This is a genomic window from Novosphingobium sp., assembly GCF_032093395.1.
Lineage (GTDB): Bacteria > Pseudomonadota > Alphaproteobacteria > Sphingomonadales > Sphingomonadaceae > Novosphingobium.
This window is the reverse complement of record NZ_DAMDBA010000006.1, coordinates 70858-122443: the sequence shown is the minus strand read 5'-3', so window position 1 is coordinate 122443 and position 51586 is coordinate 70858. Positions and strand designations below refer to the sequence as shown.

At 64.8% G+C, this 51586-nt stretch carries 42 protein-coding genes and 2 pseudogenes; 27 read left to right on the top strand and 17 right to left on the bottom strand.

The window, feature by feature from the left end:
* The 4 genes and pseudogenes from RT424_RS04035 to RT424_RS04020 form a co-directional block, all read left to right on the top strand.
* Window positions 1–350 (top strand): annotated as a pseudogene (locus RT424_RS04035) (methyl-accepting chemotaxis protein); the annotation flags it as partial.
* A 448-nt stretch (window positions 351–798) separates the two neighbouring features.
* Window positions 799–1770 carry a serine O-acetyltransferase EpsC gene (epsC, locus tag RT424_RS04030; RefSeq protein ID WP_313434679.1) on the top strand — a complete coding sequence of 324 codons (972 nt, stop codon included), beginning with the start codon at window positions 799–801 and terminating at the stop codon, window positions 1768–1770.
* 242 nt (window positions 1771–2012) lie between these two features.
* Window positions 2013–4082 (top strand): TonB-dependent receptor domain-containing protein, encoded by a 2070-nt coding sequence (locus RT424_RS04025; protein ID WP_313434678.1) that lies wholly within the window; start codon window positions 2013–2015, stop codon window positions 4080–4082.
* A gap of 198 nt (window positions 4083–4280) precedes the next feature.
* Window positions 4281–5069, top strand: coding sequence for a prephenate dehydrogenase (locus RT424_RS04020; protein ID WP_313434677.1), 789 nt, complete (start codon window positions 4281–4283; stop codon window positions 5067–5069).
* A gap of 10 nt (window positions 5070–5079) precedes the next feature.
* On the opposite strand, the gene RT424_RS04015 is transcribed toward RT424_RS04020, so the two are convergent.
* The 3 genes from RT424_RS04015 to RT424_RS04005 form a co-directional block, all read right to left on the bottom strand.
* Window positions 5080–5946 carry a 3'-5' exonuclease gene (locus RT424_RS04015; RefSeq protein WP_313434676.1) on the bottom strand — a complete coding sequence of 289 codons (867 nt, stop codon included), beginning with the start codon at window positions 5944–5946 and terminating at the stop codon, window positions 5080–5082.
* 142 nt (window positions 5947–6088) lie between these two features.
* On the bottom strand, window positions 6089–6853 hold the full coding sequence (locus tag RT424_RS04010) for a ThuA domain-containing protein (RefSeq protein WP_313434675.1): 765 nt from the start codon (window positions 6851–6853) through the stop codon (window positions 6089–6091).
* Between the two features lie 4 nt (window positions 6854–6857).
* Window positions 6858–8300, bottom strand: coding sequence for an aromatic ring-hydroxylating dioxygenase subunit alpha (locus RT424_RS04005; protein WP_313434674.1), 1443 nt, complete (start codon window positions 8298–8300; stop codon window positions 6858–6860).
* Window positions 8301–8449: 149 nt separating this feature from the next.
* Here RT424_RS04005 and RT424_RS04000 point away from each other — a divergent pair, with 149 nt between their 5' ends.
* From RT424_RS04000 to RT424_RS03980, 5 genes are read left to right on the top strand one after another with little or no spacing between them, the layout of a single operon-like run.
* Window positions 8450–9229, top strand: a complete 780-nt coding sequence (locus RT424_RS04000) for an SDR family oxidoreductase (protein WP_313434673.1) — start codon at window positions 8450–8452, stop codon at window positions 9227–9229.
* A complete protein-coding gene (locus RT424_RS03995; protein ID WP_313434672.1) occupies window positions 9226–10044 on the top strand; it encodes a glucose 1-dehydrogenase in 819 nt (272 codons plus the stop codon). Before RT424_RS04000 ends, RT424_RS03995 begins: the two co-directional genes overlap by 4 nt.
* 25 nt (window positions 10045–10069) lie before the next feature.
* Window positions 10070–10861: an SDR family oxidoreductase gene (locus tag RT424_RS03990; protein ID WP_313434671.1), complete on the top strand. Its 792-nt coding sequence runs from the start codon at window positions 10070–10072 to the stop codon at window positions 10859–10861.
* 21 nt (window positions 10862–10882) lie between these two features.
* Window positions 10883–11392, top strand: coding sequence for a VOC family protein (locus RT424_RS03985; protein WP_313434670.1), 510 nt, complete (start codon window positions 10883–10885; stop codon window positions 11390–11392).
* Window positions 11393–11405: 13 nt separating this feature from the next.
* Window positions 11406–11777 carry an antibiotic biosynthesis monooxygenase gene (locus RT424_RS03980; RefSeq protein WP_313434669.1) on the top strand — a complete coding sequence of 124 codons (372 nt, stop codon included), beginning with the start codon at window positions 11406–11408 and terminating at the stop codon, window positions 11775–11777.
* Here the strand turns inward: RT424_RS03980 and RT424_RS03975 are convergent.
* Genes RT424_RS03975 through RT424_RS03965 form a run of 3 tightly spaced genes read right to left on the bottom strand, consistent with a single transcriptional unit; the run spans window position 11758 to window position 14068 of the window.
* Window positions 11758–12201: a nuclear transport factor 2 family protein gene (locus tag RT424_RS03975; protein ID WP_313434668.1), complete on the bottom strand. Its 444-nt coding sequence runs from the start codon at window positions 12199–12201 to the stop codon at window positions 11758–11760. The two genes, RT424_RS03980 and RT424_RS03975, sit on opposite strands and share 20 nt — an antisense overlap.
* Window positions 12198–13514 (bottom strand): aromatic ring-hydroxylating dioxygenase subunit alpha, encoded by a 1317-nt coding sequence (locus tag RT424_RS03970; protein ID WP_313434667.1) that lies wholly within the window; start codon window positions 13512–13514, stop codon window positions 12198–12200. The genes RT424_RS03975 and RT424_RS03970 overlap by 4 nt, the downstream gene beginning before the upstream one ends.
* Window positions 13511–14068, bottom strand: a complete 558-nt coding sequence (locus RT424_RS03965; RefSeq protein ID WP_313434666.1) for a nuclear transport factor 2 family protein — start codon at window positions 14066–14068, stop codon at window positions 13511–13513. The genes RT424_RS03970 and RT424_RS03965 overlap by 4 nt, the downstream gene beginning before the upstream one ends.
* A 252-nt stretch (window positions 14069–14320) precedes the next feature.
* Between RT424_RS03965 and RT424_RS03960 the strand changes: the two genes are divergently transcribed.
* The 4 genes from RT424_RS03960 (at window position 14321) to RT424_RS03945 (ending at window position 18506) form a co-directional block, all read left to right on the top strand.
* Window positions 14321–15742, top strand: coding sequence for a DUF4139 domain-containing protein (locus RT424_RS03960; protein ID WP_313434665.1), 1422 nt, complete (start codon window positions 14321–14323; stop codon window positions 15740–15742).
* A complete protein-coding gene (locus RT424_RS03955) occupies window positions 15742–17298 on the top strand; it encodes a hypothetical protein (protein WP_313434664.1) in 1557 nt (518 codons plus the stop codon). The genes RT424_RS03960 and RT424_RS03955 overlap by 1 nt, the downstream gene beginning before the upstream one ends.
* A gap of 115 nt (window positions 17299–17413) precedes the next feature.
* The gene (locus RT424_RS03950; RefSeq protein WP_313434663.1) at window positions 17414–18100 is read left to right on the top strand and encodes an SDR family oxidoreductase; all 687 of its coding nucleotides are present in this window, start codon (window positions 17414–17416) and stop codon (window positions 18098–18100) included.
* A 4-nt stretch (window positions 18101–18104) separates the two neighbouring features.
* Window positions 18105–18506, top strand: coding sequence for a GFA family protein (locus tag RT424_RS03945; protein WP_313434662.1), 402 nt, complete (start codon window positions 18105–18107; stop codon window positions 18504–18506).
* A 7-nt stretch (window positions 18507–18513) separates the two neighbouring features.
* Here RT424_RS03945 and RT424_RS03940 read toward each other — a convergent pair whose 3' ends face one another.
* On the bottom strand, window positions 18514–19308 hold the full coding sequence (locus tag RT424_RS03940) for a TIM barrel protein (RefSeq protein ID WP_313434661.1): 795 nt from the start codon (window positions 19306–19308) through the stop codon (window positions 18514–18516).
* Window positions 19309–19322: 14 nt separating this feature from the next.
* Entirely contained in the window at window positions 19323–20501 is a 1179-nt protein-coding gene (locus RT424_RS03935) for an aromatic ring-hydroxylating oxygenase subunit alpha (protein WP_313434660.1), read from the bottom strand.
* A 154-nt stretch (window positions 20502–20655) separates the two neighbouring features.
* Here RT424_RS03935 and RT424_RS03930 point away from each other — a divergent pair, with 154 nt between their 5' ends.
* The gene (locus RT424_RS03930; protein ID WP_313434659.1) at window positions 20656–22284 is read left to right on the top strand and encodes an AMP-binding protein; all 1629 of its coding nucleotides are present in this window, start codon (window positions 20656–20658) and stop codon (window positions 22282–22284) included.
* A gap of 123 nt (window positions 22285–22407) precedes the next feature.
* Here the strand turns inward: RT424_RS03930 and RT424_RS03925 are convergent.
* Window positions 22408–23204 (bottom strand): annotated as a pseudogene (locus RT424_RS03925) (SDR family NAD(P)-dependent oxidoreductase).
* A gap of 143 nt (window positions 23205–23347) precedes the next feature.
* On the opposite strand from RT424_RS03925, the gene RT424_RS03920 reads away from it, so the two are divergent.
* The 3 genes from RT424_RS03920 (at window position 23348) to RT424_RS03910 (ending at window position 27712) form a co-directional block, all read left to right on the top strand.
* Window positions 23348–24106: an SDR family NAD(P)-dependent oxidoreductase gene (locus RT424_RS03920; RefSeq protein ID WP_313434658.1), complete on the top strand. Its 759-nt coding sequence runs from the start codon at window positions 23348–23350 to the stop codon at window positions 24104–24106.
* 506 nt (window positions 24107–24612) lie between these two features.
* Window positions 24613–26922, top strand: coding sequence for a TonB-dependent receptor (locus RT424_RS03915; RefSeq protein WP_313434657.1), 2310 nt, complete (start codon window positions 24613–24615; stop codon window positions 26920–26922).
* Between the two features lie 25 nt (window positions 26923–26947).
* Entirely contained in the window at window positions 26948–27712 is a 765-nt protein-coding gene (locus tag RT424_RS03910; protein WP_313434656.1) for an SDR family oxidoreductase, read from the top strand.
* 139 nt (window positions 27713–27851) lie between these two features.
* Here RT424_RS03910 and RT424_RS03905 read toward each other — a convergent pair whose 3' ends face one another.
* A complete protein-coding gene (locus RT424_RS03905; RefSeq protein WP_313434655.1) occupies window positions 27852–28862 on the bottom strand; it encodes an NADP-dependent oxidoreductase in 1011 nt (336 codons plus the stop codon).
* A 150-nt stretch (window positions 28863–29012) separates the two neighbouring features.
* Between RT424_RS03905 and RT424_RS03900 the strand changes: the two genes are divergently transcribed.
* Window positions 29013–31520, top strand: coding sequence for a TonB-dependent receptor (locus RT424_RS03900; RefSeq protein WP_313434654.1), 2508 nt, complete (start codon window positions 29013–29015; stop codon window positions 31518–31520).
* 72 nt (window positions 31521–31592) lie between these two features.
* On the opposite strand, the gene pyrC is transcribed toward RT424_RS03900, so the two are convergent.
* The 3 genes from pyrC to RT424_RS03885 all read right to left on the bottom strand — a co-directional run bounded on the left by pyrC (window position 31593) and on the right by RT424_RS03885 (window position 33514).
* Window positions 31593–32630, bottom strand: a complete 1038-nt coding sequence (gene pyrC, locus RT424_RS03895; protein ID WP_313434653.1) for a dihydroorotase — start codon at window positions 32628–32630, stop codon at window positions 31593–31595.
* 66 nt (window positions 32631–32696) lie between these two features.
* A complete protein-coding gene (locus tag RT424_RS03890; RefSeq protein ID WP_313434652.1) occupies window positions 32697–33125 on the bottom strand; it encodes a nuclear transport factor 2 family protein in 429 nt (142 codons plus the stop codon).
* Between the two features lie 20 nt (window positions 33126–33145).
* Window positions 33146–33514 (bottom strand): Rieske (2Fe-2S) protein, encoded by a 369-nt coding sequence (locus RT424_RS03885; protein WP_313434651.1) that lies wholly within the window; start codon window positions 33512–33514, stop codon window positions 33146–33148.
* Window positions 33515–33675: 161 nt separating this feature from the next.
* Here RT424_RS03885 and RT424_RS03880 point away from each other — a divergent pair, with 161 nt between their 5' ends.
* Window positions 33676–34080 (top strand): nuclear transport factor 2 family protein, encoded by a 405-nt coding sequence (locus tag RT424_RS03880; protein ID WP_313434650.1) that lies wholly within the window; start codon window positions 33676–33678, stop codon window positions 34078–34080.
* Window positions 34081–34355: 275 nt separating this feature from the next.
* Window positions 34356–34667 (top strand): hypothetical protein, encoded by a 312-nt coding sequence (locus RT424_RS03875; RefSeq protein ID WP_313434649.1) that lies wholly within the window; start codon window positions 34356–34358, stop codon window positions 34665–34667.
* A 44-nt stretch (window positions 34668–34711) separates the two neighbouring features.
* Here RT424_RS03875 and RT424_RS03870 read toward each other — a convergent pair whose 3' ends face one another.
* A complete protein-coding gene (locus RT424_RS03870) occupies window positions 34712–35428 on the bottom strand; it encodes a murein L,D-transpeptidase catalytic domain family protein (RefSeq protein WP_313434648.1) in 717 nt (238 codons plus the stop codon).
* A gap of 106 nt (window positions 35429–35534) precedes the next feature.
* Here RT424_RS03870 and RT424_RS03865 point away from each other — a divergent pair, with 106 nt between their 5' ends.
* Together RT424_RS03865 and RT424_RS03860 are read left to right on the top strand one after the other, a co-directional pair.
* Window positions 35535–35993, top strand: coding sequence for an XRE family transcriptional regulator (locus RT424_RS03865; RefSeq protein ID WP_313434647.1), 459 nt, complete (start codon window positions 35535–35537; stop codon window positions 35991–35993).
* 99 nt (window positions 35994–36092) lie between these two features.
* Window positions 36093–37493, top strand: a complete 1401-nt coding sequence (locus tag RT424_RS03860; protein WP_313434646.1) for a tetratricopeptide repeat protein — start codon at window positions 36093–36095, stop codon at window positions 37491–37493.
* Between the two features lie 345 nt (window positions 37494–37838).
* Here the strand turns inward: RT424_RS03860 and RT424_RS03855 are convergent, their stop codons facing one another.
* Window positions 37839–38279: a MerC domain-containing protein gene (locus tag RT424_RS03855; RefSeq protein WP_313434645.1), complete on the bottom strand. Its 441-nt coding sequence runs from the start codon at window positions 38277–38279 to the stop codon at window positions 37839–37841.
* 487 nt (window positions 38280–38766) lie between these two features.
* Here RT424_RS03855 and RT424_RS03850 point away from each other — a divergent pair, with 487 nt between their 5' ends.
* Both RT424_RS03850 and RT424_RS03845 read left to right on the top strand, forming a co-directional pair.
* A complete protein-coding gene (locus tag RT424_RS03850; protein WP_313434644.1) occupies window positions 38767–39276 on the top strand; it encodes a CHAP domain-containing protein in 510 nt (169 codons plus the stop codon).
* 115 nt (window positions 39277–39391) lie between these two features.
* Entirely contained in the window at window positions 39392–41500 is a 2109-nt protein-coding gene (locus RT424_RS03845; protein WP_313434643.1) for a TonB-dependent receptor domain-containing protein, read from the top strand.
* Between the two features lie 139 nt (window positions 41501–41639).
* On the opposite strand, the gene RT424_RS03840 is transcribed toward RT424_RS03845, so the two are convergent.
* Window positions 41640–44813, bottom strand: coding sequence for a TonB-dependent receptor (locus tag RT424_RS03840; protein ID WP_313434642.1), 3174 nt, complete (start codon window positions 44811–44813; stop codon window positions 41640–41642).
* Between the two features lie 184 nt (window positions 44814–44997).
* On the opposite strand from RT424_RS03840, the gene RT424_RS03835 reads away from it, so the two are divergent.
* The 3 genes from RT424_RS03835 to RT424_RS03825 all read left to right on the top strand — a co-directional run bounded on the left by RT424_RS03835 (window position 44998) and on the right by RT424_RS03825 (window position 50594).
* A complete protein-coding gene (locus tag RT424_RS03835) occupies window positions 44998–46905 on the top strand; it encodes a rhamnogalacturonan lyase (RefSeq protein WP_313434641.1) in 1908 nt (635 codons plus the stop codon).
* Window positions 46906–47070: 165 nt separating this feature from the next.
* The gene (locus tag RT424_RS03830; RefSeq protein ID WP_313434640.1) at window positions 47071–49857 is read left to right on the top strand and encodes a Tat pathway signal sequence domain protein; all 2787 of its coding nucleotides are present in this window, start codon (window positions 47071–47073) and stop codon (window positions 49855–49857) included.
* Complete coding sequence (locus tag RT424_RS03825; protein ID WP_313434639.1) at window positions 49854–50594, top strand: DUF6250 domain-containing protein; 741 nt, start codon at window positions 49854–49856, stop codon at window positions 50592–50594. The genes RT424_RS03830 and RT424_RS03825 overlap by 4 nt, the downstream gene beginning before the upstream one ends.
* A gap of 164 nt (window positions 50595–50758) precedes the next feature.
* On the opposite strand, the gene RT424_RS03820 is transcribed toward RT424_RS03825, so the two are convergent.
* A partial coding sequence (locus RT424_RS03820) for an alpha/beta hydrolase (RefSeq protein ID WP_313434638.1) occupies window positions 50759–51586 on the bottom strand: 828 nt, incomplete at its 5' end.

Sequence of the window (51586 nt, the reverse complement as noted above, 5' to 3'; positions counted from 1 at the left end):
GCGACGTCACCGAAGTCCACACCCTGCTCAGCGACATCGCCAGCGACAACCAGGCGCAGTCCTCGACGATCACCCAGATCAGCGCGACGATCGGCACCATGGACCAGGCCACCCAGCAGAACGCCGCCATGGTGGAGGAAACCTCGGCCGCCGCGCGCAACCTCAATAGCGAAGTCACCTCGCTGTCGGACCGCGCCGCGATGTTCCGCACCGGCCGCGAAGGCCTGCGCTCCGGTGCGCCGGCCACGCCGCGCGCGGTGCCTACGGCGCCAGTGGCGACGTTCCAGCCTGCCGCAGCCCGTAAGCCAATGAAGGCCCTCGCCACCGCCGACGACTGGATGGACTTCTGAAATAGCCATAGCACACACGTCGTCCCGGACCTGATCCGGGACCGCTGGCCAAGCCGCGCCTCGCTCGATGGCTGGCGCCTCAAGGCCGACAGCGATCCCGGATCAAGTCCGGGATGACGATCACGAAAAAAGCCGCTCTTTTACCGGGAGCGGCTTTTTCTTCGTCCAAACTGGCCTTTCGCAACCGTCAGATTTTCTATCTCCATTCCGGGCCGGTTTGCTTGACCTCGCGCGCCTCTGCCTGAATAAAAAGGAACGCGGCTTTTGATCGGGATGCAGCTTGCTCCGCGTTACCAACGGCTAAAGCGCGCGATGCTGGGGCGACAACGCCAGGCTTCGTGATCCCTCATCGACGAGGAAAAACGATGTCTCCGCCACAATCGGCCATGCGCCCAATCCAGCCCGACCGTTCCGCCCGCCCCCGGATCCTTCACAGCGAGGCGCGGTGATGACCACATCTTCGGAAAGCACCGAAATCGCCGTGACGGATGACGATTTCTGGAATGTCGAGGGTATCGTCGGGGAACTGGGACAGATCCGGCGCAACTGGCGTACCACCAACAGCCATCACGCCGAATATGGCACCGAGGGTTTTCCTTCGCGGGTAAGGCTGGCGAAAGTCGCGGAGGAACTTTGCGGCGCGCTGTTCCCTCTACGGCTCGGCCCGGACTTCGTGCGCCTGCACAACGAAGAGACTTTCGTCACCCAGTCCCTGCAGATCGCCCTCAGCCGGCTACAGGCGCAAGTACGGCTGGAACTGCACTATACGGCCGAGCGGAAGCACGAGGTGGAGGAGCAGGCCAACGCCATCGTCCTGTCGTTCTCCCGCCAGTTGCCGGAGATCCGGCGCTTGCTTGACCTTGACATAGACGCGGCCTATCGCGGCGATCCTGCGGCGCGCAGCCTGGACGAAGTGCTGATCTGCTACCCCGGACTGCTGGCGATCATCCATCACCGGCTGGCGCATGCGCTGCACCGGCTTGGCGCCCCGCTGGTAGCCCGCATCCTCTCGGAAATCGCCCACGGCAGCACCGGAATCGACATCCACCCCGGCGCCACGATCGGGCGCGGCTTCTTCATCGATCACGGCACCGGCGTCGTGGTGGGCGAAACCGCCATCGTGGGTGACAATGTACGCCTTTACCAAGGGGTAACCCTAGGCGCGAAGGACTTCACCTCGGAAAGCTCCGGTGCTCTCGTTCGGGCGCAGCCGCGCCATCCCATCGTCGAGGACGACGTGGTGATCTATGCCGCCGCCACGATCCTGGGGCGCGTCACCATCGGTAAGGGTTCCGAAATCGGCGGCAACGTCTGGCTGACCCACAGCGTGCCGCCCCACAGCCGCGTTTCGCAGCCCCGGCCGTTGGTCGCCCAAGTGCAGACGGGAAATGCCACGCCTTCGGCGGCGTCGCTCAATTGAACTGTCGGGCGCTCCGGGGAACCGTCCCCGGAGCGTTCGTACCGGCGCGACTTTTCCTCAGGACCAGTTTCCTGCCTGCTCGCGCGCGATCGTCGCCCCTTCAGACAGATACTCCCCTGTTTTCTCTATAAAATCGCATTCCGGGCCTTTTGTTCGTATTGCTAATAGGTCTTAATATCATCAAAAGAAGCCCAAGGGGGTGGGCGAAGACGGTTCTCCATCCGAACTTCCGGAATGGGCGAATGACGACGATACGATGGATGCTGACCAGCCTGGCCGTCACGGCCGGGTCCGCAGAGGCGCAAGTGGCGCTCCCCGGTCCTGAAGGCCAGCGCTCCGTACCTGTCGTGCCGACCGGGCCGGACCCGGTCTATCCCGCTGCCTTCTATGACGCATTTCAACCGCAAACCGCGCTGGACATGCTGGAACGCACGCCCGGCTTCCTGCTTTCGGAAGGCAGCGCGGTGCGCGGCTTCGGTGGCGCGGCGGGCAATGTGCTGATCGACGGGCAGCGGCCCACCGTGAAGGCAGGCGGCATCACCGAAGTGCTGCGTCGCATCGGCGCGCGCCAGGTGGACCGGATCGTCCTGCTGCGCGGCAGCGAGGCGGCCGAGGCGCAAGGGCAGACGCTGGTCGCCAACGTCATCCGCAAGGCCGATGCCACGGGTTCGGGCAATGCCATGCTGGAACTGGCGCGCACCGAGGATGGCCGCATTTCGCCGACCGCCCGGATCAGCCATTCCCGCCGTATCGGCGCCTGGCAGGCCAGCCTCGAACTTTCCGGCGCATCCGAGCGCTTCGTCACCGATGCCGACTATCGCACGCGCGGCGCAGACGGCACGCTGGAAGAATTCCGCAAGGAAGCGATCCGGGCCAAAGCGCCCGAGTACGGCCTCACCGCCTCGGCCTCGCGTCCCTTCGCAGGCGGCACCCTGACCTTGAACCTGCGGCTGAACCACGATGAATACACCTCACAGCGCAAGATCGCCGTCAGCGAAAGCGATGAAGCCGGAGCACCGGCGGCAGAGCGCCTGATCGACTATTCGGAATCCTCGTCCAGCGCCGAACTGGGCACCGACTGGACGCGGCCGCTCGGCAACGACTGGTCCACCAAGCTGGTCGGACTCGCCCGGATCGAACGTGCATCGCAGGACGAGGACTATCGCCAGGGCCTGTTCCGGAGCCTCTCGGAGCAAAGCCTGAAGCCGCTGGAACTGGTGGCCAGAGCCACCGTCTCGCGCGAGGGCGGCCATGCCCTGCGGCCCGAATTCGGCATGGAACTGGCCTACAACCGGCTCGGTAGCCGGCTCGCCTATGGCGAAGACGCGGACCAATCCGACGGTTCGGGACTGGTACCGGTGGACCTCACCAATGCCGACACACGCGTGGCCGAAATGCGCGGCGAAGCTTTCGCCAACGCCAACCTGCGCCTTGCGCGCAATCTGGAGGCGGAGACCGGCCTTGCGGTGGAATTCTCGCGCATCCGCGTCACGGGCGAGAGCAACCAGAGCCAGAGCCTTTCCTATCTCAAGCCCTCGGGCGCGCTGGTATGGTCGCCGGGAAAATCCACCCAGCTGCGCCTGGGTTGGCGCCGCACGGTAGACCAGTTGGACTTCAGCGATTTCGCCGCATCGGTGGACCAGGCGGACGGACGCCCCCTGGGCGGCAATGCGGGTCTGCGTCCGGCGCGGATCAGTCGTGCCCTGCTGAGGCTCGACCATCGCTGGGGAAGCGGCGGGGCGATCGCGGTGGAGGCCTTTCACCAGCGCCATCAGGGCATGCTGGGCTACATCCTGCTACCATCCGGAGATCAGGCGCTGGGAACGGTGGGCAATGCCGTTCAATGGGGCGTGACCGCGCAGGGAAGCCTGCCGCTTTCCGCGATACTGCCGGGTGCCCGGCTGACACTGGACGGCACCTGGCGCAAGACCAGGTTGCGCGACCCCATCACCGGTCGCGATCGCCGGATAGACGATCTTGCCCCGCGCGCCCTGACCGGGGAGTTTCGCCACGACCTTCCTCGCCTGCGCACATCCTGGGGGGTGAACTACACGGTTTCAGAGCGTTACGACGTCTACTATGTCGATGAATACCTCACCGCGCGGAGTGGCGACGAATGGGGCGCCTATGTCGAGACCACGGCTCTCGCGGGCGTCAAGATCACACTGAAGGCCAGCGCGATCGGCGGGATCGACAGCACGCGCTTGCGCCGTTTCCACCGGCCCAGCCGCGCCGGCCCGCTTACCGGCACCGACGCCCGCACCATGCGCGACGGCAGTTCGCTGGCCCTGGTGCTTTCCCGCGCCATTTGACCGCAGGGCACCATTTGACAGCAGAGCTGGGGCGGCCTAGCTGCGTCACGATGACAAGTTCGCCGATTCTCGTTGGAAGCTATTACTACCGCTGATCGGCGGTGAGTATCTTGTCGTTCTCAACCGCTGCGTGACCAGCGGTTGAACTTTCCGAGATCAGACCAAGGTTGCGCCAGCCCATCTGGAAGGCCCCCGGTCATGGATTTCGTGACGTTCGCAAGCAATAAACCCCAAAAGCAAGCCCAGGGCCAACTGACGCTGGGCATCATCGGGTACGGCGCTTTCGGGCAGCTCGCGGCCCGCTATCTGCGGCCCTGGTTTCGCGTTCTGGCGAACGATCCCGCTGTGGCGCAATCTCCCGTGACCGGCGTGGAAATGGCCGATCTCCACACGGTCTGCCGCTGCGACATCGTGGTGATCGCCGTGCCGCTATCGGCGTTCGCGCCAGTCTGCCGCGAGATCGCGCCCATGCTGCAACCCGGCACGCTGGTAATGGACGTCTGTTCCACCAAAGTGCGTCCTGCCGAGATTCTGCTCGCCGAATTGCCGCGGCATGTCGATCTCATAGCCACGCATCCGATGTTCGGGCCGCAGAGCATTCGGGCGGGTACGCGGGGCCTGAAGATGGTGCTCTGCCCACTGCGTTCCGGACGGGCGCAAGGTGCCCGGCCAACCCGCCTGGCGGCGTTCCTGCGCGCCCGCTTCGGCTTGTCGATCGTGATCGCCTCGCCCGAGGAGCACGATCGGGAAGCGGCCTTCACGCAGGGTCTCACCCATCTGATCGCCAAGGCCCTGCTGCGCATGGACGAAATGCCCGGGCGCATCACCACGCGCAGCTTCGACCTGATCCGCCAGGCGGTGGAGATGGTGCGTCACGACGCGCCCGGCGTGAGCCACGCCATAGAGACCAATCCCTTTTCGCAAGGCATCCGAACCCGGTTCTATGCGGAACTGGAGGCCGTTCGGCGCGAAATGGGATCAGCCTGAAGCCGCCATCCTATCCAGCGATACGGGCCCGCAGGTCCGCCTCGGTGACGATCTCGACCGGGACGCCCGCGCCGCGCAGTTCCTCGGCCTTGCGGTACTGCGCGTCGGCGGTCACCCAGCGGCCATAGCTCTGGCGCGCGCTGATCGCGAGGATGGTGGTGGTGGTCCCCACGCCTGAGACGATGCGCGCACCGGCCCCGGCCAGGAACTGCGCCAGCGTACCGTTGCGCGGCTCGCCGAGGATGGCGATGCGTTGCCCTTTCAGCGGACCATCCGTGGCGGCGGCAGGCGCCTTGCCCGCTTTGCCCGGCTTGGCCATCCAGCCTTCCAGGTCGATCCCGGTTTCCTCGATGGCCCGGACGATCACCATGCCAGCCGCCCGCGCATCGCTGAGCGCGTCGTGATGGCGATGCCGGATGCCAAGATGGCGCGAGAGGACGTTGAGCCGGTGGCTGGAAAGCTGCGGCCAAGCGCGCTTGGCCACGCGAACGCTGTCCAGCCAAGTCGTCTCGATCGCGGCGAGTTCCCCGATCCGGCAGGCCGCCGCCAGTGCCCCCTTGTCGAACCCGGAGTGCGCAACGGTGATCCGGCCGGTCAGATGGCCGGCGACGACCGAATGTATGTCTCCGAAGCAGGGCTTGCCGGCGACATGCTCGGGCGAGATGCCGTGGATGCGGATGTTGAAGGTGGAAAATTCGTCGCAGGGATCGACGAGCGTTTCATAGGCAAAGACCTCGCGCCCCTGCCGAAAGCCGACGATGCCGATCTGGCAGATGCTGCTGACCCGCGCACAGGCCGTCTCGACGTCGACGACCACGAAATCGGGTTCTTCGGTAGCATCCATCAGGTCCAGGGGGTCGTGCGGCGATAGCTTCATGCCGGCCGCTCTATCAGCTTGCCCCGGCAAGAGCGAGAGCAGGCCGCCAGTCGCCCTGCTCTCGCTTCACCGCTTGGAGCATTTCCGATCAGGCGAAATCACCTGATGACTCGGAAAAATACCGCCATCCAATAACTTAGAGCTATCCCTCGCGCTGTTTGGTCCAGGCGATACCCCGGCGCAGCAGTTCGTAAAACACCGGCAAGTCCCACGCGCAGCGGTCCACGGTGGGCCACCAGTCCAGCATGGGCTGGAGATCGTAATGCCCCCGGCAATGGCCAAGCGTGTTGTAGAGCACCCCACCCTTGCCGTGCCGCTTGATGTACAGGACCGGATGCGTGCCCCGGGCCTGGGCTGCCTCGACGAAGCCGGTGCCTTCCTCGCCGCACTCGGTTTCGAGCAGGACGTGCAGCTCTCCGTGCCGCTCCATGTGGTAGAGTTCGTCGGTCGTGTCGAACGGCTCGATGCCCTGAACCAGGGGATGGCCGGGATCGGCCACCGTCACGGTGTAGGGCGCGATTGGCGGGTGACTGACGAACTGGCTGCCCAGCAGGTCCATGAACAGAGGCGCCCAGCGCGGCGCATCCCAGAGCCCATTTTCCAGCAGGCGCAGCACCGAATTGGTGCCATGAAGCGCGTACCAGCGGCCTCCCGCCGAGAGCCAGTCCCGCAGCACCTCCTGCGCCGCAAGCGAGGGCGTGACGTCGCAGGTATACGTGATCAGCACCTGGGCGGCGCGGATGGCGTCGAGGTTCTCGTAGTCCTCGAACACGCGGGTGCGCACCGAAGGATCCTCGGCCAGCAGCTTGAGCAGTTCGAGCCGGGCGAAGTCCATGTCGTGCCAGACCCCGCCGCAGATCAGCACGCAGTCGATGCGCGGCGGGCGGCTTTCGGCGGTTTCGCTCATGCGGTCAGGCCATCCCTTCCGGCGCGGTCCGGCCCAGTTCGCCGTCGATGTACTTCATCAGCGTATCCTGGAACTGGCGGATGCGGATTTCCTGATAGTTGCCGAGGTTCACCTTGCCCGTCTTCGAGGCATGCAGCCCTTCCTGCACGAAGGGCAGGTTGTCCATGTCCTGCTCGAACACGTCGCCCAGAATGCCCAATTCCGGGGCTTCGGTCCATTTCTGGTCGAGCCGCAGCATCTTCAGCGGCGCGCCGCGCGGGATCGGCTGCCCCTTGGGAATGCGCGCCAGCACGCGCACTTCCATGAAGCAGGTGTCCGGCGTCTTTCCGGGCAGCCAGTTGTAGACGATGTTAGGCATGTAGCCGCCCCAGGGCGCGAAATTGGGGAAGACGTTGTAGACCAGCGCGTCGAGCAGCTCGGCATCGGTGGCATCGCCGTGGTCGTAACCGGTGCTCTCGGTATAGGCCGCGCGCATTGCGGCGCCCAGCGCGGCGCGGGCCGTGATACCCTCCGGCACGCGGATCGCCATGGGGTTGGCAGATGCCTCACCCTCGTAATTGTCGCCGGAGCGACCGTTGTACTTGATGAACTCGTCGACGATCCACTGCTCGCCCTGACCCTGCTCGATATGCGGGCTCATCACGCCGAAGGGGACGAGGTTGACGTTCACATTGTCTCCCCAGGTCCAGTAGGCGGCGTTGGAATCGCCGGTGAACGGCAGCAATTGCGGGTGGGTGACGATGGTGTGCCAGGCCTCCATGAAGGCTTCCATCACCACCTTCCAGTTGGCCGGAACCTCCTTGGCCACGCGCATGACGCTGGCGCATTCCTCATGCCGCCAGCGCTTGAAATGCTCGGGCAGCGGGCTGAGGAATTCCTCCAGGCTGGGCCCACCCTTCTCCTCGCGGATGAAGACATAGCCCGCCCAGCGGCCGACTTCGGCTTCGGGCAGGTCCAGGTCCTGTTCGGCAAGGTGGGGGAAGTCCCATTGGCACGGCATCGAATCGAAGCTGCCGTCCTTCTTCCAGGCGAAGCCGTGGAACGGGCAGACGAACTTGTCGGCATGGCCTTCTTCTGTCCGCAGCTTGCGTCCCCGGTGGAGGCACACATTGTGCATCGCCCGGATCGATCCGTCGTCCTGACGGCTGACGAGGTAGGAACGGCCCGCGTTCTCGTAGACGATGAAGTCGCCCGGATCGGGCAGGTCTTCCTCGCGCGCCACGAACTGCCAGACATAGGGCCACATCCGCTCCTGCTCCAGCTTCGCGAATTCGGCGCTGGTGTAGCGGGTGGCCGGGATCGGGTCCGACCCGCGATAGGTGTAGCTTTCCTGCGTCAGGATCGCGGGCGCAGTCCGCGAATCCTGCGCCATGAGTTCGGCCCAGCTGATGCCCTCGCTGCGGTCTTCGCCCAGTTTCGGGTCCAATTCGAGGTCGCGTTCGGCCATCGCTCCAAGGTCTCCCAACCTGTTTCGTTTTTCCCTGTTTGGGCCATGTCTGGACCGCCGTGAAGGGTAAGTCACCTTGCTCTAATCATAGGTTGCCCGATCACGCGGATACGCCATGTTCGACAGTAACGAATAGCTGGGAGAATGCCGTGAAGCGGCTTGAAGGCAAGGTGGCGCTGGTCACCGGAGGCACATCCGGCATCGGCGCCGGGGCCGTGCAGCGGCTCTGCGCGGAAGGCGCGCGCGTGGTGTTCACAGGCTCCAACCGCGCTGCCGCGGACGCGGTGTGCAGCGAGACCGGCGCCGAATTCGTCAGTCATGACGTTCGCGACGGGGCCGCCTGGGACGCGCTCTCCGCCCGGATCGCCGAAGCGTATGGCCGGCTGGACTTCGCCTTCGCCAATGCGGGGACGGAACACGGCGACGGCAGCGTGGAGGACATCACGCTGGAAGGCTGGGACAACGTGATCGGCATCAACCAGACCGGGGCCATGCTGACCGTCCAGCATGCGATGCGGCTGATGGCGCGCAATGCGGAGGGGCCGACCGGATCGATCCTCGTCAATTCATCCATGAACGCGCACCGGGCGATGGGCAATTTCCTGGCCTATTCGGTATCGAAGGCGGCGGCGATCGCGCTGGTGAAATCGGCGGCGGTCCATGCGGGCAATCGCAGGTACCGCATCCGCGTCAACGCCATCCTGCCCGGCGTGGTGGAGACGGCGCTGATCCGCAACCTGATCGACACCTCGAACGATCCCGCGAGCACGCGCGCGGCTTACGAGGGCCTGTCGCCGTTCGGCCGCATGGCGCGCGTGGAGGAGATCGCGGGGCTGGTCGCCTGGTTCGCATCGGACGAATCGCAATTCGTCTCGGGCAGCGAATACGTGATCGACGGAGCAACCACGGCAGGGATGATGGGCGTATGAGCGATCTGGGTTCACAGCGGCTGAAGGGCCGCGTGGCGCTGGTTTCGGGCGGCCTGCGCGGTATCGGCCTCGCCTGCGTGGAGCGCTTCCTGGCCGAGGGCGCGGAAGTCGTGCTGACCGACCTTGAGCGGCAGGACAGCGCGCTGGTGGCCGAGACGCTGGGCCGACTGGGGCAGGCCGCCAGCTATGTGCAGGCCAATGTCACCAGCGAGGAGGATTGGACCGCCGCGCGCGATGCCGTCACCCAACGCCACGGCAAGCTGCACATCCTGGTCAACAATGCCGGGATCGACCTGACCGGGCCGGTCGCGGAAACCTCGCTGGAAGGCTGGCGCCGGATCATGAGCATCAACGTGGACGGCGTGTTCCTGGGTGTGCGCACCTTCGTGCCTTTGATGACCTCAAGCGGCGCGGAGGTTGCGGGCGGCGCCTCGATCGTCAACGTCAGCTCGATCATGGGCCTCGTGGGGATGAGCGAGGTTTCCGGCTATAACGCCAGCAAGGGCGCGGTGCGGCTGTTCACCAAGTCGATCGCGCTGGAATTTGCGGAAAAGAAGCTGCCTATCCGCGCCAATTCGCTGCATCCGGGCTTCGTGGTGACGCCTTTGCTGAAGGAAGGCTTCCAGCGCTGGGTGGACAAGGGCGTCGCCGAAAAGCCGCAGGATCTGGTGGATCTGATGTCGAGCAGGACGCCGATGGGCCGCCTTGCCGATCCGTCCGAACTGGCCAGCGCCGCGTTCTTCCTCGCCTCAGCGGACAGTTCCTACATGACCGGCGCGGAACTGGTCATCGATGGTGGATGGACCGCGCAGTGATCTGCGAACCTGGAGATTTCCAATCATGACCGCTCTCTCACCCGGTGCCCTTCCCGACACCATCGCCGTCGTCACCGGCGCCGCAGGCGGCATCGGTCGCGAGATCGTCAAGGCCCTGAAAGCCGCCGGTGCCACCGTGATCGCCACCGACCTGAAGGACGGGGCCGAGGTCGAAGGCGCCGACCACTATCTGAAGCACGACGTCACCAGTGAGGCGGACTGGCGCGCGGTGGAAGCGCTGGCTCGGGAAAACTACGGTCGGCTCGATGTGCTGGTGAACAACGCCGGCTTCTCGATCGTGACGAAGTTCGAGGAGACGCCACTTTCCGAATTCCACCGGATCAACGCGATCAACGTCGATTCCGCGATCATCGGCACGCAAGTCCTGCTCGACCTGCTCAAGGATGGCGGCAAGGCCCGCAAGGGCGGGGCTTCGGTGATCAACTTCTCCAGCGTCGGCGGCCTGCGCGGCGCGGCGTTCAACTCCGCCTACTGCGTGAGCAAGGCGGCGATCATGATGCTGTCCAAGTGCCTGGGGGCCGAATTCGCGGCGCTGAAATACAATATCCGCGTCAACTCCGTGCATCCCGGCGGGATCGAGACGCCGATGCTGGCCTCGATCATGGACCGCTATGTCGAACTCGGCGCCTCGCCCTCGCGCGAGGCTTCGCTGGCGGCAATGCACACCACGCACCCGATCGGCCGCCTCGGCCGCCCCGAGGAAATGGCCGGCGGCGTGGTGTTCCTGGCCAGCGAGGCGTCCAGTTTCATGACCTGCGACGAACTGGTGATGGACGGCGGATTCAGCCAGGTCTGACCACCAGGAGAGGACGACAGGATGACCCATCCCCTGCCCGGAATTCTCGGCATCCACCACATCGGCGTGTCGGTGCCTGACCTTGCCATGGCGCGACACTTCTATCTCGACATCCTGGGTGCCGTGGAGGAAGTGGAACCGCTGCACTGGGCGGAAAATCCCTTCATCGACGAGATCGTCGGTCTGGAAGGCAGCGCGGCGGAGCAATTCTTCTGCCGCCTTGGCAATGTGCAGATCGAAGTCTTCGAATATTCCGCGCCCAAGCAGAAGCAGGCCTTGGATCCACGCCGGGGCGTCAACGAATATGGCTATACCCATATCGCCTTGCAGGTGGAGGATCTCTCCGCCGTGCATGCCCGCATCGTTGCCGCAGGCCTTCCGGTCCACGCCCCTCCGAACCTCGCGACGATCACCACGGAGGCGGACGGCAGCAGGCACGGCTATTCGGGCACGTACTGCCGCGACTTCTTCGGCAATGTCTTCGAAATTCTCGAAATCCACGAAACCCCGGCGATCCGACCGATCGCCTGACAAGGAACAGACCATGCGCATCATCGTGGCCGGAACCCTCCGCTTCGCCGGAGATGCCAGCCTCTGCTCCGAGATCATCCGGGGCGGCGCCGACCATATCGCCTCCAGCCGCGAGGAAGCGGGCTGCGCGGCCTATAACTGGGCGGTCGATCCGCTCGATCCCGGCCTGATCCACGTCTACGAGGAATGGGAGAGCGAGCGCGCCCTGCTCAGCCACTTCGCGCACAGTTCCTATGCCGCGATGCGCGACCATCTGGGCCGCTACGACCTGACGGGCTTCGCGGTGCAGATCTATTCGGCCGCCGGGGTCGAGCCCGTCTATGACGAGGACGGATCGCCGCGAAAGGAAATCTTCGGCGTCACCCTCAACCCTCAGGAGGGATGAGGAAGTCCATCGTCAGGCGCGCCGCTTTCCAGCCCGCGCCTCTGCGCACGACATCGCAATAATAACGACCATGGAGCGTGACCGCGCCACCGGCGCTGTACCGCGCCATCCCCGTCACATAGGCGCGGACGGCGGCCTGGTCCCCCGCATAGGCTGTGATCGCGAAGTTGCTCAGGTAATGCGCCTGGGCGGCCACAGCGGCGAAAGTGTCCTCGAAGAACCGGCGGATCGCCGCATGGCCCTCGGCCTTGAGGAACCCGATCCCCGACAAATCGAACACCGCATCCTCCACGAAGAGATCGAGCAGTCCCTCGATATCGTCAAGGCTGTCCAGACCATGGGCATAGGCCACGAGCAGATCCTGGATCGCCAGCCTGTCCTCGATGGGGCATAGTGCGGTGAGAGGGGGCTGCGCCAGGTTCACTCCTGCACCATGTCGTTGAGCAGTTCGTGGAAGCGCTGCACGCGCTTTTCCTGGCCCGGCAGGATACAGCCCTTGAAGCCCCGTGAATTGGGCCCCTGCTGCTGGCTGGTGCCGATCGACAGATCCTGGTCGGCCACGAAGCCTACCGAAACGCCGTCTCCGTAAACCGAGTGACGCGCGATGGCATCGTGACGCAGCGGCACCGTGCCCAGCGGTGTCTCCACCTCGCGCATGCCGGCGATCGGCGGATAAAGGCACCAGTGCTGGAACACGCACTTCTCGGGGTCGGTGGGGTGCGGCTCGGTGCGCAGGACCTGCAACTGTTCCGGGCTCATGGTGAGCGTGAGGTTGGGGAACAGCGTGCAGTGAAAATAGTCCACCAGCTGCTGATCGCTCATCTGCGTATAGTTGGCAAAGCCCCGCTCCGGCCCCAGCCGCCGCTTCGCCTCGATCACAGCGGCGCGCAAGTCGCCGGTATGGCCGGTATAGTCGGCGGGATCGATGCCCCAGGCCTGCGCGATCTGGTCGAGCGGGGCGGGAACTTCGGTGGTGTGATAATCGACGCGGGTGGTGGCCTGGTGCCCCTTCATCCACATCGAGTTATGGCCGGACGGGTACATCTCGAACAGAGTGTCCGGCAACCCGTCGTTGATGAAGGTCGCCAGTTCCGGGTGGATCGTGGGCAGGTGGTAGCTCTCGTTGAAATTGTCGCGGATGATCTTCCAGTTGAACTCGCAATCGGCCGAGAGGTTGAGCACGCGCACCCAGTTGTCGATGCCGTACCCCGCCAGCCGCTCCGGAAATGGGGCGAGCCATTCGTGCAGCGGGGCAACATCGTCGTCCATGCACCAAAACACGAAGGGCCCCCAGGTCTCGCAGCGCAGTTCGGACAAGTGGACCTTGCCGCAGGGACTGCCGCCCTCGAAATCGTCGGGATCCTGCACCTTGATCAGGGTGCCGTCGAGATCGTAGGTCCAGTTGTGATAGCCGCAGGTGATGCGCGGCACGCTGGTGACGTCGGCCAGGATAAGCCGGTTTCCGCGATGGGGGCAGGAATTGTAGAAGGCGCGGATCGAGCCGTCCTCCTGCCGCACCATGATGACGGATTCCTTGGCGAAGTTGTGCCGGATCACGTCGCCCGGCTCCTCCAGATCGGCAAGTACCCCGCCGAGGTGCCAGACCTTGGGCCAGAGATTCTTCATCTCGCCGGCCATCCAGTCCTTGGAAATGTAGCGGTCCGCCGTGATGGTATCGCCGCGAACCGGCGGATCGAATTCCTGCGAATAGCGGGAAACCTTGCTCTGGAGGTTCATGAATCTGCTCCTGTCTGTGGGGCCTGGCTGTCACTGGGGTCCGCGCCACGGCGGCCGCCCCGAACGGCGCCGGGATTGGCGGCGAAGAAGTCTGGAGAGCCGGGGTCGTCCTTGACCCAATCGGTCACGAGCAGGCGCGAAGTGATGCGCCACTCGCCATCTCGGCAAGCATATTCGTCGAGATAGCGCCCGGCGATGAAAAGATCGCGCAGCTCCCCCGCTTCGTCGCGCACGCCGTGCCATGCCTGGAAATAGGCCTCACCGCGCGCGCTATCGCCGCACACATCGATGCGGTGCTGACCGAGCAGATGGTGGGTCGCCTCCATCGTCCCGAGAAAGTCCTGGCAGAAGGTGACGAATTCGTCCGCCGTCCCCTTCATCAGCCCGCAATCCACCACGGCGTCATCATGGAAAGCCCGCCGCTGGAGCACGGCGTCCAGCCGATCCAGCCCGCGCATATAGCGATGGGCGACCTCGGCGATGTCACGGCGCGCCGCAAGATCGCGCAATTCGGCCGCGATATCGAAGCCTGTCGCCGTCTGCGCCTCGGTCATGGTCTGCCTTCCTCTCCGCCCCGGCAGTCTTTGCGACTTGCCTTGAGGGCACAGTCGGCCTGAAGCCGACTCTACCGACCTTGTATGGCCCTGGCCTGGGCCTTCTCACCTGCAACTTCAGCTAGGCGGCAGACTGATGCGGGGGGCCGGCCGTAAAAAAGCTCGGAAATGGCAGAAGCTTACAGCATGTGTGCATTGTCTGACGGCGCAAGCAACGGCATGAACAGACGGTTCTGGCAGAGAGGTATTTCGATGAGAACGATTCTGGCTGCTTGCCTTTTCGCTGTCGTCCCGGCGGCAACTGCGCCGATCGTGGCGTCGGCGCAGGAAGCGGCTTCTCCCTCGGCGCAGGGAGATCTCTCGATCACGATCTACAACAACGACGTGGCGCTGGTGCAGGACGTGCGGCAGCTGGATATCGGCAATGGCCGCGTTCGCCAGAGCTTCCCCGACGTCAGCGCGCGCATTCGACCGGAAACGGTTTCGCTCACCGTTCCCGATGCCGCCATCGTGGAGCAGAATTTCGATTTCGACCTCTTGACCCCCTCCAGCCTGATGGAAAAGGCCGTTGGCGAAACGATCACGCTGATCCGCACCAATCCCGCCACCGGTGCGGAGACACGCGAACGGGCTCACGTTCTGGCGGTGAACGGCGGTGTGGTGCTGGAGGTGAACGGCCATGTCGAAGTGCTGCGCGACGATGGCCTGCCCGTCCGCGCCGTGTTCGACAAAGTGCCCGAATCGCTCCGCGCGCGGCCCACCCTTTCCGTCTCTTTGGCCAGCACCCGCGGCGGCAGCCGGCCGGCAACGCTCTCCTATCTCAGCGGCGGCCTGGGGTGGAGCGCGGACTACGTCGCCCTGTTCGACGACAAGCGCGGCACCGTGGACGTGCAGGGCTGGGTCACGCTGACCAATACCAGCGGCACCACTTTCAACAATGCGCGGACCCTGCTGGTCGCGGGGGAAGTGGGCAACACTCGCGATACCGATAACTACATGCCTATGCCGCGCGCCCGGCCCGGCCGATTGACGCAAGTCCAGCCCGGTACGGAAAGCGCCAGCCGCGAGCAACTGGGCGATTTCTACCTCTATCCCCTCGCCGAACGCACCACCATCGCCGACAAGCAGACCAAACAGGTCAGCTTCCTCGATGCCAAGGGCGTGACCGCGACATCCGGCTATCGCTTCGAGAATTCCTGGCTCGGCAGCGCCAGCGAAAGCCGCAGCGCCCAAAGCGTGCTGCGCTTCGCCAACTCCGGGGCGGCGGGCCTGGGCGATGCACTCCCGGCCGGAACGGTGCGCGTCTATGTTCGCGACGCGCGCGGACAGCCGCAGTTCACCGGCGAAAACGGCATCGAGCATACCCCGCAAGGCTCGACGATCGCGCTGCCCACCGGCGATGCCTTCGACGTGAAAGTGCAACCCACCGTCATGTCGCGAACGCGCCAGGGCACTGACCGCTGGCGCACCCAGATGCGCTATCGCCTGACGAATGCCCGTGGCCGTCCGGTCACCGTGGAACTCGTGCAGAGCGGCCTCGCCTGGGGCGATACGCGCCTGATCGAGGAAAACCGCAAGAGCGAGCGGCAGGATGCCGGTTCGGCGCTGTGGCAAGTGCCGGTCCCCGCCAATGGGGAGGCGGTGGTGACCGCCACATTCGACACGCGCTACTGATGTTGCGGCGCCTTTGCCTTGCGGTTCTCCTGTCGGCGCTGCTCGGACCGGCCGCGCATGCGGCCGACGAATCTCCAAGGCGCGAAACTGCCGGCACGGATCGCGTGGTAACCTCGCCCGCTGCGGATAGCGTGGCGCTGACTGTCTATCGCGCGCCCGATAACGGCGGATCGCTGAACCCGCGCTACCTCGCCGGCTTCGCGCTGGTAACCGAAACACGCAAAATCCATGTGCCACGCGGCCGTTCGGTATTGCGCTTCGAAGGCGTGGCCGAAGGGATCATACCCGTTAGCGCCGTGATCGAGGGGCTGCCCGGCGGCACGATCGAGAAGAACCGCGACGCCCGCCTGCTTTCACCCGCCTCGCTGGTAGACGGCACGCTGGGGCGTCAGGTCACCCTGACCCGCACCGACAAGGCGACCGGCCGTAAGGTCAGCGAACAGGCAACCCTCGTCGCCGGGCCGCAGCAGGGCGTGGTCCTGCAAACCCAGGCGGGCATCGAGACGCTGCGCTGCTCGGGCCTTCCCGAGAAACTCGCGTTCGACGGCGTACCTTCCGGCCTGTCGAGCAAGCCGGTGCTCAGCGTGGTGACGCAAAGCGCCGGATCGCGCACCGTCACGGTCCGGCTCAGCTACCTGTCGTCCGGCTTCGACTGGCGGGCCAGCTACGTCGCCACGCAGGCGCAGGACGGTCGCTCGCTCGATCTCTTCGCCTGGCTGACCCTGGCCAACGGCAATCCGCAGACGTTCGCCCAGGCCGAGGTCAATGCCGTGGCGGGCCGCCTCAATCGCGTGAGCACACCCGCGTTCCGCGCCGCCGTCGCCGCGCTTCGGCTGGCCTGCTACCCGCTGGGCACGACCACCTCGGACTTGCAGAAGCACCCGCAGCAGATGGCCGAGATTTTCGTGACCGGTGCGCGTGTCGCGCCCTCCATCATGATGGCCGCACCGGCGGCGCCGGCTCCTCCACCGCCTCCTCCGCCACCCCCGCCCGAGGATTTGGGCGACCTCAAGCTCTACCGCGTGCCGGAGCGCGTCACGGTAAGCCCCAAGGGCCAGAAGCAGGTGGCGCTCCTTTCCAGGAGCCAGGTGCCGTTCGAACGCCGCTACCGCCGCACGGTCTATCCCGGCCAGGCACTCGAAGCCGCGCCAAGCGCCGTCGTGCTGGTGCTGCGGAACAGGCAGGAGGCGGGGCTGGGCCTTGCCCTCCCCGCCGGAAGCACCGCGCTCTATGCAGCAGGAGCCGGGGGCGAGCGCCGCCTGATCGGGCTTGGAGCAATGCCGGACCGCGCGGAAGGAGAAACGTTCCGTCTCGCCGCAGGCACCAGCACGCAAGTGACGATATCCCAGCAACGCGGCATCGGGCAGGAGGCGACGCTGACGGTCTCCAACGCCAACGGCTTCCCGATCTCCATCGACGTGCCGATCGGTTCGGCAGGACAGAAGATCGAGGGTGTGGACGAAAGCCTGGAGCGGGTAGACGGCGTCGCCACCTGGTCGCCCACCGTATCGCCGGGTGCGACCGCGCAATTGCGCTATCGGTTTCCGAGCAACTGAGCCGCCGGGGAAAGGCGAACGGCCCTGATCGAATGGAGAGGTCAGGCTCTTGAAAGGCTTTGATAGGCTCGCCCCGAAAGACTAACCCGGCAGGCAGTTGGAAAAAGGATACCCCATGGCGAATGTGGCAATCACCGGAGCAGGTCGCGGCATCGCGCTGGAACTCGTCAAGCTGCACCGCGCGAAAGGAGACCGCGTGCTGGCCTTGCTGCGGGATCCGGACGGTGCCTCGACGCTGAAGGAGATCGCCGCTGGATCGGACGGCCTCGTCTCGCTCCACGCCATGGACGTGGCCGACGATGCCTCGGTCAAGGCCGGCGTGGCGGATACCGGCAGCGACCCCATAGACGTGCTTTACAACGTCGCGGGCGTTTCCGGCAGCACCACTTCGGAGCTGGAGAATGCCGATTTCGACGCCTGGCTCGATGTGTTCAACGTCAACGTCAATGGCCCGATGCGGGTGTTCCAGGCCTTCCTGCCCCGCCTGAAACCGGGCGCGAAAGTCGTCAGCCTGGGCAGCCAGGTCGGCGCTTCGACATGGCCCTACCCCGGCTATGAAGCCTATTCGGCCTCCAAGGCCGCCTTGCACCGTCTGATGCTTTCGGTGGCGCTCGGCACCAAGGATCGCGGCATTATCGCGGTGAGCGTCCATCCCGGCTGGGTCCAGACCGACATGGGAGGCCCCCAGGCCGATCTCACGCCCCAAGAAAGCGCAGAGGGCATCGCCGCCCTGGCCGAAAGCCTGACGCCGGAGATGTCGGGCGGCTTCTACAAGTGGAACGGCGAGCCTCACGCGTGGTAGCGCGGTGACTGCAAGGATTCTGCGCGGATCCTGCCTCTGCGGCGATTGCACCTATGAGGTCGAGGACACCTTCGCCTATGCCTTCATCTGCCACTGCTCGCAGTGTCGGCCCGCGACCGGCGCGGCATCGAAGCCTTTTGCGGGAATAACCACCGAAGCTCTGAGGCTCCACGCGCCCGAACGCCTGCTCCGCTACGGAGACGACGATAGTCACGACGGTCACTATTCCCGGTGCGGATCGCTGCTGTTCTCGCTCGTGCGCGAGCGGCGCTACGTTCACGTAACGCTCGGCACCTTGCTGGACAATCCCACGATCCGGCCAAGCGCGCATATCTTCGCCGGTTCGAAGGCCGATTGGGACACCATCTGCGACGACCTTCCCGCCTTCGACGGCCTTCCTTCCTGAAGCGTTTTCACGCTCGGGCCTCCAGCCATCCGCGCGTTGCAGCGAGCACGGCCTTGGCGCGCAGGACCGGATGCTCGAACGCCTCTCGCAGCGCGGCGGAGCGCAGTTCGATCGAGAGCGGAATATCGGACGGCAGGGCCTCCAGCAAGGCGGCCAGCGGCAGCGATCCTGCGCCGCATTGTTCGCGCAAGTCGACCGCGTCGGCAATCACGGCGGCGAAATCGGCGGGGTCGGGACGTGCTGCCCGCGCGTCGCAGAACTGGGCGTAAGGCATGAGCGCCGGGTCGACCGCCGCCACTTCGGCCACCGTCGTGCCCGAGCGGTCGACATGGATGGGGTCGACGAGCACCGCTGCCAGCGGATGCTCTACGCGCCCGATCACGGCAAGCGCCTGCTTCAGGTTCCGCACTTCGGTGAAGATGCCGAACTCCAGCGCCACTCGCATTCCCGCGCCTTCGGCATGGCGGCAAAGTGCGGCGAGCTTGTCGGCGGTCGCGCCGGGATCGGGATCGGAGGACACGCACAGGACGTTCCCCGCGCCTAGTTCGGCGCCCACGTCGATCACCTTGCGATGATCGTCGAGCGACGAATCCGGCTTGATCCAGACCACTTCGACATCGAGCACCGGCATCCCGGTGCGCGTCAGCGCCGCGCGGACCTCACGCGTGGACCGGGGCGTCCATTCCGCCGGGTCGATCCAGAGGCCGACCGCGTCGAACCCCGTCGCCGCGCCGGCTTCCACGACGTCCACCGCGCCGAATTCGGGCAGCACGCCCGAAGCGAGCGAGAGCTTGCGCGCCATCCGTCTCGCCCGCTCTACATGCGCGGTTCGGGCAAGGAGGCGTCGTCCTGCAAGTACCAGTTCAGCCATTCGTGGAAATACTGGTTGCCCCTCTCGTTGCGGCCGAAGGTAAGCTCATCGTGCGCCCCGGATTCCAGGCCTTTCTGGATTTCCAGCCCGATCACGTAATCCTCCTGGTAGGTCACGTCGCGAAAGAAGTTCATCGCCGCTTCCGCCGCCTCGCGGTCTGCCTCGTCCCGCACGGGGGCGCGTCGTAGATAGTTCAGTACCGTGCGATTGCGATCGGGCGTCGGCCCTGGAAACAACTGCGCGACCTGGGTGATCTCCGGCGCAATGAAGATCGAGACGTTGGGGAAGAATATCCGCACGAAATCGTATCCGTAGTTCTCCTTGAGGCCCCAATCCTCGCGCGGCACATCCTTCAACTGCTCCGCGATCGAATGCTGCGGAAAGCCGATGCGGATGTTCGGGCCGAAGCCTTCGTAATGCGTGCAGTTGGAGGGTGTGCGCGGAAAGATGGTCTCGGGATGGAGCGACTGGAAGTGATAGCCTTCCAGATAGCCGTCGAAGGCGATCTTCCAGTTCGCACCCTCTATCGTGCGGTTGCCGAGGTAGGTCCAGTCCGCGAAGTCGAGCGCTTCGAAATCCTCCAGGAAGCCCCGGAAATGATGGTCCAGGTCCATCGGCGCATTGGGCGTGAGGCACACGAAGATCATGCCCGCGCGCTCCTCGCAGGGAAGCTGGCGCAGGCCCATCTCCGCCTTGTCCACCTGCCCGAAGGTGCTTGCCTCGGAAATGCCGAGCAGGCGGCCGTCCGCCGCGTAAGTCCAGGCGTGATACTTGCAGGTGAAGCGCGCGCAGTTGCCATGTCCCTCGGCCGCGACCGGCGCGCCGCGATGCGAGCAGACGTTGAGGAAGGCGCGGACCTGCCCCTGCTTGTCCCGCGTGATCAGCACCGGCAGGCCAACCGCCTCCATCGCCTTGTAATCGCCGGGGTTGGGCATTTCCGCCGTGAAGGCCAGCATCAGCGGCACGCGCTTGAACACCAGCTCCATTTCGGCGTTGAACTGATCCTTGTCGGTATAGCTCGCGGTGGGGACCGTGAAGGTTCGGTCCGTCTGGAAGGTCTTCCTGTTCTCGACGTAATCGAGCATGATCTCGGCGACGTCGCCAATTTGCTGTACGCGGTCCACTCGGTCCTCTCCCGCATCGTTATCGCTGCCGATCCTGTGCCCCTGCGCCGGTGGCGGCAACCTGCGCAAGGTGATAGGTCACGGGAAAACGCGCGCGGGCCGCTTGGCACTTTGGCCAGTTGGCCGCAACCATCGGCAGGGGCAGTCATCGGCGATGATGGAGAGGAACGACAGCCCCTGGGCATGGCTAGAAACGCCCCCGCCGCACCTTGCCGCCTATGTCGGAAGCGGCCTGTGGGACAAACGCACCATAGCGCAACTGGCGGAAGCTCAGGCCGAAGCCGATCCGGATTTCGTGGCTTTGATCGACGGCGCCGTGGCGGTCACGCGCGCGCAGGCGCTGACCGATGCCGAGGCGCTTTGCGCCGCGCTTCATGCACGCGGATTGCGGCCCGGCGACGTGCTGGCCTTCCAGGTGCCGAACTGGCGCGAGGCCACGGTCATCAACCTGGCCGCCGCGATGTCCGGCCTGGTCGTCAATCCGATCGTGCCGATCTACCGCGACCACGAGGTCACGCAGATGCTGGCCGATTGCCGCGCCGCCGCGCTGTTCGTGCCGGGCGCGTTCCGGACGTTCGACTATCCTGCCATGGCCGCGCGGATTGCCGCCGACTTGCCCGGCCTGCGCCACGTCTTCACCGTGCGCGGAGACGGCGACAACGATTATGCCGCGCTCGTCGGCGAAGGACGGGGCGCGCGCTTTACCCGTCCTCGGGTCGATCCGCTGGGCGTGAAGATGGTGCTCTACACCTCCGGCACTACCGGCAGGCCCAAAGGCGTTCTGCACAGCCACGTCTCGATCGCCCGGATCCTGCGCGAAAGCGCCCGGCATTGGGGCCTTGGCGCCGGTGAAGCGACGCTGATGCCCTCGCCGGTCACCCATGTCTCCGGCTATGCCAACGGATTGGAGGCGCCCTTCGTCTGCGGCACCCGCACGGTGCTGATGGAAAGCTGGAATGCCGACGAGGCGCTGGCGCTTATCGAGCGGCATGGGCTGGTCGGCACCGTCGCCGCGACCCCGTTCCTGGTGGAACTGGCCGCCGCCGCGCGCAAGGCGGGCAATCCGCTGCCCTCGTTCCGCTTCTTCGCCTGCGGCGGCGCGGCGGTTCCGGCGGACCTCATCCCTGCCGCCAATGCGGCTTTCGCCCAATGCCGCGCGTTTCGAGTCTTCGGCGCTTCGGAAGTACCCCTCGTCACGTTCGGCTGGCCGCGCAACGCGTCGCTGGCCGCCGCCACCGACGGCGAAGCGGTCGATTACGACGTGCGCATCGTCGATGCCGAGGACCGCGCGGTGCCGGACGGGCAGGAAGGCGAAATCCTCGCGCGCGGTCCGGGCATGTTGCTCGGTTATGCCGACGCGGCGCAGACGGCCGAGGCGATCACTGCGGACGGCTTCTTCCGCACCGGCGACCTTGGCGTGCGCTCGGCCGAAGGGGCGATCACGGTGACCGGGCGGAAGAAGGATCTCATCATCCGGGGCGGCGAGAACATCTCCGCCAAGGAGATCGAGGACGTGCTGCATAGCCACGCGCTGGTGCGCGAGGCCGCCGTCGTCGCCATGCCCCATGCGCGACTGGGCGAAGGGGTCTGCGCCTATGTCATCGCGGATGGCGCGGTTTCAAGTGAAGACCTTTGCGCGCATGTCGCGGCGAGCGGATTGGCGCGACAGAAGATTCCTGAGCGCTTCGAGTTCCGCGAGGATTTTCCCCGCACCGCTTCCGGCAAAGTGCGCAAGGATCTGCTGCGCGAGGATGTACGAGCGATCACGTCATCCCGGACCTGATCCGGGACCGCTGGCCGTGAACAGCCCACCTCGCGGCAGGGCGCTCTCACACAAGCTATCGCCTAAAGAACTGCCAGCGGTCCCGGATCAAGTCCGGGACGACGTTTCGTCTTTCCCATCGCATTACCCCGCCGCTGCCACCGCCGCGTCGATCTCGCTCTTCGTCGGATTGCGGCGCAACGTGAGTCCGCCGTTCACCTGAAGATTCTCACCGGTCATGAAGCATTCGTCGCTAGCCAGCCAGACGGCGGCGGCGGCGATATCGTCCGACGTGCCGATGCGACCGAGCGGGTAGCCGGCCAGGAAGGCGTCGAACAGCCCCGGCACCTGCCTAGCGCCCGCCGTCATCGGCGTGTCGGTCAATCCCGGCGAGATCGAGTTGGCGCGCACGCCCTCGCGCCCGAACTCGTTCGCCACGCAGCGGATCACATGATCGGTACCGGCCTTGGTGCCCATGTAGGCGGCGTGATCGTCGAGCATGATCGTCGCCGTGGCGGAGCTGATCTGGATGATCGATCCGCCCGTGCCGCCATGGCTGCGCGCCATGCGGCGCAGCATCGACTGGAAGAAATGGAACGGCCCGACATATTGGAGCATGGTCATCGCCATCAGTTCCTCGTGCGTGGTGTCGAGAAACGGCGTCAGCAGCCCCCAACCGGTGGCGTTGACCGCGATGTCGATGCCGCCCAGCTTCGCAGCAGCCGTCTCCGCCAGCGCGTCCACGCTCTGCGCGTCGGTCAGGTCGCAAGGATGCCATTGCAGCCGCCGTGCGCGGCGAAGTCCTCCAGAACCGCCTCCTTGCGTCCGGAAACAAGCACGCTGGCCCCCTCAGCCAGAAAGCGCCGGGCGATGTGCTGGCCCATGTTGTCCACGCTGCTCGCGCCCAGAATCACGGCGCGTTTGCCTTGCAGTCGTCCCATCGTTCTCTCCCGTGCCTTATGCCGATGGCCTACCACGCCATGGACGAGGCCCGTTCCTGACCAAAATAGGAGTGGCCCCCGCGCCTGCGAGCGGCGACAACCGGCGCACAGAACAACGCGCGAAGGCAGAGGAACAGGCAGCCATGGATCTTGGACTGACGGGCAGGAAAGTCATTCTCACCGGCGGCAGCCGCGGCATCGGCCGGGCCGCGCTGGAAGTCTTCGCCGCAGAGGGCTGCGACATCGCGTTCTTCTCGCGCAATGCCGAACAAGTCGCCGAGACGGTCGACTCGCTGTCGCGCCACGGCGGCAAGGTGATCGGGGAAGCGCTCGACATGCTGGACCACGGCGCTTACGTCGAGTGGCTGAAATCCGCCGCCGATCGCCTGGGCGGCTGCGATATCTTCGTTCCCGGCGCCAGCGCGTCGGGCTCGGGCGCGACGGGCGACTGGGAAGCCTGCTTCGCCGCCGACATCAAGGGCACCGTGCTCGGCTGCGAGACCTTGCAGCCGCACCTCGAGAAATCCGGAGACGGCGCCATCGTCATCATGGCTTCCACCGCCGGAACCGAGACTTTCATCGTACCGCAGGCGTTCAATGCCATGAAGGCCGCGCTGATCGCCTATTCGGGCCAGCTCAGCCAGATGGTAGGGCCGCTGGGCATCCGGGTGAACTGCGTCTCGCCGGGACCGATCAAGTTCCCGGGCGGCAACTGGGAAGCCATCGGCCAGGCCATGCCCGAACTCTACCAGGCGACCGAAGCCGCCTTCGCGCTCGGCCGCTGGGGCGGGCCTGAGGAAGTAGCGCGAACGATCGTCTTCCTCGCCAGCCGGGCCTCCTCCTACACCACCGGCACCAATGTCGTGGTCGACGGCGGCTACACCAAGCGGGTGCAGTTCTGATCTCCGACCGTACCTCCTGACGGTCTCTGGCGGCGGCTCTCCCCCGAGAGTCGCCGCCTTTTTTCGGGAGCTTCCGACAGCCCCATTCGGACCGCCCGCTCCCCTTTCTCAAGGCCCAACGACATCCCGGCTGCACGCCGTCACCCTGAACTCGTTTCAGGGTCCATGGTGCGGCTCGGCCCGAAAGCCGGTTTGCAAGCGGACAAGTCGGCTTTTTCCCCGCAGCGGTCAGCGTCGGCGGCGAAATGGACCCTGAGCCGAAGGCCAGCGAAGCTAAACGAGTTCAGGGTGACGACAATTCAAAGCGAGGCCCTTTCCGTCAAGGTGCGTCTTCTGCGGGGTTCTCCTGTAGATGATCAGTTATGGCACAGTGGTCCCCCAAAACGTCGCGTCGTCTCGACCTTCATCGTACCTGTGCAAATTGTCAGTTCGGCTATCACTCGATTTCGTAGCATAGTGATCCAGTAAAGCAGGCTATACGAATAGTCGGGGAGAGGGAGGAAACCATGGCATCCGCACATCGTCGCGGAGCGTGGCTTGTCGCACTTTCGACAAGCGCGCTCACTTGCATCACGTCTCCAGCCAACGCTCAGGATCCAGCGCCGCAGAGCGAGGCTCCCGTACCCACTGCCGATCCGGCCCCGCAACAGGCCAGTATCGACAACACCGAAATCATCGTCACCGCCCGTCGACGCTCGGAAACGCTGCAATCGACGCCGGTCGCGATCACCGCCATCAACACCGCCATGCTGGAGAACAAGGCCGCCGTGAACATCGGCGACCTGCAAGGCACGGCGCCCGGCCTGCTCATCACCCAGCAGAACTCGGGCGCGCAGGCGGCCAATATCTCCATCCGCGGCCTGACTTATGCCGATATCGAAAAGTCCCAGACGCCCACCGTAGGCGTCGTGGTGGACGGCGTGACCATCGGCACCAATACCGGCCAGCTTCAGGACGCCTTCGACATCGCCCAGATCGAAGTGCTGCGCGGCCCGCAGGGCACGCTGTTCGGCGCCAACACGATCGGCGGCGTCATCAACATCACCCGCACCAAGCCGACCATGGAGCCCGGCGTGAAGGCCGAACTCACTTATGGCCGCTGGAACACCTGGGCCGCCAAGGCGATCGTCAACTACGGCGACGGCGAAACCTGGGGCATCAAGGGCTGGTACTTCCACAACGAGTCAGACGGCTTCTACTACAACGCCATCCGCGATACCCGCGCGGGCGGAAGCAAAGGCGACAGCTACGGCGCCAGCGTGCTGTTCGAACCTACCGGCAGCGGTTTCGATGCCCAGCTGAGCGTGGAGAACGTGGTCCAGAGCTTCGAGCCGGTCGTGAGCAATCTCACCAACAGCACCGAAACGTTCTGCGGCCTGATCCCCGCCAACGAGTGCAACCGCAACAATACGACAGACCTCTACACGGTCTTCACCCTGCCCGCGAAGAGCAAGTATCGCGCTCCGAACGCCACCTTGCAGATGAATTACGACCTGGGGGCGGTGAAGCTCAGCTCGATCACCGGATGGCGCCACAGCAAGGAAAACCAGACGCAGGACTTCGATGGGTCTTCCTCCGACCTTTATTACGTGGATCGTCGGCAGAAGTATACCCAGTGGAGCCAGGAACTGCGCGCCGCCGGGAATCTGTTCACCGGCCTGGACTACGTGGTGGGCGGCTACTACTTCCACTCGAAGTACGACCTTACCCAGTGGACCCGCTTCTTCGGCTTCGATCCTTCCATTCCGCCGATGGAGTTCGACCAGAACCCGCAGACCAATGTCGGCAAGACCACCAGTTACGCCTTCTTCGGGGACTTCAACTGGGCCTTTGCCGACAAGTGGCGCCTCTCGTTCGGCGGCCGCTGGTCGCATGACAACAAGAAGCTGACCAACAGCTTCGCGCAGGCCGGTCTGATCGGCTCGGGCGATGCCAACTTCACCAAGTTCACCCCCAAGGTGGGCGTCGACTATCGGCCCAACAACGACGTCATGCTCTATGCCAGCTGGTCTCGCGGCTACCGTTCCGGCGGTTTCAGTCCGCGCGCCGCCACGGCGCAGACCGCCAGCACGCCGTTCCAGCCCGAAACCGTGGACGCCTATGAGATCGGCGCCAAGCTGGCGGCCTTCAACCGCAAGCTGGAAGTGAACCTGGCCGGCTACGTCTCCGACTACAAGGACATGCAGCAGAACCTGACCGTGCCGGGCGGCCCGCTGGGCAACCAGACGATCACCGGCAACGTGCCGGGGGGCGCGATCATCAAGGGCATCGAGATGGATGCCACGCTGCGCATCACCCCGCAACTGACGATCACCGCCTCTTCCGCCTACATGAAGTCGCACTTCCGCAACTTCGTGACCAATGGCGCCTTCAACGGTCTGATCGTGCCGTTCGACTATTCGGCCAACCGGCTGATCTATGCGCCCAAGTTCACCAGTTCGCTCAATGCCGACTACACGGTGCCGACCAGCTTCGGCAAAGTCGTGGCGACGGCGGGCTGGCGGCATATCAGCCCTTACGACGAGCAGATCTCGCAAGCCTCGCTGACGCCGGTGACGGACGCCTCGGGCACCGTTACCGAAGTCATCGTGGGCGGCAACGACCCGCGTGTGCGCACCACCACGCAGGATCTCGTCGACGCCAGCATGACCGTCAACTTCGATATAGGCGACAAGGAAGCCTATGTGCGCCTGTTCGGCCGCAATCTGCTCAACGAGAAGACGACCACCCATGCCTTCACCGTGGCAGGGCTGTTCTCGTTCGGCATGGCGCTGGAGCCGCGCACTTACGGCGCGACCGTGGGCGTAAAATTCTGACATCGCATCTGGAAAGGTTGAACGCATGGGTCGTCTGGAAGGCAAGATCACGCTGGTTACCGGCGCCGGGAACGAGCGAGGTCTCGGGGCCGCCACCGCGCGGCGCTTCGCGGAGGAAGGCGCTTTCGTCTACCTGACCGACCTCGACGCGAAGGGCGCGGAAAGCGTGGCCGCCGCGCTCCGCGAAGCTGGCGGCCAGGCCGAGGCCCTGGCGCAGGACGTGACCAGCGAAGCGGGTTGGGACACCCTGTTCCAGACTATCGAGAAGGGCCACGGCCGGATCGACGTGCTGGTGAACAACGCCGGCATCGCCGTGCTCAAGCCGCTGACCGCGCTTTCTCTTGCCGACTGGGAGCGACAGAACAAGGCCAACCTCGACAGCGTGTTCCTCGGCACGCGCCGCGCCGTGGAACTGATGCGCAAGACGGGCGGCGGCGGCTCGATCGTCAATCTCTCCTCGATCGGCGGGCTGGTCGGCGTACCGATGTGCGGGGCCTATGGCGCGGCAAAGGGCGGCGTGCGCATCTTCTCGAAGGTCGTGGCGATGGAATGCGCGGCGGAAGGCATCCGGTGCAACTCCGTGCACCCCGGCATGATCGAAACCGCCATGCAGGACGTTGCCCGCAGCGACAATCCGCAAGGGTTCAAGGAGATCGTCGCGTCGATCCCGATGAAGCGCATGGGCAGCCCGCTCGACATCGCCAACATGATCCTGTTCCTCGCCAGCGACGAGGCGAACTACATTACCGGCGGGGAATTCGTGGTGGACGGCGGCGTGACCGCGATGTGAAGCGCTGAGAGAAATACGTCGTCCCGGACTTGATCCGGGACCGCTGGCCGTGAACGGCCGCGCTGTCGGCGGGGCGCTTTTCTGCGAGCTATCGCCTCAAGGAATGCCAGCGGTCCCGGATCAAGTCCGGGACGACGTTCTAATCAAGCCGCACCACCACCTTGCCGATGTTCTTGCCCGTCAGCATCCGCTCATACGCCTCCAGCACGTTCTCGATCCCCAGCGTTTCGTCGAACCGCACCATGAGCTTCCCCTCATCGAGCCATGCGCGCAACTGCGGCAGGAACTCGGCACCGCGTGCGAGGAAGTCGGGAATGAAGAACCCCTCCACCCTCAGCCGCCGCATCAGGATCTGGTCGAAGCGCGTCGGTCCCGGCATCGGGGCGTCGCTGTCATAGCCCGCCACCATGCCGCAGATCGCGACGCGGCCGTAATGCGCCATGTTGGGCAGCACCGCATCGAGGACAGGCCCGCCCACGTTGTCGAAAAACGCCCCGATCCCGCCCTCGCAGGAGGCCAGACGCGCCTCCACGTCCCCTCCGCGATAGTCGATCGCCATGTCCACGCCGAGTTCCTCGCGCAGCCAGCGGCACTTCTCCGCGCCGCCCGCGATGCCAACGACTTTCGCGCCGAGATTGCGCCCCACCTGACAGGCCAGACTACCCGTCGCGCCCGCTGCCGCAGAGACCGCCAGCCACTCGCCCGGTTTCACCGCCGCCACTTCCTTGACGCCGACATAGGCCGTCCAGGCATTCATGCCGAGCGCGCCGAAATGCTGGCGTGGATCGGATACCGTCTCGTCCACCGCTTCCAGCCCGGCAAGCGCGGGCAGGACGATCGCCTGCTCCGCCCACTGGCCGAAGCCGCGCACCAGCGTGCCGACCGGAAAAGCGGGATCGCGCGTCTCGCTGACCCGGCCCAGCACCAGGCCCACCATCCTGGACCCGAGCGGCAGCGGCGGCTGGTAACCGTCGGTGCGCGGACTCATCCACATGCGGGTGCCGGCATCCATCGACAGCCATTCGACGGCGATACGCACTTCGCCCGAGCCCAGCGGCGCGGGTGCGTCTTCGCAAAGACTGAGAGAGCGGGCGAAGTCGGTATTGCCTTCGGGATGGCGATCGAGCCGCCAGAAACGGTTGCCGGTCAAATGAAGTCTCCCAGTGAACGTGCACCGTCCCCTTCCCGGCCGCCCTCGCCACCTGACCAAACGGATAGGGCTATCCGTTTGCACAGGCCCTCGCCCGCCCCCGTGGTTCTACCAAGGACGGAACAAAGAAAACATGTGGGAGGTCCTGAAATGCGATTCTCGAAATCCGCCCTGCTCACCACGACGACGCTGGCGATCGCGCTCCTTGCCGTTCCCGCCGCAGCGCAGGAAGCTGCTCCCGTTCCGCAGGATCAACCGCCTCAGGATCGGGCGCCCCAAGATCAGGCGGCGACCGGCGGCATCCGGGAAATCATCGTCACGGCCCGCAAACGGCAGGAGACCGCGCAGGACGTACCGGTAGCGGTCACCGCCATCTCCGCCGAGCAGATCGCCTCGCGCGACATCACCAGCGTCGAGAAGATCGCCGCGATCGCGCCGCAGTTCAATGTCGGCCGCGCGTCCAACGGCTCCGGCGCCCAGCTCACCTTGCGCGGCATCGGATCGTCCTCCACCTCGATCGGCATCGAGCAGTCGGTCGCGGTCGTGGTGGACGGCGCCTATTACGGCCAGGGCCGCGTGATCCAGGAAGGCTTCTTCGACCTTGCCCGCGTGGAAGTGCTCAAGGGCCCGCAAGCACTGTTCTTCGGCAAGAACGCCACGGCCGGCGTCATCTCGATCACCACGGCCGACCCCACGAGCACGCCGGAATTCCAGATCAAGGGCGGCTACGAGTTCCGCAGCCAGCAATGGCGCGTCGAAGGCTATGCCTCGATGCCGCTGACCGACACACTGGGCATCCGCCTCGCCGCGCGCTATTCGAAGATGGAGGGCGGCTACTACCGCAACGTCGCCGACGACATCGTCTATACCGAGATCGACTCCGCCAGCATCCTCGCGGGCGGCAACGGCGATCCCACCTCGCATGTGGCCGCACCCGCCGCACACAAGGCACCGGGCGAGGAGGAATTCCTGGCGCGCGGCACGCTGAAGTGGGAGCCGACCAGCCGCCTCACCGTCAGCCTCAAGGGCAATGTCGATTTCAACACGGTCAACAATTCTTCCTGGAACTACGTCGCCTTCGCCTGCGGCAACGGCAGCACCTCTCAGCTGAACGGTTATCCCTGCGGCAAGCATTTCGTGACCCACCAGAACAACATGCCGGTAGACGTCGCCGCCAGCTTCCCCTTCGCCAAGCAGAACGGCGCGCTCTACAATCGCTATCGCTCGGCAAGCGGTACGCTCAACGTGACCTACGATGCGGACCAGCTCCAGCTGTCCTCCGTCACCAACTACCAGTGGAACAACAACCGCTGGGCCTGCGCCTGCGACTTCCAATCCAGCAACAGCGCGGGCGGGCCGGGAAGCAACTGGGCGACCGAGAACTCGTCCTGGAAGGCCTTCAGCCAGGAGTTCCGCGCGCTGACCGCGTTCGACGGCCCCTTCAACATGATGCTGGGCATGCTCTACCAGAAGACACGGCGCGACTTCGAGCAATACGTGCTGACCGGCGGCGTCTCCAATTCCGCCGCCCCCGCCGGTCTGGAACATGTCGCCACCGCCAAGACCAGCTTCACCAAGGGCGAGACGATGGCCGTGTTCGGCCAGCTCACCTACAAGATCCTGCCGACCCTCGAACTGGCGGGCGGCGCGCGCTATTCCGACGAAACCAAGAACAGCTATTTCACCCAGTTCTACAACAACCCGCTGGTCACCACCATCTTCCGCGACCAGTTCGACCCTGACGGGCTCGGCGTCGTCACCGCACGCCAGCACTTCACCAACTGGTCCCCCGAAGCGACGCTGACCTGGAAGCCTACCGAGGATCTCATGGTCTACGCCGCCTACAAGACGGCCTACAAGTCGGGCGGGTTCTCCAACGGCGGCATCAATTCGAAGTTCTCGAACGATCCCACCGCCGACCTCACCTTCGATCCCGAGAAGGCCGAAGGCTACGAAATCGGCTTCAAGTCCACCTTGCTGGACCGCCAGCTTCGCTTCAACGTCACCGCCTTCAACTACAAATACAAGAACTTGCAGGTCGACTTCTTCAACTCGCCGATCTTCGCTTTCCAGACCCTCACCGCCGATGCCCGGACCAAGGGCGTGGAGGCAGAGTTCCAATTCGCCCCCAACGGCATTCCCGGTTTCGACCTGCACGGCTCGATCAACTACAACAAGGCGCGGTACACCGATTTCCCGCTCGCCCCCTGCTATGCGGGACAGACCCCGGCGGAAGGCTGCAACCTGGCCGGCAATACCCGTCAGGACCTGGGCGGCCAGTCGCTCTCGGTAGCGCCGCGCTGGACCGGGAACCTGGGCGTGAACTACGAGATGGCGGTCGGTTCGGCCATGAAGCTGGGGATGAACGTGGACGCCCGCTATTCGGACAGCTACCTCGCCTCGGCCTTCGGCAATCCCCTATCGCGCCAAGGCAAATACGTGACGCTCGACGCCGGCCTGCGCTTCGGTGCCGAGGACGACAACTGGCAGGTGGCCGTGATCGGCAAGAACCTGACCAATCGCTTCTACGTCACCGGCGTGGTGGACGGCCCCTCCACCGGCAGTGGAACGGGAACGCCCGGCGGCATCAAGGCCGACCAGCTCGGCTTCGGCACCCTGCCGCGCACGGTCATGGTGGAAGTCAGCAAGAAGTTTTGAGCATCCTCGCAGGAAAAAGGCCCGGACCTCGTAGGAGGCCGGGCCCTTTTCCGTTATGGCAGCGGTGATCGATCAGCCCGCAAAGCGCCAGCGCACGGTTTCCCCGGCGTGGAACGGCACGACGCGGATGTCGCCTTCGGCAATCACCTCGGGCACGGCCACGTCTTCGCGCGTCAGCGTCACCGTGCCTTCGTTGAGGGGCAGGCCGTAGAAGTTCGGGCCATGTTCGGAGGCGAAGCCTTCCAGGCGGTCCAGCACCCCTTCCTCGTCGAAGACCTGCGCGTAGCTTTCCAGCGCATAGGGCGCGTTGAAGATTCCAGCGCAGCCGCAGGCGGCTTCCTTGCGGCCGACCATGTGCGGCGCGCTGTCGGTGCCCAGGAAGAACTTGGGCGATCCCGACACGCCGGCCTTGCGCACTGCCAGGCGGTGCTGCTCGCGCTTGGCGACGGGCAGACAATAGGCGTGGGGACGAATGCCGCCGTCGAAGATGGCGTTGCGATTGATGATCATGTGCTGCGGCGTGATCGTCGCGGCGATCTGCGGCCCGCTACCCGCCACGAAATCCACCGCCTCGGCAGTCGTGATATGCTCCAGCACGATCTTGAGCGCCGGGTAATCGCGCACCAGCGGCGCCAGTACGCGCTCGATGAAAACGGCTTCGCGGTCGAAGATGTCCACGTCGCGATCGGTGACTTCGCCGTGGATCAGCAGCGGCATGCCGATCCGCTGCATCGTCTCCAGCACGCCGGTCAGCTTGCGGATGTCGGTCACGCCATGGGCGGAATTGGTGGTGGCATGGGCGGGATAGATCTTGCAGGCGGCGAACACGCCCTGCGCATAGCCCCGCTCGATTTCCGCCGCGTCGGCGTCGTCGGTCAGGTAGCATACCATCAGCGGCGTGAAGTCGGCACCGGCCGGCAGAGCTTTCACGATCCGCTCGCGATAGGCCTCGGCGGCGGCGACGGTCACGACCGGCGGCGTCAGGTTCGGCATGACGATGGCGCGTGCGAACTGGCGCGCGGTGTAGCCGACCACGGCCTCCAGCATCTCGCCATCGCGGAGATGGACATGCCAGTCGTCGGGGCGGCGGATCGTGATCTGAGTGGTCATGCCCCGCGCTCTACGCGCTTGCACGCGGCCAGTCGATTCCGGATTTGATCCTTCGGAACGCCTTTTTCAGCATCCTTTCGAGGCGTGTTGCCGGTGGATGTTACGGAACGATCGGCTCTGGAACAGCCAGCGCCCATCGATCCTCACGCAAGTGTCCTCGTAGACGCCCCGGTCCCGCTTGGTCACGCCGTCGTGGTCGTAGACCTCCGAGGTGTAGCTGCGCATCGTAGCACTGTCGCCGGAGACCTCGATCGATCCCGGCCAGGCTTCGAACATTATGCCGGGATAGGCCTTCATCGCTTCGATCCACATGGCGACGATGGCGGGACGGCCCGTGGTGGTGCCGAGTTCGGGATAGTCCGGCAGCGACCATTCGGCATCTTCCGCCCATGTCTCGCCCCAAGCCTCTGCATCGCGGCGCGTGACCGCGTCGGCATATGTCTCCAGAAGTTCGCGAATGGCGAGGCGATCCTCGACAGGTCCGGCGAATGGCATCGTTCTCTCCCCTCTTGTCGTCAGACTTCCACCGGGCGCTCGTGCGGCCCCGGCGGCACATCGGGCACGGCGACTTCGATGACGCCGCTGGCAATTCTCAGATCGAAGCGACGCAGATCCGCATAGGCACCGCCGATGCAATGACCGGTCGCCGCCTCGAAACGCGCGCCATGGAGCGGGCACATGATCGTCCCGCGCCGTACCTTGCCGCCGGAAAGCAGCGCCGCCTGATGCGTGCACCTGTCGTTGAGGGCGCTGAAGCCGTCCTCGGTCCGCACGACCAGCACGCTCCAGCCGGCGATCCGCGCTGCCAATTTGCCTTCTTCGGGAAAATCGACCTCGGCAAGGACGGCATGCCAGGTATCGCTCATGGTATCGGATCCGGACACATGTCTTTCCTTTGCTGCCGCCCGGCCGGATCCGACGTCCGGCCAGGCTCTCCCGTTTTCGGCAGCTTAACCGCGCGACGCCTGCCGGGACTGCTAGTCGAAACGCTAGGTTCGACAAATCGCCGCCTTTGTCACACTCCGCACGGAGAAGGAGCAGAGCCATGAGCCCCGAACAGATGCGCGATTTCGTCGACCGCCTCTACGCCGCCACCGGCGCCGGCGATTGGGACACGGCAGCGGAGATGCTCACCGAGGATTTCGTCGCCCTCGAAGCGGACGGCCTGCCGATGGCGGGCGAGTATCGCGGCAGGAACGCCCTGCGCGATCTCTACGCCAGGGTGATGGGCCTGTGCGACGTGGTTGCGCTGGACCGAATCGAAACGACCGTGGGCAAGGAGTTCGCCGTCACCCTTCTCTCGCTGCGCTTCGCCGATCCTGCGCTTCGGCCCGTCGAAATCTGCGAGCGGTTTCGCTTTCGTGATGGAAAATGCTGCGAGATCAAGCCATTCTACTATGAACCCGCCTCCTTCGTCGCCGCCTGCCAGGCCAAGGCAGCCGTCCGGTGACCATGGAACACCTGTAGCCTTCGGGTCGCACCAAGGCCGCAACAAGAGATTGCAGGATTTCTGCAAGAACGCAGCGAACTTGCCGCGCCTTTTCAACGCACAAGCGTCTCGACTCGGCTGATCGCTTATCCGCAAAATGTCCCGAAATGGGCGGAAAACCGACCCTCGCTCAAAAATAAATGCACAGGAACCTTCGCTGGACCGTTCTTTATCGGCGCTGAAATGTTATGCTCGCTCTCGCAGCAATCCGCGCAATGATCAGCATGGGACCACGAATGCCGAAGGACGCAACGGTTTACTCGATCGATTCCACGACTTCACGGACCGACACCACCAGGCCGTCGCTTAACGACCAGCTTTCCGCCATTCTGGATGAAATTCGCGAACGTATCGTCGAAGCCGACGAAATTACGCTGGATTTCGATGGAAAGCTCCACGTCCACCTGGACGTCAAGGGCGGCGAGGACGTGCCGCTCGTCGAAGCGAAGCTGTCCGAGATGGGGGACGGCATGTTTTCGCAGATCAGCAGGGGCGCAACGCCGAACCATCCCTTCCTGCACCGCGTCAGCGCGCTGGTGACGATCTAGGGCGGGCTAAGGTTCGTTCGGCGGCGGACACACCGGCCGCCCGTTCAGGCCAATTTGGCGGCGTAGATCAGCCGGCCTTCGCCCAGATGGTTGAAAGCGCGACCGAGCAGGCTGTCGCCCACCGCCAGGCAACCCTGACTGCGGCCCAGCTTGCCGTGAGCACCGATCATGTTCGGTTCCGCATACCAGGCGCCGTGGATCACGATGGCGCGTTCCAGCGCATTGCTGTTGGTGGAATCCAGCCCGATCAGCCGCTGAGAACGCCCATGCCCGCCATAATAGTAATCGGCGGTAAGATAGGCGCCTTCGCTGCTGGCATTGGAACCGGGGCGGTTGGAGAAACGTTGCAACCATCCCGTATGCCCCGGATCCGATCCGCTGCCGTGGGCGACGGGGAGCGATGTGGCCTTGCGGTTTTCCAGGTCCACCAGATGGAAGCGCGGTTGCGAGGAGGAAACTGAGAAGTCCACCAGCCCGATGCGGTCGCGCTTAACGCGGCGGTCATGCCGATCCAGCGCCTTCATGGCCGCGTCGAACAGCTCGGGGCGCACGCCTTCGGGCTGGAAGCGGGCCGGCAGGGGCGGTAGCGCCGCCGGAGCGACCGGCGCGATCGTGCCCGCCGCGTTGCCGGTTTTCGGCAGGATGAGCGAGGGCGCACGCGCCCGCTCCGGCAATGCGGAGGAGATGGCACGGGCGGCAGATGACGATGACGCTGCGAACGCGGTGGCTGCAACGATCAGATTGCGACGACTGAATTGCATATTATCGCTGCCATATAGCGATTCAGTCGACAAAGTCTTGGCCAGATTCATCCGCTTTGCCACAAGCTGTTGTCCGCGCTTCGAAAGACGAAAAGGACCATACACGATGACCTCCGGTCGATCCGCTAGACTTACGAGTGATGATTACCGCGCGGCGGTCGCCACCATCGTCCGCAACCTTCAGAAAGCGCAGGAATTATCCGATGCCCAGCTTGCTACCCGACTGGGCTGCTCGACCGGAACGATCCGCAATGCCCGCGGCCGGGCCACCAGCATGGATCCCGTGATTCTCTCCCGAATCGAACAGGAGTTCGGCCCCGGCGCCATCGATCCCTTCCTGTCGCTGGGCAAGGTCCGCGCCGTGCCCCTCGCCACGGCGCGGCTGCCGATGGACCCGGTGCTGGCCATCGTCGAGGCGCTGCACAGCATCGTCGAGGTCCAGGCGGTGGACAGCGAGGGCGGCGTGCGGATCACCGCTTCCGAACTGCGCCGGATCATCGAGGAACTGCGCCATGGCCGCACCGCGCTCGACGCCCTGATCGCACGGGCGGATGCGCAGGGATGATCCGAAATGGCACAATCGGCTCGCCTCACCATCCTCCCTTGGGCGCTTGAGCAACAGCCGCCGAGACGATAGTCTTGCCTGCGAGGGCAGGGTCGCGGCATGATATCAGACGAACGCCGGTTGGATGGCTGGAAAGCGATTGCGGCCTATTTCGGCAGGGATCGCACCACCGTGGCGCGCTGGGCGCGCGAACGCGGTCTGCCGATCCACCAGCTTCCGGGCGGCAAGCAGAAAACCGTCTTCGCCTATCGGCATGAGTTGGAGGAATGGGAGAGCCGCAATCCCGCCGAAACTCCGGTGCCCGAAAACCACGCCCCACCTGAATCCGCTTCCGGCCCTTCCCCGCCCGGCACCGCCGATGCCCCCCTGCCGCTGACCTTCGCCCAAACGCCGACCCCGGCCCCGCCTCCCTCTCGCTCATGGATTCCGCGGGCCACGCTGGCGGCCGCCTTGCTGGCCGTGGCCGTGCTGATCCTGCTCCTCGTATGGCCGAAGCCCAGATCGACCGCTCTTCCGGAGGATCCGGTGGCCGCGCGAGACTTCGTCGCCGCGCGGGACGCCTGGGCGCATCGTACGCCCCGCGCTCTGGAAACCTCGATCCGGCTTTACGGTGCAGTGATCGCGCGCGCGCCGGACTACGCGCCGGCCCGCGCCGGGCTGGCCGAAGCGTGGCTGATCTATCGCGAGTACGGGAAAGTCAGCGACGCAGAAGCTTACGGCAAGGCACGGATCGCCGCCGACAAGGCGCTGGCATTGGATCCCGACCTGGCCAGCGCCTACCCTGCAAAAGGCTTCATCGACTATTGGTGGGACAACGATCCCACCGCCGCGCTCAAGGCCTTTCGCACCGCGCTGCACCATGACGGGGACGACGGCCTGACATATTTCTGGATCGCCAACGTCCTTTCAGATCTGGGAGAGAGCAGCCGGGCAGAGCGCTATTACCTCCTGGCGATGGAGCGATCGCCGGGCTCGCAGCCTATCGCGGTGGAACATGCCTGGGCCAAATGGCAGGCGGGCCACGACGCGGAAGCGCTGGCCGCACTTGTCGATCTCAAGCGAACCTATCCGCAGGATGCGACCGTCAGCAGTTGCTTGTCCTGGGTATACCTGGGCCAGGGCGACATTCGCGGTTTCGCGAGGGAGTTCGCGGAATTCGCAAGTCTGCGCGAGGATCCGTCCACCGAGCAGCTTTCCGCCAGGATGAACCGCGCCCTGGTGGACGATCCCGGTCATGCGCACCGGATCATGATTGCCGACGCGCTGGGCGAGATCGCGGAAGGCGGCCGCCGCATCCGCCAGACTCCGGCGTTCTATGCTTCTTCCATGAAGGATCGGGCCGTGCTGATAGACCTGTTGCACGAAGCGGTCGTGCTGGGAGAGCGCTGGTATTCCCGCCCCGTCACCCGGCGTATCGAACAATCCTGGAAGGGCGACGGCGAAGTGCAGCGCTTGTTGAGGCAACTGGTACCACCAGCACCGGATGTCGACCTGCCTTGAACGGGATCGAAGCCGCGGGCCAAGGCACTTTCATACCCGACTAACCCGATCATGATCCGTTGTGATCATATTTGAACTTTCAGGGACGTGCCTACCTGTTATCTTCCTGAGTTCTTTTTGAAATTCTGCGCTCTTCCGCAATTTGCAGCAATTTACATCACATCGGAATCACAAGTTCCGTTGTAAAACGATGTTCTGGGCGTCGGGGGGAGCAAGGCCGACAGGCATTGCGGATCGGGGGATCAACCAGGCCGGCGCTTTCAGAAAGCGACCCAAACCTCGGCCCCGCTGGGTATCGGACCCGCGGGGCCTACTTTTGTCCGGAAGGGCCGCAGCCCGCATCGACTATAGCACCTGAGCGCCGGAAGCGCGCGAAGGCTGCCGTTCGCAGGCCGCATGAGCTGAAGCCCCACACCCCCTGACGCGTTCGCGCCAGTTCCATGCATGACCTGCCACCAGCACGAGACTTCCCGCTACGGTCATCACCGTCTCGCCCACAGGAAGCGACGCCGCCATCCCCAGGACCAGACAAGCGACCCCGGCGACCCCGAGAATAGCAGGCCCGGCCCGGCCATGCAGACGGTAGCCCAGCAGAAACGCCGCCAGGGCGGCCGGTGCCACCATTGCCAGCGCGGCGAGGTGGAACAGCTCCGACTGGACGAAAGCGCCAAGCAGTCCTGGCACCAGAAACAGCAGCACCGGCAAGGCGAGACAGTGCACCATGCAAAGTGTCGAAGCCGAGATCGCGGTGGATTCGATGATATCGGCCAAGAGGCGGACTTTCACAGGCTCCCGACGTTTGCATCGCTCGCTCAAGGTATCGTCTTTCCTGCTCAGGGCGCCGTCACATCGAGCGATGACGCTTTTGTGCTCAAATGCTGCATCTTACGGAAATGCTTCAGTTGAGGTATGATACAACATAACATGGTTGTGAGGTTCGTTTTTGAAAGAGGGCGCCGGAAAAAAACCCGACGCGCGTCCGGATGTGACAGGATCGCTGACACTATATCCACTGTCGGTTGGTAAAGCCCGCCGGCCAAGCGCCTTGTCGGGCGCTACCCGCCAAACTCGCAGAAAGCTGCCCCGCCATCCATCCCGCGCCCGTCACTGCCCATCGCAGAATCGTGACATGCGGGTGTGATGCAAGGCGGGAGGCGCTAAGCGCCAGCTTGTCGATTCGGTTCCTCAAGGAGCGACGAAAGGTGCCCCTGTTGCGATCACAGCGCCGGGGTCGGGGTACCCTGACATTTTGGAGACGTTATAACGTATCTCCATGAAGAAGGTTTCCCTCGTCGCTGCCGCGCTCGTGTCCCTGGCTGCTCAAGCCCTTGCCTCACCGGCCTCGGCGCAACACTTGCAATGCGTGCCTTATGCGCGCGCGCAATCGGGAATTTCCATCCACGGTAACGCGGCGACTTGGTGGGCTCAGGCCGAGGGTACTTATAACCGCGGTCATGTGCCTCAGACCGGCTCGGTGCTGGTTTTCAAATCCACCGCCGCAATGCCTTACGGCCACGTCGCAATGATCCGCGAAATCGTCGATTCTCGCCATGTCCTGCTAGACCATGCCAATTGGTCCGGACCCGGCCTGATCGAGCGCCGGGCACTGGCCGAGGACATTTCCGAGGCAGGCGACTGGAGCCGTGTGCGCGTCTGGTACGGCCCCAGCCGCGCCCTGGGTTCGCGCGAGAATCCGACCTTCGGCTTCATCTATAACGGCGGTGCCCCGATAACCCAGTTCGCGAAAGTCGAAAGCGTCGATACACCAGAGAGCGCAGGCTGATCTTGCTGCGTCACATTTCCAGTTTGTAACGTATTGATAACGAGCCCAATCCTGCATTGTGTTATGTTATTACATGACATTAAACAAAACCTCCATGTCGTCACAGGGGGTTTTCTTGTCCGTTCGCATCGTTCACCGCTCCGCCGTTTCCCTGCTTGCGCTGATACCCGCCGCCGCCCTGGCTGAGGCACCGGCGCCCGTATCGCGCGAGATTCTGGTTACCGCCGCTCCGCTTGAGGAAAGCGCCGACGAAACGGTCACCCCGGTCATCACATTGAGCGGAGACGAGCTTGCGCACCGTCGCCAGGGCACCCTGGGCGAAACGCTTGCCGGGCAACCGGGCATCCACTTCGACAACTTCGGCGGCGGCGCCAGCCGGCCCGTCATCCGCGGCCAGACCTCCCCGCGCGTTCAGGTCCTTTCCGACAGCACCAATGTGCAGGACGCTTCCGGCATTTCCGCCGATCACGTGATCACCGGCGAACCGCTGCTGCTGCGCGGCATCGAAGTGCTGCGCGGCCCGGCCGCCCTGCTCTATGGCGGCGGCGCGATCGGCGGCGCGGTGAATCTGCTCGATACCAAGATCCCGACCGAAGTGCCGGTGCGCGGCTTCGCCGGAACGGCCGAAGCGCGGCTGGGAACGGGTGACGACGAGCGCTCGGCCGTGGGCGGCCTGACGCTCGGCACCGGATCGCTCGCCCTGCGCGTCGAGGGGGCTCACCGCGAAACCGACGACTATCGCGTGCCCGGCGCCTTCGGGGAAAGCCGCGTGCCCGGATCGTGGAGCGAAAGCTCCACCTTCAGCGCCGGCGGCTCCTGGGTAGGACCGGACGGATACCTGGGCTTTGCCTATACCCGCGTGCGCAGCAAGTACGGCCTGCCCGGCCACAGCCACGAATACGAGGATTGCCATACGCACGGCCCCAGCCTCCACTGCGGATCGCATGACCATGACGGCGACGATCATGACCACGATCACGATCACGAACATGAACACGAGGACGAAAGCCTGTTCGTGAAGCTCCGCAGCGAGCGGTTCGACATCCGCAGCGACTATCGAGACCCCCTGCCCGGCTTCGAGCGCGTCCGATTCCGCATGGCGCACACCAGCTATCGCCACGACGAGATCGAGCACGACGAGATCGCCACCACCTATCGCAACAAGGCTTTCGACTTGCGGTTCGAGCTGACCCACAAGCCGCTCGCGGGCTTCCGGGGCGTGTTCGGCGTCCAGCACTCGGACAGCACCTTCAGCGGCATCCAGTCGTTCATCGAGAATGGCCAGACCAGGTACACCCCGTTCGACATCGACAATACCGCCCTGTTCCTTCACGAAAGCCGCGACTTCGGCCCGGTCCGCATCGAAGCGGCGGTTCGACAGGAATGGCAGCGCATCCGGCCACAGACCTCGCTTGCAGCCTTCATGCCTGCCACCTCGCACGATCCCTTCTCCATCTCGGCCTCGGCCCTATGGAAGGTGGCGGACGGCTATTCGCTGGCGCTTTCGCTCGCCCGCTCCCAGCGCGCGCCGAACGTCCAGGAACTCTACGCATTCGGCCCGCACTTCGCGTCGAACACTTACGAGATCGGCATGGTGACGGGCCGCACGTTCGAAGGCATGGCCTCGACCGAGAACCGGCTTGAAACGGGCAAGTCCATCAACCTGACCTTCCGCAAGACCAGCGGGCCCACCACTTTCACGGTCGGTGCCTATCACCAGAAGGTGGACAACTACATCTTCGGCCAGACCCTGGACCGTTACGAGGACTTCCGCCTGATCCATTACGTGGCGGCGGATGCCAGCTTCACGGGCGTGGACGGGGAAGTGCGCCACCAGGTCATGCCGGAACTGGGCGTTGCGCTGTTCGGCGACTATGTGCGGGCCAAGCTGAAGAACGATCTAGGGAACCTGCCCCGCATCCCGCCGGGCCGCCTCGGCACCCGCATCGACGCGGCGACCGGGCCGTTCTCGGCACAGGCGGAGTACTATCGCACGTTCCGGCAGGACCGCATCGCCGACTTCGAGAGCGAAACGCCGGGCTATGACATGCTGAACCTGACGCTGTCCTACAAGCTCGACCTCGGCACCGATCGCTGGGCCGAACTCTTCGCAAGGGGCTCCAACCTCACGAATTCCTTCGCGCTCAATCACGCCTCCTTCGTGAAGGACGCATCGCCGCTGCGCGGACGGAACGTGGTCTTCGGTGTGCGCACGGCGTTCTGAACACGAATGACCCGGACGAATGCGGCCTTGGAGGGCGCCGCATCCGTCCGGGTCCGTGCCCCACCGCCTATCGCCGGGTCCATGGCGATGAAGCGGCCGGGTAAAGGGGAGAGTTCCCGCTCTCCCCCTTTTTACGTGATCAGAGCTTGGCCTGCATCCCTACGAAGATGCGCTGGCCAGGATAATAGAGCTCGATCGGCATATCGCTGTTGATGTAGCTCTTCGAATATTCCTTGGTGATGTTCTGCATCTCGAAAAAGACGTCGAAGTGGTACTTCGGGAACCGCAGCGTGATCTTGCCGTCGAGATAGCCCTCGCCCTTGCGGTAGACCGGGTTGTTGCCGTTGTTCGCATCCAGCGGCGTCACCAGCCACTTCGAGCGATAGTTGTAGCTAAGGCGGAAGTTCAGCCAGTCCTTGTCGTAGAAAACGCTGGCATTGTAGGTGTAGGTGGACAGGCCGGGATATTCTTTCAGCGGCTGGTTCGTGGCCGCATTGGTCAGGTTCGTGCGGATAGCGCGGGCATACGTGAAGTTGCCCGATGCGCCGAAGCCGTCGAACGGCTGAGGCAGGAACGTGAACACCGTCTGCGCGCTCGCCTCGATACCGTCCAGCAGTGCACCCTGCCCGTTCACCGGCTGACGAACGGTGTAGGTGACCCCGTCCTGGAAAAGGTCCACACCGTTGTTAACGACGTCGCGGATCACGAAGCTCGATTCGTATTTCTTGTAGTAGCCAAGGCTGAGCATGGTATCGGCATTGGGATACCAGGCCAGATTGAGTTCCCACTGGTCGGCGCGATAGGGCTTCAGTGCCGGATTGCCGGCCGTACAAGTGTCGTCGGTTCCCGAAATCGTCTGGTCGTCCACGCAGTTGATGTTCGGCACCAGGTCCAGCGGCCTCGGGCGCGCGAGGTTTTTCGCGAAGTTCGCGCGCAGATAGAGGTTGGGCTGAAGTTCGAGGTTCGCGTTGAACGCTGGCAGGAAGTCCGTGTAGCTGTTCGACAGCGACAATTGCTGCGCGGCAATGACAACCGTTTCGGTGCCGCCGGTGGCATTGAAGCGCGTCACCCGGCTGATGTTGGTGCCGAGGCCGGTGTCCTTGGTATGCGTCACGCGCAGGCCGGCGTTGCCGGTCAGGCGCATGCCGAGGACTTCGGTATCGATGTCCAGCATCGCGTAGCCCGACAGGATCTGCTCGGTGATCTTGGCACTGGGAATCTGCGGCAGGCCATCGGCGAAGCGCACGAGATCGTGATCGAAGCCGGACAAGTCGTAGATTTGCGAAAGCACTTCGGAGTCGAAGTTCGGGAACGCCAGACGGCTGGGAATGCCCGCCGGTGCGTTCTTGAGCCCGGTATAGAGCGGCGCGCCGCCGGTGACGCCGCCGAGCGAGGAGATCAGCGAGCTGTATTGGGCAGGCGTGATGTACCAGGTGTTACCGTTGCGAGGAACGGCCGGATTGTTCTGGATCGTCGTCGTGTACGAAACGTTCGCGCTGGACTGATAGGTCATCGTCGCGGGATCGATCAGCATCGATCCGCCGCCCAGGTAGTTCAGGAACTTCTGGCGGCGCGCCTGGGCGCCGAACTGGAACTTGCTGACGATCGGGTGATCGATCTCGAGATCGGCATCGAACTTCAGCTGGTCTTCGGTGTTGTTGTATTCAGCCGGGCGATACTGCAACGCAGGGCCATAGACCGGCAATACCTGGCCGTTGGCGCCGGTCCGCGTGAAGTCGGTATAGACGGCAGGATCGCCCGGATCGAAGTTGGAAGGGAACTGGAAGACCGGAATGCCCTGGGCATTGTTGCGGTCCACCACGATACCCGAGACACTGGTGCCCAGCGAAATCAGGTTGCTTTCCGACTTGGTATTACCCTTCGCGTGCGATCCCATGAAGTCGATCTGCAGGCGGTCCAGATCCCAGCGGAACCCGCCCGAGAAGTACTTCGATTCCTGATCGTAGCTGAAGTCGCGCCGCTGCACGCCCACGATGTTCGCGGCGCCGCTCCAGTTCGGATTGGCCGCCGTGCCGATATTCACGGCATTGAGCGCCGTGGTCACGCCGGTGACGACGTGATTTTCGTTCACCGTGGACGTTCCCAGCGCCACTTGCTGGCGCGAGGTGCCGCCCCCGGCGCCCGCAGCCAGTTGCGGGTCCAGGTTGAAGCGCTGGATCGTGTTGAGATCGACGGAGTAGTTGACGTCCTGAAGGTTCTGGTTGCGCTTGTTGACCTGCACGTTGGCATAGGCGCGGAAGTTCGGCGCGACCTGGTATTGCAGCGTGAGATCGCCCGAAATGCGCTTGTCGTTGCGCACGAGATGGCGATAACGCGGTGTCAGCGGCGCCCAGTCGAAGAACTGGGTTTCGCAGGCCAGGCGATTGGCGGTCGCCCTTGCCGTCGTCGGCCCACCGACACCCGCGCAGCTTTCATAGCTGTTGAAATTGGAATAGAGCGGATCTTCGACGGTCTTGTCGGTCGAATGATCGAAGTCGGCGATCCGGCGCCAGTTGGTATTGCTGATGTAGTCCTGGCGCGTGTTCACGTCGCTGTAGGTGGCGTTGAACAGCACGCCGAGACCGTCGATCAGGAACTTCGGCGTTCCCGCAAAGAACGACACGCGCGGACGCCAGGTTTCGGTGGTGTCGAGATGCTGGCCGGAAACGGTGGCGGAAAGGATCGGCTTCAGCAGATCGAGCGGCTTGCGCGTCTCCACGCGCACGGTACCGCCGATGCCGCCCTCGGTCAGGTCAACGGCATAGCCCTTGTAGACGTCGATCGACTTGACCAGTTCCGTCGCCAGTTCGCGGAAGTCGCCGGCGCGCTCGCCCAGGGCGCTGACCTGACTGACGCCGTTGATCTCGACGCGATTGAGGTCAGGCTCGACGCCGCGAATGGAGACCTGCACACCCTCGCCGAAGTCACGGCTGAGCTGCACGCCGGTAATGCGCGCCAGTGAATCGCCGATATTCTTGTCGGGGAAACTGGCGATATCGTCCGCAACGATCGAATCGACGACAGTATTGGCCTGCTTCTTGCGGTTGATGGCCGATTGCAGCGACGCACGGGTGCCGACGACGACGATGTCGTTGGCGGTGGTGATGACCTTTTCGGCGGTCTTGTCGTCTATGCGCGGCTGCTTTTCCTCCTGCGCGGATTCCGGCTCCGCGTCGGGATTAGTCTGAGCATATGCAGGGAAGGATGTGGCAAGAGCACCCGCCAGCGCCAGCCCGGAGACCCCTTTCAGGGTATGGCGCCCGACTGACGATGCCGACGAAAATCGATTATTTTCATTGCCATGCTTCCGCATATCCGTCCCCTCTTTTAGTCCCGTCGATACTTGCCTGTCCGGTTTTCCGGTCGCCGATCGAATCAGTTTCTAGACGGACACTTATTGAACCGATATGTGGGATGCAATGGCATAATTTGGACCACTGTGGTTCCAAAACCGGAGGATGATGCAAATGGCGGCCGGAATTCGCGCATGTACCCTTATGCTGCCGCTCATGTGGGGGCTGGTTTCATCGACCTGTGTCGCGGCCACTGCCGCGCCGAAACGCGCGGCACCGGAGCGGCTGAATCGCGGCGCCGTTGCGCTTCCGGCGAAAGACGGCGGGATTCTGGTGACCTGGCGGCTTCTGGCGAACGATCCGAAGAATGCGCGCTTCCGCGTGCTCCGCGATGGAAAGCCGCTGACCGTCACCAGACAGGGCGCGGCGACGGCTTTCGTCGACACATCGGGAACCACCGCCAGCACTTATGCCGTACAGCGCGTCGGCGATCGCGTCGGTCCGCAGCGTGCCATGACGTGGGAAAAAGGCTATCTCTCGATCCCGCTCGTGCCGCCTGCCGATGGCGTGACTCCTGCAGGAGAGGCCTATGCCTATACTGCAAACGATGCCAGCATTGGCGATCTCGACGGTGACGGCCAGTATGAGATCGTTCTCAAGTGGGATCCCACCAATAGTCACGACAACGCCCACACCGGCTATACCGGCAGCGTCTTCGTGGATGCCTATCGCCTCGACGGCACACGTCTCTGGCGCATCGATCTGGGCCGCAACATTCGCGCCGGGGCGCATTACACGCAGTTCCTGGTCTTCGACTTCGACGGAGACGGACGTGCCGAAGTGGCGATGAAGACCGGCGACGGCACGGTCGACGGCATCGGCAAGGTCATAGGCGACGCGAAAGCAGACTGGCGCAGCAGTGGCGGCGAAGTACCGCAGCAGGACCGCACCGGCGCGAAAGTGCTGGCGGACGGTACCAAAGTGGCGCCGATGCAGGGCCGCATCGTCAGGGGACCGGAATATCTCACCGTGTTCGAGGGCCTGACCGGCAAGGCGCTGGCCACCGCGCCCTACGATCCACCGCGCTTTCCGGGCGGAAATCCCACGCCCGAGCAACTCGCGGCATCCTGGGGCGACGGCTATGCGAACCGCTCGGACCGCTACCTCGCGGGCGTAGCCTATCTCGACGGCCATTTGCCGAGCATGGTCTTCGGGCGCGGCTACTATGCCCGCACCGCACTCGCCGCCTGGGACTGGCGCGGCGGCAAGCTGACGCAGCGCTGGCTGTTCGACAGTTCCGCACCCGGAAACGCGGACTATGCGGGGCGCGGCAACCACCAGCTCTCGGTGGCCGACGTGGACGGCGACGGGCGTGACGAGGTGATCTACGGCTCGATGGCGGTCGATGACGACGGCAAGGGCCTCTGGACCAAACCGCTGTTCCACGGCGACACCATGCACGTCAGCGATCTCGATCCGGCCCGTCCGGGCCTCGAAAAGTTCGGCGTTTTCGAGGACATCCGCCGCAACGGCGGCCTTGGCTCGGCCCTGCTCGATGCGCGCAGCGGCGAAGTGCTGTGGACCACGCCCGCCGCGCAGGACACCGGGCGCGGCGTGGCCGCAGACATCGATCCGCGCCACTACGGCGCCGAGTTCTGGGCATCCAATTCCGACCGCCTCTACGACACCAAAGGCCGGGAGATCGGCCCCGACACATACCATCGCCCGCGCCAGATGAACTTCGCGATCTGGTGGGACGGTGACCTGCTGCGCGAGCTGCTGGACGGCACGACGATCTCCAAGTGGAACTGGGAAAACGGCACGTCCGACACCCTGCTCGCGCCCGAGGGGCTCGCCTCGAACAACGGCACCAAGAGCAATCCCGCGCTCCAGGCAGACCTCATCGGCGACTGGCGCGAGGAAGTGATCTGGCGCCGCGCCGACAATCGCGAACTGCGCATCTACACCACGCCTTTCACCACGACGCACCGGTTCGTCACGCTGATGCAGGATCCGGTCTATCGCCTCGGCGTCGCCTGGCAGAATACCGCTTACAACCAGCCGCCGCATACCGGGTTCTACCTGGGCGCCGGGCCGAACGGGGAGCGGTGAGGACGCACCATTGCCCCATGCTCCCGTGAATGGGGCTCGGCAAGCACACTGATCAAGCAACTCCGACGCAAATCGCGCCTCATCCCGGTTGACGATTCGATCCACATGATGAAATATCATCCCACATAAGGCGTCCCACGAGACGCCGCACCCAAGGGAGAGTGAATGAGCAAGCTGGTCTGGAGCCGCCGCGAGATGCTGGCCCAAACTCTGGCGACTTCCGCCATGGCCGGAACCCTGGCCATGACCGCCGATCGCGCGAGCGCCGCGCCGGTGGCGGCGCGGGAGCCGTTGGGATCGGGCATTGCGCCGGGCGACGACGTGATCTGGCTCGATGGCGCCGCGCCTTCTGCGCATGAGGGCCAGTCCTGGGGGCAGCCCTGGCCGCGCGGGACGCGATACGACAAGCGCGGCTACGTTCTCGAAGGCGCAAACAGAACGCGCGAGGCGGTGCAGACCTGGCCGATGGCCTGGTGGCCGGACGGCTCGATCAAGTGGACCGGCCATGCAACCGCTGCGAATGGCGGCCGCGCGGGCGGATTGCGCGTCGTGCCCGGCAGCGCCAAGCCTTCACAGACGCTGTTCCTGCGCGAAGCGGGTGACGCCATCACCGTTACCGTCGGCCGAACCGTGTGGACCGTGGGCAAGTCCGGCGAGGCGCTGATCCGCTCCGCCCGTGTCGGTTCTGCCGAAGTGCTGCAATCGGTGCGCCTGCTCGCCAGCGCGCAGGACCGCCCCGATGACGAGGACGGCGCGCCCACTCTTGCCCGCTGGACCGGCACGATCGAAAGCGCCACCGTCGAACAGAGCGGCCCGATCCGCGCCGTGATCAAGCTCGACGGTCGCCATCGCGGCCAAAACGGCAACGGACAAGGCGACTGGATGCCCTTTTCCGTCCGCCTCTACTTCCACGCCGGGTCGGACAGCGTGCGTCTGGTCCATTCGATGATCTTCGACGGCGATCCGGCCAAGCGCTTCATCCGTGGCCTCGGCCTTGAAGGCGCGGTGCCGATGCGGGACAAGCTGCACGATCGCCATGTCCGGTTCGCGGGAGAAAGTGGCGGCCTCTGGGGCGAAGCCGTGCGACCGCTGACCGGCCTGCGCCGCGATCCGGGCAAGGCGTTCCGCGATGCACAAGTGGCAGGAACGGCCACACCCCCACTCGATCAGATGGGCGCGGCCGTGCCCCAGAACATCGAATATATCCCCGCATGGGGCGATTTCCGCCTTCGCCAGCCCAATTCGGACGGCTTTTCCATCGTCAAACGCACCAAGCCGGGCTGCGGCTGGATCGACGTCGATACGGCAGGACGTGCGCCGGGCCTCGGCTATATCGGCGGACCATCGGGCGGCGCGGCGTTCGGAATGCGCGACTTCTGGCAGCGCTGCCCGGTCGGCCTGGACGTCTCGGACGCCGCAAGCGATACCGCCCGCTTCACCGTCTGGTATCACGCCCCCGATGCCCCGGCGATGGACCTGCGGTTCTACCACGATGTCATGGGAATGGAGCGCTACGAAGCGCAGAACCTGGGCCTCGATGTGACTTACGAGGACTACGAACCGGGTTGGGGCGATTCCTCCGGCATTGCCCGCACTACCGAATTCCGCATCTGGGCGCTTCCCGCAACGCCCCCGCGCGAACGGCTTGCCGAAATGGGCCAGAGCTTGGCCACGCCGCCACGGATGGTCACCAATGTCGCCAGGGTTCATTCCGCAGGCCTGTTCGGCCCGTGGAGCCCGATCGCGGCGGGCGGGCCTCTGCGCGGCAAGATCGAACAGCGGGCGAAGCAGGAACTGGACTTCTACATAGGGCAGGTAGAGCAGCGGCGCTGGTACGGGTTCTGGAACTACGGCGATGTCATGCACAGCTATGACAACGACCGGCACGTCTGGCGCTATGACATTGGCGGCTTCGCCTGGGACAACAGCGAACTCTCGACCGACATGTGGCTGTGGTACGGTTTCCTGCGCAGCGGCCGGGCCGATGTATTCCGTCTGGCAGAGGCGATGACGCGCCACACCGGCGAGGTGGACGTCTACCATTCGGGCCGGTTCAAGGGGCTCGGCACCCGCCACGGGGTGCAGCACTGGGCCGATAGTTCGAAGCAGCAGCGCGTGTCCAACGCCGCCTACCGCCGCTTCTACTACTACCTCACCACCGACGAGCGCTGCGGAGACCTGATGCGCGCGCTGGTGGACAGCGACCAGGCGCTGAAGACGGTCGATATCGGCCGCAAGGTGATGCACCGCGCCGATGCCAGCAAGCCGCCTGCCGGAACCGGCGCGGTGGTGGCCGAACAGCCGCTGCCGGAAGGTCAGGTGTTCATGCAGTTCGGGACCGTGTGGGGATCCATGCTGGGTGCCTGGCTGACCGAGTGGGAACGCACGCGCGACACCCGCTGGCGCGATCGCATCATCGCCGGAATGCGCTCCATCGCGGCCCTGCCCAAGGGTTGGCTTGCGGGTGGCGGCGCCTTCGATCTTGCCAGCGGCCGTTTCGTAAGCGCCAACGACCAGGTCAACATGAGCCATCTCAACGGCGTGTTCGGCGTGTTCGAGATCACCGCCGAACTGCTCGAACTGCTCGACGAGCCGGAATTCCGCAAGGTCTGGCTGGATTACTGCGAACTCTACAACGCGCCCGAAGCGGAGTTCCGCGCCCGCACCGGCGCATCGGGCAAGGGCCGCGCGCTGACCCAGGCCCATTCCCGCTACACCGCCTATGCCGGGGTGCAACTCGGCAAGCCGGACCTCATCAAGCGCGCCTGGGGCGAATTCTTCGGCGCAGGCGACCGCGAGGGTCGCGACCAGTCGCGCGGCGCGCGCAAGGTAACGGGCGCCGCCGTGCTCAAGCCGGTGGACGAGATCGCCGAAGTCTCCACCAACGATGCCGCGCAGTGGGGCATCGCCGCGACGGTGAACCTGACGCTGATCGGGGATGCGCTGGAATGAGGCGTCTCGCCGCCGCCCTGATGTTCATGCTGCTGTCGGCGGCGGCGAAGCCGCAAACGGACGACTTCCGCCACGGCCTCTCGCATTGGCGCGTCGAGGCGGAAGCGCCCTCGCGCGTCAGCGTGGAGGGCGGCGTGATGGACATCGATGCGCCGGAAGGGCTCTCGATCTGGTGGAGCGAGGCACTGCGCGGCCCCGTCGCCATCGAATACGAAGTCATGGCCGTCTCGGCGGGCGGGCCGAACGACGAGGTGAGCGACGTCAACGCCTTCTGGATGGCCACCGACCCCGCCGCGCCGGACGGATCACCCCTGACCCGGCCCCGCAGCGGGGCGTTCGCGGCCTACGACACGCTCAGGACATACTATGTGGGTATCGGCGGCAATCGCAACACCACCACGCGGATGCGCCGCTACGTCGGCGAGCCGGGCAATCGCCCGTTGCTGCCCGAGCACGACAGGTCGGACGCCGCCGCACTGCTCGTGGCCAACCGTTGGGTGCCTGTGCGGCTCTCCGCCGATGGCACGACGGTGACGGTGGACTTGGGGGGCAAGCGGCTTTTCACGATGACCGACACCGCGCCTTACCGACGGGGCTGGTTCGCCCTGCGCACGACCAGGAGCCATCTGCGTATCCGCAATTTTCGGATCGTTCCGCTTGGCGGCCAAGCTGCAAGAATGGGCACGCAGAGACGCGGAGACGCAGAGAAGTTCTCCGGCGCAGCTGCCCCGGAATGACCGACCCGGCCGAGAGTGCAACCCACCGGCGCATCGGGGAATGGCTCGGGACACACTTTCTCTGCGTCTCTGCGTCTCTGCGTGAAACCAGCTTGCCTCCTCCGATACACCGTCGCCCCCTCGAAGACGGGGCGACGGTGGATTTTGATCGCTCCCTCCTGCGCTCACGCCCCGTCGGAGGGAATCCGCAAGCCATGCCGCGCCGCGAAGCGGGCGAAGCGCGTCAGCCACAGCCCGGCGCGGCCGTCCGGTTCGAAAAGCGGCGCGCCGTGCCCACCCTTCTCGATCACATGAAGCTCGGCCGGTATCTTCGCCGCCCGGCAGCCCTCGAACATCGCAAGGCTGTTGCCGCAATCGACGACCGCATCGTCCGCGGCATGGGCGAGCAGGATCGGCGGCGTAGCGGCGGGCACGTCGAGATTTACCGAGTACCGCCGAGACAGTTCCGCGTCAGGGTTTGGCCCCAGCAATTCCCGGCGCGACTGCGCATGAGCGAGCGGCGGCACCATCGCGACGACCGGGAAGAACATCCCCGCCACCAGAGGGCGCGCGTCCTGGGCATCGGCGGCGTCGACAGGCTCGTAGACTTTCGCCGCGAAGCGCGTGGCGATGCTGCCGCACAAATGCCCGCCGGCGGAGAAGCCGATGGTCGCCACATTGGCCGGATCGACGCCCCATTTCGAGGCATTGGCGCGGATCACGCGCATGGCGCGCTGGGCGTCCTGCAAGGGCGTGTCGGCACCGCCGGTCCAGCCGTCATGCGGCAGGCGGTAGAGCAGTTCGAAGGCCGTCACCCCCTGGCCTGCGAACCAGCGCGAAGTGGCAGACGGCCTGGTCCCCATGGCCACGCGGGCATAACCGCCGCCGGGGAACGTCAGCACGGCCGCGCCGGTGGGCTTCGCCGCCGGGCAGACGGTCAGCATCGGCACCGCGACATGCGGCCAGGCGAAATCGTCCGGATTGCCCTTGTTGGTGCGTAGCACGCGCTCCTC

Excerpts from the sequence above, each read along its gene's own strand:
- epsC (WP_313434679.1), top strand. The coding sequence starts at position 799 with ATGACCACATCTTCGGAAAGCACCGAAATCGCCGTGACGGATGACGAT.
- RT424_RS04025 (WP_313434678.1), top strand. The coding sequence starts at position 2,013 with ATGACGACGATACGATGGATGCTGACCAGCCTGGCCGTCACGGCCGGG.
- RT424_RS04020 (WP_313434677.1), top strand. The coding sequence starts at position 4,281 with ATGGATTTCGTGACGTTCGCAAGCAATAAACCCCAAAAGCAAGCCCAG.
- RT424_RS04015 (WP_313434676.1), bottom strand. The coding sequence starts at position 5,946 with ATGAAGCTATCGCCGCACGACCCCCTGGACCTGATGGATGCTACCGAA.
- RT424_RS04010 (WP_313434675.1), bottom strand. The coding sequence starts at position 6,853 with ATGAGCGAAACCGCCGAAAGCCGCCCGCCGCGCATCGACTGCGTGCTG.
- RT424_RS04005 (WP_313434674.1), bottom strand. The coding sequence starts at position 8,300 with ATGGCCGAACGCGACCTCGAATTGGACCCGAAACTGGGCGAAGACCGC.
- RT424_RS03995 (WP_313434672.1), top strand. The coding sequence starts at position 9,226 with ATGAGCGATCTGGGTTCACAGCGGCTGAAGGGCCGCGTGGCGCTGGTT.
- RT424_RS03990 (WP_313434671.1), top strand. The coding sequence starts at position 10,070 with ATGACCGCTCTCTCACCCGGTGCCCTTCCCGACACCATCGCCGTCGTC.
- RT424_RS03985 (WP_313434670.1), top strand. The coding sequence starts at position 10,883 with ATGACCCATCCCCTGCCCGGAATTCTCGGCATCCACCACATCGGCGTG.
- RT424_RS03980 (WP_313434669.1), top strand. The coding sequence starts at position 11,406 with ATGCGCATCATCGTGGCCGGAACCCTCCGCTTCGCCGGAGATGCCAGC.
- RT424_RS03970 (WP_313434667.1), bottom strand. The coding sequence starts at position 13,514 with ATGAACCTCCAGAGCAAGGTTTCCCGCTATTCGCAGGAATTCGATCCG.
- RT424_RS03965 (WP_313434666.1), bottom strand. The coding sequence starts at position 14,068 with ATGACCGAGGCGCAGACGGCGACAGGCTTCGATATCGCGGCCGAATTG.
- RT424_RS03960 (WP_313434665.1), top strand. The coding sequence starts at position 14,321 with ATGAGAACGATTCTGGCTGCTTGCCTTTTCGCTGTCGTCCCGGCGGCA.
- RT424_RS03955 (WP_313434664.1), top strand. The coding sequence starts at position 15,742 with ATGTTGCGGCGCCTTTGCCTTGCGGTTCTCCTGTCGGCGCTGCTCGGA.
- RT424_RS03950 (WP_313434663.1), top strand. The coding sequence starts at position 17,414 with ATGGCGAATGTGGCAATCACCGGAGCAGGTCGCGGCATCGCGCTGGAA.
- RT424_RS03940 (WP_313434661.1), bottom strand. The coding sequence starts at position 19,308 with ATGGCGCGCAAGCTCTCGCTCGCTTCGGGCGTGCTGCCCGAATTCGGC.
- RT424_RS03930 (WP_313434659.1), top strand. The coding sequence starts at position 20,656 with ATGATGGAGAGGAACGACAGCCCCTGGGCATGGCTAGAAACGCCCCCG.
- RT424_RS03920 (WP_313434658.1), top strand. The coding sequence starts at position 23,348 with ATGGATCTTGGACTGACGGGCAGGAAAGTCATTCTCACCGGCGGCAGC.
- RT424_RS03915 (WP_313434657.1), top strand. The coding sequence starts at position 24,613 with ATGGCATCCGCACATCGTCGCGGAGCGTGGCTTGTCGCACTTTCGACA.
- RT424_RS03910 (WP_313434656.1), top strand. The coding sequence starts at position 26,948 with ATGGGTCGTCTGGAAGGCAAGATCACGCTGGTTACCGGCGCCGGGAAC.
- RT424_RS03900 (WP_313434654.1), top strand. The coding sequence starts at position 29,013 with ATGCGATTCTCGAAATCCGCCCTGCTCACCACGACGACGCTGGCGATC.
- pyrC (WP_313434653.1), bottom strand. The coding sequence starts at position 32,630 with ATGACCACTCAGATCACGATCCGCCGCCCCGACGACTGGCATGTCCAT.
- RT424_RS03890 (WP_313434652.1), bottom strand. The coding sequence starts at position 33,125 with ATGCCATTCGCCGGACCTGTCGAGGATCGCCTCGCCATTCGCGAACTT.
- RT424_RS03880 (WP_313434650.1), top strand. The coding sequence starts at position 33,676 with ATGAGCCCCGAACAGATGCGCGATTTCGTCGACCGCCTCTACGCCGCC.
- RT424_RS03875 (WP_313434649.1), top strand. The coding sequence starts at position 34,356 with ATGCCGAAGGACGCAACGGTTTACTCGATCGATTCCACGACTTCACGG.
- RT424_RS03870 (WP_313434648.1), bottom strand. The coding sequence starts at position 35,428 with ATGCAATTCAGTCGTCGCAATCTGATCGTTGCAGCCACCGCGTTCGCA.
- RT424_RS03865 (WP_313434647.1), top strand. The coding sequence starts at position 35,535 with ATGACCTCCGGTCGATCCGCTAGACTTACGAGTGATGATTACCGCGCG.
- RT424_RS03860 (WP_313434646.1), top strand. The coding sequence starts at position 36,093 with ATGATATCAGACGAACGCCGGTTGGATGGCTGGAAAGCGATTGCGGCC.
- RT424_RS03850 (WP_313434644.1), top strand. The coding sequence starts at position 38,767 with ATGAAGAAGGTTTCCCTCGTCGCTGCCGCGCTCGTGTCCCTGGCTGCT.
- RT424_RS03840 (WP_313434642.1), bottom strand. The coding sequence starts at position 44,813 with ATGCGGAAGCATGGCAATGAAAATAATCGATTTTCGTCGGCATCGTCA.
- RT424_RS03835 (WP_313434641.1), top strand. The coding sequence starts at position 44,998 with ATGCTGCCGCTCATGTGGGGGCTGGTTTCATCGACCTGTGTCGCGGCC.
- RT424_RS03830 (WP_313434640.1), top strand. The coding sequence starts at position 47,071 with ATGAGCAAGCTGGTCTGGAGCCGCCGCGAGATGCTGGCCCAAACTCTG.
- RT424_RS03825 (WP_313434639.1), top strand. The coding sequence starts at position 49,854 with ATGAGGCGTCTCGCCGCCGCCCTGATGTTCATGCTGCTGTCGGCGGCG.